We start from the raw sequence: 56,172 nt of genomic DNA, 5'->3' as shown, positions 1-56,172 counted from the left end.
ACCGCGACGCGGTCGCACATGTAGCGAATGACAGACATGTCATGCGAGATGAAGATGTAGGATAGCCCCATCTCGTCCTGCAATTGCATCATCAGGTCGAGCATCTGGCTGCGCAGCGACACGTCGAGCGCGGAGGTCGCCTCGTCGGCGATGATGATGCGCGGCTTGACCGCAATGGCGCGGGCAATGCCGATACGCTGGCGCTGGCCGCCGGAAAACGCATGTGGATAGCGTTCGCGCCAGGCTGGATCGAGCCCCACCTGCGCCATCAGCGCGGCGACCTGTTCGTCCACCGCCCGGCCACTGGCCAGGCCCGCCAGCTTGAGCGGCTCGGCAATGATCTGGCCCACGGTCTTGCGCGGATCGAGCGAATTGACCGGGTCCTGGAAAATCATGCGGATATCGCGACGGACCTGCTTCAGCGCCGCCGGATTGGCGGTGCGCACATCCACCACGCTGCCATCGGCGCGGCGATAATTGATCAGCCCGGCCTGCGCGTCATAGATGCGCAGCAGGCAGCGCCCGAGCGTGGTCTTGCCGGACCCGGATTCGCCGACAATGCCCAGCGTCTCGCCCTTTTTGAGGGTGAGGCCGACGCTATCGACCGCCTTGAGCCCCGAGCTGAAGGTCAGCGACAAATCGGACACGTCGAGCAATGGCACCGTTTCGGCCTCCTGCCCAACCCGGACCAGGCGGATTTCCGACTTGCTCTCGAGCCGGGTGACCGAGCCGATCAGCATGCGGGTGTAGTCGTTCTGCGGTGCATGGAAAATCTGCCGCACCGGGGCATGCTCCATGACCTTGCCGCGATACATCACCAGCACGTCGTCGGCGATCTCGGCAACCACGCCCATGTCGTGGGTGATGAACATCACCGCCATGCCATGGGTGCGCTGCAGCGAGCGGATCAGGTCGAGGATTTCGGCCTGTGTGGTCACGTCCAGCGCCGTGGTCGGCTCGTCGGCGATCAGCACGGCGGGATTGCAAGCCAGCGCCATGGCGATCATGACGCGCTGGCGCATGCCGCCGGAGAACTCGAAAGTGTAGCGATCGATGGCCTGTTCCGGGTTGGGAATTTCCACCTGGCGCAGCAGCTCGATGACCCGGGCGCGGCGCTCGGGCTTGCTCATGCGGGTGTGCAGGCGCAGCATGTCGCCGATCTGCTCGCCGATGCGGTGCACCGGGGAGAGCGAACTCATCGGCTCCTGGAAGATCATGGCGATCTCCTTGCCGCGCACGCGCCTTATGGCCTTGCCGCGCGGATCGAGCGCCGCCAGATCGGTTTTGGTGCCATCGGCCTCGGTCAGAACGATCGAGCCGCCGACAATGCGGCCGGGGCGGTCGACGATCTGCAGGATCGAGCGCGCGGTGACCGATTTGCCGGAACCGGATTCCCCGACGATGCACAGGGTCTGGCCGCGCCGCAGCTCGAACGAGACGTCATCGACTGCCTTGAACTCGCCATGGCGGGTATTGAACGAGGTGCGCAGGCCGCTTACGGCCAGCACCACGGGATGGTCGGTCGCCTGGGTCAATTCTGCACCTCATAGGGGTCGGCCGCATCGCGCAGGCCATCGCCAAGGAAATTGAGGCACAGCACGGCAATGACGATGGCGGCGGCCGGGGTGAACAACAGCCACGGCGCCTGGCTGACGGCACGGATGTTCTGGGCTTCCTGCAGCAGCACGCCCCAGGAAATGATCGGCGGCTGCAGCCCGATGCCGAGGAAGGACAGCGCCGTCTCGGCCAGGATCATCGAGGGGATGGCCAGCGTGAGCGTGGCGATGATGTGGCTGATGAAGGAGGGCACCAGATGGTGGAAGATCAGCCCCATCTCGCTCATCCCGTCCAGCCGCGCCGCGACCACGAAATCCTCATTGCGCAGCGCCAGGAACTTGCCGCGCACTTCGCGTGCCAGCGAGGTCCAGCCGATCAGCGAGACGATGATGGTGATGACGAAATAGGTTTGCAGCGGCGGCCAGCTGACCGGAATGGCGGCGGCCAGTCCCATCCACAGCGGGATGGTGGGGATGGAGCGCAAGAACTCGATGCAGCGCTGGATCACGGTATCGACGGTGCCGCCAAAGAAGCCGGAAATGCCGCCAATGGTCACCCCGAGCACCAGGCTCATGATCACCCCGAGCAGGCCGATGGAGAGCGAGACGCGGGCGCCATGCACGACGCGCGAGAAAATATCGCGGCCCAGCCGGTCGGCGCCGAACAGATACATGGCGTCGCGCGGCCCCGCCTCGAGCGGGCCGAACAGCTTGGTCGACATCGGAATGAAGCCGAGCATGGCGTAAGGCTGGGTCGGCACCAGCAGCCCGATGCGCACCGGCGCCTCGGGATTGGGGGCAAATTCGCGCCGCATCGATTCCTGGTTCAGCGTCATGGTCAGCCCGGTAACGTGGGGGGCAAACTCGCCATCGATGAACAGGCCGATGCTTTGCGGCGGCGCATAGGTGAAGGTCGCATTGGTGGCGTTGGGATCGAACGGCGCCACGAAATCGGCCAGCGCTGCGATCAGATAGAGCAGGCCGACGACATAGAGGCTGATCAGCGCCAGCTTGTGCTTCTTGAACTTGAGCCAGAACAGCTTCCACTGGCCGGCAACGGCAATCTCATCGGCGGCGCTGGCGGCGGCCAGAGGGGTTACATCGGTCATTGCAGGCGAATCCTCGGATCGGCGATGGCGAGCAGGATGTCGGAAATCAGCGTGCCGATGACGGTCAGCACCGAGATCAGGAGGATCAGCGTGCCGGCGAGATACATGTCCTGCGCCAATAGCGCCCGCAGCAGCAGCGGCCCGGTGGTGGGCAGGCTCATCACCACCGAAACGATGATTTCCCCGGAAATCACGGCGGGCAGGATCCAGCCCAGCGTCGAGATCAGCGGATTGAGCGCCATGCGCACCGGATAGCGCAGCAGCAGTTCCAGTTCGGACATGCCCTTGGCGCGGGCGGTGGTGACATAGGGGCGGGACAATTCATCGAGCAGATTGGCACGCATGATACGCACCAGCGCGGCGAGCGAGCCCAGCCCGATGACCACGACAGGCATCCAGACATGGCTGGCGAAATCCAGCACCTTGGCGACACTCATCGGCGCGTCGATATACTGGGCGGAAAACAGCCCGCCGACGCTCTGGCCGAAATAGGTCGACCACACATACATCATCACCAGCGCCATGACGAAATCGGGCACTGCGAGGAAGAAGAAGGCGATGAAGGTGGCGGTATAGTCGGTGATCGAATACTGGCGCACAGCCGAGATGATGCCGATCGGGATCGCCAGCGCCCAGACAAAGCACAGCGTCAGCATGGCGAGCAGGAACGAGAAGCCGAGACGGTTCCAGATCAGATTCGTGACCGGCTGGCCCAGTTCGAACGAGATGCCGAAATCGCCGCGGGTCAGGATGCCCGACATCCATTTGTAGTATTGCACATACATGGGCTGATCGAGGCCGTAGCGCTCGCGCATGGCGGCGACGGTGCCCTCTTCGACCGCGCCACCCTGGCTGGCCCAGTCGGCCATCAGCGTGCTCAGGTAGTCCCCGGGCGGCAGCTGGATAATGATGAAGGCAACGATCGAAACGGCGAACAATGTCGGGATGACATAGAGCAGCCGCTTGAGAATAAAGCGTGTCATGAAGGGGCCTTTACCCGTGCCGGGTCGGGGCGGAGGAGGAGGTGCCGGGCGTGGGAGTGAACGCCCGGCACCGTGACAGGCTGTTACTCAGCCTTGTCGAAATACCACTGGGTCAGCGTCGGCGCCGGGTGCCAGAGATTGCCGGTGATCGGGATGCCGTCCACCACATTCTTGAGGTCGTTGGACACCATCATGTATTTCGGCATCGGCCGCGACAGGCCGATATTGAGGTAGTTGTCGGCCGACAGCGACAGGAAGTGCTGCATGGCGGCGAGCCGGTCGGCATCGGTCACGGCGGCATTGACGGCATCATAGGCAGCCATCAGTTCCTTGACCGCAGCGGGCGGCTCCTGACCGGTGGTATGGTCGGAATACCACTCGCTCCACTTCATGGCGAAGAAGATGTCGGCCTTGAGGAACGGCATGTAGCAGCGCACGTCGGTATAGGCCTCGGACAACCCGCCGACGCAGTTCCAGATATAGGCTTCCTGCTCGTTGGCGTACCACATGGTATTGAGGCGCGCGCGGTCGGTGGTACGCAGCTGGATATCGAGACCGACATCCTTGGCATAGCCCTGCACCAGCTGCATCACGTCCGGATAGGACAGGCCGAACACGTCCGACACCATGAAGTTGATGGTGAAGCGCTTGCCGTCGGGGCCGAGGCGGTACCCGTCGGCGTCCTTTTCGGGCATGATCTTGTCGAGCATTTCGTTCGACAGGGCGGTATCGAATTCGGTGTATTGCGTGGTCAGCCGCTCGTCGAACAGTTCGTGACCCGGCTGGATCGCGACCTGCGCCGGAGCGCCCTGCCCGACATAGACCAGATCGATGATCTCCTGCCTGTTGATGGCGTGCGACAGGGCGATGCGGAAGTCCTTGTTGTTGAAGACTTCGTTTTTCACCGGGTCATCGATGTTCAGATTGAGCAGGATGACGGCGTCGTTGGCCGGCAGGTCCATGACGTCGACAAAGCGGTAATTGCCGCTGTCCTGGCCATCGAACAGCACCGATTTGAAGGTGGCGTTGTTGATGTGGCGGAAGGCGAAATCGAATTCGCCGGCGGTCATGCGCAGCGCCATCAGCTGGGGATCGTCCAGCTTGGCCCAGGTGATGCCGTCGATATAGGGCAGCTGGTTGCCGGCCGTATCGACCTTCCAATAGTAGGGATTGCGGGTGGCCACGACGCGGTCGCCATCGGCATAGGGCACGGTCAGCACCCAGGGGTTCATGGTGGGCAGATCAAGGTTCTGCCAGAACGCCGGCTGGAAGGTCAGCGACACCTTGGAGTTGAACAGCGCGACCCAGTCGCCTGCGGCGGCATCGGCCTTGATCAGGTCCGGCAGGCCCGCCGCATTGTACTTCTCATGGAACTGGCTGAGATAATGCTTGGGATAGATCACCGGGTGGTGCCCCTGGCCATAGGCGAGCTGCTGGATGAACAGGCCATAGGGCGAAGAGAACTTGAATTCGACGGTGCGCTCATCGAGCTTGGTCACGACGACCGGGTCGCCATTGACCACGAAGGTCGGGTTCTTGGACGGGTTCAGCGCCTCGTTCATGAACACGTCGGTGTACCAGAACATGATGTCATCGACGGTGAACGGCTCGCCGTCACTCCACTTCAGCCCGTCGCGCAGGGTGAAGGTATAGGTGGTGGCGTCGTCCGAAGCGGTGAAGGATTCAGCCAGCGACGGCTCGACCTTGGACCAGGTCGGGTCCCACCGCACCAGCAGCTCGTTGGCGATGGTGCGGGTCAGATTGTAATGATCGCCATTGGCGAGAATGGTAGTGCGCAGCGTGCCGCCATATTTGCCGACGCTGTCGACCATGGTCTCGACATAGGGCGCGGCCGGCAGCCGCTGGTCCACCGGCGGCAAGGTGCCGCCAGCCACCAGCGGGTCCAGCATGGGCGACTGCTGGTAATCCAGCGCCGCGGCAATCCCGGCCAGCCCGGTTACCGCCAGTCCGGCCAGCCCGGTCGACAGCACCAGACGGCGCAGCGTTCGATGAAAATTCATAAGCTTCCCTCCACATGGCCGGTTCGGCCCCATTGTCGCCAGTTGCGGTACATCCGCAGCTTGGTAGTGGACGAAGGCTCACAAATTGTACATTATTTGTCAATCCCGGTGTATAAAAGGTGGATTTTTGACCTTGGCCTTAGGCAAAAACCTGCATAAAACAACGACATGACCACTCAGTATCCAATACCAGCGCCGGCGCCGACCCCGCTCGAGGACGTCTCGATCTACGAGCTGATCCGCGAAGACATCATCAGCGGCCGACTGATCGCCAATGAACGGCTCAAGGTGACCGAACTGGCGGCGCGCCATGGCACCTCGACCAATCCGGTGCGCGAGGCGCTGCAGCAATTGCGCGGCGAGGGCTTTGTGGTGATGGCGCCGAATCGCGGCGCCCGGGTGCGGCCGATCGACGAAGAATTCGTGCGCGATGTGTTCGAGATCGAAATCCTGATCGAACCCTATCTGACCCGCTGGTTTGTCGGCATTGTGACCAGCAAGGAGGTCAAGGCGCTCGAGGAGCTGCAGCAGCAGATGGAAACGCTCAACTATGAGGATGAGCAGCTGCATTCCGAGCTGGATACGCGGTTCCACCGACTGATGTATGACCGCCACTACAACCGCCATTCGGTCGAGCTGTGGTGGAAGCACCGCGAAATCTTGTGGGCGATTTCCCGCCGCTTTCCCGTTTCGCTCAGCCGGCGCGCTACGGTGATGACGGAGCATCAGGAGCTAATTACCGCGATCAGGCAGCAGAATGCCGATCTTGCGGCTCAAGTGATTGCCCGCCACGTCGAAGGCTCGGGCCGTCACATCGTCGAGCACATGCGCGCGGCAAGGGCGCGCAAGTAGGGCATCATTGATGATCTGGACGGCTATCGAAACTATGCCCGAGCGGGATTGGGACGTCGGCCGCACAGGGCGTCGGGGCTCTCAAGGCAATTGGCGACCGTCGCCGACAACAGGCGTTAGGGAATATGGCAATGAGGACAACGACGATATGAGAATCGTACCGCCCCCATCGAACATGGCAACTTTGCCTGCACTCGTATTGAGCATGCTTGTGCTGGCTATGCCTCCTGTGGTGTAGATATGTCGGTACTCGCGGACAGTCAAGATACTGGGTGTCGCGCCCACCGTTGATGACGGTTGGACGCCAAACCACGCATCAGCATGGCCTGCTGCATGCGTTCGGGTCAGGCCTCTTTGCGTGTCCAGTCAGCGGTTGCAACAAAACCCGGCCTATCAACGCTCGGATTGATGTTTTCGCGGTTGGCGCCAGGCGCTGAGGCCAACTCTTTCATGGTGGGAACGACCCGGTTTCGGCCTTGCGTCTTGGCGGCATAGAGCGCCTGATCCGCGTTGCGCATCATCGAACCAAGATCAGCGTCGTCAACCAGTGCGGCGACTCCTATACTTACCGTCGCATGGATAGCGATGTCAGGCGCCACCTGAACCGCCGTTGCCGCAATTTTCTCACGTAGTCTCTCGGCTATGCCACAGGCGTGCGCAATGGAGGTATCGGGAAAGAACATGGCGAACTCCTCGCCACCGATGCGCCCGGCGCAGCCCGGCCGAGAGCTCACCGACGCGCAGGCGAGAGCTATCATTCTCAACACCTCATCTCCGGCGGCGTGGCCGTGCCGATCATTGAGTGCCTTGAAGTTGTCGGCGTCGAGGATCAACAGCGCGAGATCGTCCTGTTGACGACGAGCGGTGGCCACCGCCTGCTTTGCCACCTCGATGAAGTGGCGCCGATTGTGCAACTCGACCAGCGTGTCCCAGGATGCGAGCCGCGTCAGGCGCTCGATCAGGATACGCCTATCCTCAAAAAGCGCGAACAGGAAGAGCGACAGGGCACAGGCCGCTGCGACGAAGAACCCGGCATTGGACAGCCGATCCGCAATCGAAAGGTGCGCCATGAAGCCGCCACCGGACGCTGCTGCCCAGGTCACGGCGGCGCCGATGAGGACGTTGGCGAGCGTTATACCGCGTAATCCGCGGCGCAGGCCGATCCAGAGCAGCAGCAAATAGGTTGTTGCCAGCAGCAGCAGCGGATGCGTTGGAATGCTGCTCAGCGTTAGAAGAACGATCGACAGGATGCCCGCAGCTCCGGCTACGGTTTCGAGCCTTCCCCTCGCCTGCTCCAGGGGGGCGCTTCGGGCCGTCCATGCCAGGATCAGCGGCGCCACCAGCAACTGTCCGATGGAGTTGCCGATCCACCAATGCATCCAAGCGGAGGGAACCAGGTCGAGAGACGGCAAGGGTTTTTGCAAGCCTTGTATCCACAAAGCGGCCCAGTCAGGCGGGATGAGGCTCTGTGGGATCGTACCCAGGAGATACAGTATCGTCACGCCGCCAGTGGCGCTGATCGGTTGCAGGATGAGGAAGATCATCGCGATGAATAGGGACACGTCTCTTGGTTGATCGAAGCGCGACGACGAAAACCAGCGGCGGAATAGAAAGCCGCCCAGAATACCCTGTCCCGCATTGACTAGCCCAATGACTGCTCCGCCGAACAGTGAAGGCCCGGACCACAAGGAGAGTATCGTCTGACCCAAAACGATGCCGCCGGCAACGCGCGAACCGAAAAGGATGCAGAAAGCCAGCGCGATGCCTTCCGGGATAAAAACCACGCTGGTGACATTGCCGTATTCGACAGAGACGGCGAAGGTCAGGCGCCCGAAAACCACGTACAGCGCGGCAAGCGCCGCGCTCAGGAATAAGGTCTGAAGCAAGCTTCTGGGTTCCGGTGCTCTCTGCTTGCCACCCCGAACGTTGGTCTCCAGATTGCTCATATTTTCAAAAAAACCGGATCGGATAAGCTAGGGGATAAAACTGTGCCTTCATCGCCAATAGTTAATCTATGGGTCTTTTATGAAGTGTAATCGCGGCGCCGACTTTTCGTCTCAGGGTTAACGTCGGCCTGATAATTTAGATCGACGTTGATCGATCAGGTGGCCTGGCGGAGAAGACAGCCTAATGATTTCCATCGAGAAGTGGGCCTGTTAATCGGCGTGGGGTTTCAGCGCCTATCGGTGCCATAAGTCATTGAAATATAAGTCCCAGCGGGGTCACATAGTGAGCGCCGATCTACACGCTGACCCATGGCGTGCCTCGGGAGGCGTGTCAGATCACTCGCTGCGGCGTCTCTGCTCGTCGTCCATGGACAGAGCCAACGCCTCTGAATGAAGAACCCTGGTGCGCTCAAGGCATGCAGGAGCGCTGTGCTTCGATCCGCTTCCGCCCAGAATCATCGGCGACGACAACGAACCATTTCCTCCGCTCGGCGTTGTCGATCCATGGCGTCACACGAGAAACCGCTCGTCCTGATCACGGGTGCTGGAGGGCGAATCGGCGGAAAGCTGTTCGCCCATCTGTCCGCAGACTACACGGTCGTCGGGTTGGACCTGGAGCCGGAAGGCAGCCAAGCCCGCATCTATCGCTGTGACCTGACCTCAGACAAAAGCGTCAAAGCGGCTCTAGCCCAGTTGCGCGGCGAGTACGGCGCCGCGATTGCTGCGGTGGTCCATCTGGCCGCCTACTTCGATTTCAGCGGCGAGGACAATCCGCTCTACAAGACCGTTAACGTCGATGGAACCCGGCGCCTGATCCGCAACCTCAAGCCCTTTACGGTCGAGCGCCTGATCTACACCAGCACAATGCTGGTTCACGCGCCCAGCAAGCCCGGCGAGTTGACCACCGAGGCCACCCCGCTTGAGCCGACTTGGGCCTATCCGAAATCCAAGCTGGCCGCCGAACACGTCATTGCCCGCGAGGCGGGGGATATGCCCTATACGCTGCTGCGGCTGGCTGGGGTCTATGACGAGAAGACATTGGTTCCTACACTGGCCCAGCAGATCGCCCGCATCTATGAGCGTGATTTCGAAAGCGGACTTTATGCCGGCGATCCCGATGCCGGACAGAGTTTCCTACACGTCGAGGACATGGCGGACGCCGTCAAGGCGGCCATCGATCGCCGCACCGATTTGCCCGATGCGGGCGCCATCCTGGTCGGCGAGCCCGGGGCCCTGAGTTACGACACCTTGCAGCATCGCTTCGGCGAGTTGATCCATGGCGAGGCCGACTGGACCACGATCACCATGCCACGCCCAGTCGCCAAGGTCGGTGCTAGGCTCCAGGGCGCACTTGAGCCCGCGGTGCCCGACAGCCTCGACCAGGGCGAAAGGCCGTTCATCCGCCCGTTCATGATCGACTTGGCCGACGATCACTACGCGCTCGATATCGCGCAGGCCCACACCTTACTCGGCTGGGATCCGAAACACCGCCTGGAGCGGGCCCTTGAGGAAATCGTCGCCAATCTCAAGGCCGATCCGATGGCCTTCTACGCGGCCAACAGACTCGCGCCGCCGCCCTGGATGAGCGAGGCCGCCGACAGTCGCGCCGAACCCGAAACTATCCGCGCCGGTCACGAGGCCATGTTCAAGCGCGCGCACTTCTCTTGGCTGTGGGCCCATTTCGCCAATATCTTCCTCGGCGTCTGGCTGCTCACCAGCCCGACGCTTTTGAACTACAACGAGCCGGCCATGATGTGGAGCGACTGGGTTGCCGGGGCGCTGCTGATCGTTTTCGGGGCATTGTCGCTCAACTGGACTTTGCCGTTGGCCCGCTTCGGGGCGGGCATTGTCGGCCTCTGGGTCCTGTTCGCGCCGCTGCTGTTCTGGACGCCCTCGGCGGCAGCCTATCTCAACGGCACCGCCATCGGTGCGCTCGTCATCGGTTTCGCCGTGGTGTCGCGTCCCTTCCCGCTAATCTCGCCCTTGGCGACGCAGACCGGGCCGGACGTGCCGCCGGGCTGGAATGTCTCTCCCTCGACGTTCCTGCAGCGGGCCCCGATCATCGCCCTGGCTCTGGTCGGCTTCTTCGTCTCGCGTTACCTGACCGCCTATCAGCTGGGTCATGTCGACGGCGTCTGGGACCCGTTCTTTCCCGGGGTCGCCAACCCGCAGCTCAACGGCACCGAGGACATCATCACCTCCGAACTCTCCAAGGCCTGGCCGGTCCCGGATGCGGGAATCGGTGCCGCCACCTACATGCTGGAGATCCTCACCGGGTTGATCGGAAGCTCCCGCCGCTGGCGCACCATCCCCTGGCTGGTATTCATCTTCGGACTGATGATCGTGCCACTGGGGGTCGTCTCGGTAACCTTCATCATTATCCAGCCGATCCTCCTGAGCACCTGGTGCGCACTGTGCTTGATCGCCGCCGCGGCGATGGTGATCCAGATCCCCTATTCGCTCGACGAACTGGTGGCGACCGGCCAGTTCCTCATGCGCAAGAAGCAGCAGGGGGTGTTCATCCGCGCTTTTCTGTTCGGCGATACCGACGAGGGTGACCGTCAACACAAGGACGATTTCGACCGCCCGCCACGCAAACTGCTCGCCGAACTCGGCGGCGGCGTCGGCCTGCCGTGGACGCTCGGTGTCGCCATGCTGATCGGTATCCTGCTGATGACCACGCGGCTGACCCTGGGCAGTACGGGCGCAATGGCCAATGCCGATCACCTGATTGGCGCGCTGGTGGTCGTGGTGGCGGTCACCGCCATGGCCGAAGTCGCTCGCGCCGTTCGACTGCTCAACCTCGCCATGGGCGCGGCCATCGTCATCATGCCGTTCCTGCTTGGCGCTTCGCTGCTGCAAACCATCGCGGCGCTGGTGATGGGCGTCCTGCTGATGGCGTGCAGCCTACCCAAAGGGCGGATCGGGGGGAGCTATGGCGGCTGGAATAAATACATCGTCTAGGCAAGAGCCAGGCAATGGCGGCAATCGAAGCTTGCGGGGCGCCATCGCGTTTCTGCACCGTGCGAGGAGGATATGCAAATGAGCATCACAGCATTCGGCGTGGTTGGACTGGGTCGCATGGGTGGAGGCCTGGCGCAGTTGGCATTGTCCAAGGGATTTGGCGTCACTGGTCTGACGCGGGGCGCCGCCTCAAGGGAGTTGACCGCCGCCGGCTTGGTCGAGATTGCGGAGGTAACCGGCTTTCGCCAACTGCCTCGGCCGCGCGTGATTGTCCTTTATATCCCCGCTGGGCCACCCGTGGATGACCTGCTTGAGCGGCTGTCCGAAACCCTGGAGCCAGGCGACATCGTGCTCGATGGCGGCAATTCGTACTGGGGGGACTCCATCCGGCGCCATGATCGCCTGAAGGCCAGAGGAATCGAGCTTCTCGACGTCGGAACGTCGGGTGGGGTGTCGGGAGCCCAGCAAGGCGCCTGTTTCATGGTTGGCGGAGATCGCGCTGCCGCGGCTCGGGTCGAGCCGATCTTGCGCCAGTTGGCAGTCGAGGGGGGCTACGTCTATGCCGGGCCGTCCGGCAGCGGGCATTTCGTCAAGCTGGTTCACAACGGCATCGAGTTCGGGATGCTGCAGGCGATCGGCGAGGGTTTCAGTATGCTCGGCCACTTTCACGAGGCGCTCGATATCGATGGTGTCCTCCAATGCTGGCAGCATGGGTCGGTCATTCGCTCGTGGCTCATCGACCTGCTGGCCGAAGCGCAGGCGACGGATCCGACGTTGAGCCAGTCCACCAGCTATATCGAGGACACCGGGGAAGTGAACTGGCTGGTCGCCGATGCACTGCGCATGGAGGTACCGATCCCGGTAATCGCCCAATCAGTGATGCAACTCTTCGCCTCGCGCGATCAGAGCGGCACCTGGGCCAAGGCCATCGTCGCCATGAGACATGGCTTTGGGGGCCACCCCTTCGGCCCCGACACGCATGTGGCGAAGGAACGCCGCGTTGGTCGCGTCGGGGCCATTTTCCGCCCTGCGGCAGGGAAGAAATGACCATAAGCGATGCATCGGCCACTTCACCGGCACCATCGAGGATTCGTCGGGCAACTTCACTTCGTAAGGCAGCCAAGACATGCTGAAACTTGACCTGGCTGGCAAGCGCGCGCTCGTTACGGGCGCGAACTCGGGCATTGGGGAGGCCGTGGCTCTGGCCCTGGCCCGCGCCGGCGTCGACGTGGCGATCAACTTCATCGATCGTCCTGAAGACGCTGCGCGCGTCGCCGACGAAATCCGCAAGGTCGATCGCGACGCGTTGACCATCGAGGCCGATGTTGCCGATCCCACCCAGGTCGATGCCATGTTCAGCGCAATCGACGCCGCGTGGGGACCGATTGACATCCTGGTCAACAACGCCGGCGTCGATGGCGTGCGGGCCCTCGGTTGGGACAGCGACTTGACCGCCTGGCGTCAGGTGATCGAGGTCAATCTGTTCGGCGCCTTCTATTGCAGCCGGCAGGCGCTGCGCCGCATGATCGGCCGGCGCTCCGGCGTCGTGCTCAACATGTCTTCCGTGCATGAAATGATCCCCTGGAGCGGCTACAGCGCCTACGCGGCGTCGAAGGCCGCGCTGTCGATGCTCACCAAAACGCTGGCGCTCGAGGCGGCTCCGCACGGCGTCCGCGTCCTGGCACTGGCGCCGGGAGCCATCAAGACGCCGATCAACGGCGCCGTCTGGCAGGACGCCGCCAGCCTCGCCGATCTCAACGACAAGATCCCCATGGGTCGCATGGGACCACGAATGAGATCGCCAAACTGGCCGTCGTGCTGGTGTCGGACGCGGCCAGCTATGCAACCGGATCGACAATCTTTGTTGATGGCGGCATGACCAACTTCGCGAATTTTGCCCATGGCGGATGATCCCACACCGCGCGGCGACGCGCCGGGCGAACCCGGTATCTCGCCGACCTGGACCTCCAGCGCCAAAGACATGGTGAGCACTGCCCTTGGATCGAGCCGGTTATGGGCCAGCTTCGGCCACGGCATCGTCAACGAAGTCTATTGGCCATCGACCGGCCTGCCGCAAATCCGTGATCTGGGGTTTATCATCGCCGGACCCAGCGGCTGGATCGAGGTCAAGCGCGCGCACCGCTATATCCTCAGTATGCCAAAAGCCTATGTCCCATTGCCAAAGGTCGTGCATGAGGGCGACGACTACCGGCTGGAACTGGAATACCTGCCACATCCGTCGCGGGATGTCTTGCTGGTCCGCTATCGCCTGCATGGCGAAAAGGTCAAGCTCTACACTTTGTTGGCGCCGCATTTGGCGGGAGAACGGCGCGATAACACGGCTTGGGCAGCAAAGGATCTGAGCGCGCAGAAGGGCGACGTGGCGCTGTGCCTGCAGAGCGATTGCGGGTTTTCGCGCACCAGCGCCGGCTATGCCGGCACCTCGGATGGCTGGCAGGATTTTTCCCGCAACGGGGCGATGACCTGGAGCTATGCGCGTGCAAGCAACGGCAATGTCGCCTTAACCGGCGAACTGGCCGAAACCAGCGGGACGCTGGCGCTCAGTTTCGCGCATACGATTGAGGGTGCCCGCACCCTGGCCCGCGCAAGCCTTGCCGAAGACTATGGCACGGTGCGCCAGCATTTCATCGATGGTTGGGAGAAATGGGGCGAGACGCTGCAAATTCCCTACGCCTCACCCGAATTGCGCTACCAGGCCGAACTGTCCGCCGCGGTGCTCAAGATACACCAGGATCGCACCTATGCCGGCTCGATCATCGCCAGCCTCAGCGTGCCTTGGGGGAGCAGCCATGACAGCCTGGGTGGGTATCACCTGGTGTGGCCCCGCGACGCAGTCGAGGCGGCGCTGGCGCTGATGTCGGTCGGCCAGAGCGACGACGCCTTGAGTATGCTGGCTTATCTGATTGGTACGCAGGGCGTGAATGGCGGCTGGGCACAGAACTACTATCCCGATGGCCGGAGCTACTGGACAGGCGTGCAACTCGACCAGGCGGCGCTGCCCGTGGTCCTGGTCGGCAAACTCCGGGCATCGGGTGCACTGGTTCCCTCGATCCCCGTCGAGGCTATGGTCCGGAGCGCCATCGGCTTTGTCGTGCGCAATGGACCCGTATCCGAGCAGGACCGCTGGGAAGAAAACGCCGGGATCACCGCATTTACGCTTTCGGTCGCCATTGTCGCACTGGTTGCCGCCGCGGAGTTCCTGGATCCCGACGAACGCGACTATGCACTGTCCCTGGCCGACTGCTGGAATGAGCGCATCGAGGAGTGGATCTACACCAGCGACGGCCCGTTGTGTGGCGAGCACGAGGTCGGGGGTTACTATGTGCGCATCGCGCCCCCGCCCAGCCAAGGCGGGATCGGCGGGCGGGTCCAGCTCAAAAATCGAAAGGATGGCGATATCGCCGCCGACGCATTGGTAGCGATGGGCTACCTCTATCTGGTGCGAACGGGACTACGACGCCCCGACGACCCGCGCATCCTCAGTACGCTCAAGGTGACCGAGCAAGTGTTGCGCGCGGACACGCCCAGCGGGGTGAGCTATTACCGCTACAATGGCGACGGCTACGGCGAGCACGTCGATGGGGCGCCCTATGACGGCACCGGTATTGGCCGGCCGTGGCCGCTGCTGACCGGAGAGCGCGGACACTACGCCGTGACGGCGGGCGAGGATCCACTGCCGTTTCTCAATGCGATGACGAAAATGACCGGACCAGGGGGGCTTATCCCTGAGCAAATCTGGGACACCGAGGCTATCTCTGAGCGCGGCCTTTTCCCGGGAAAACCGACCGGCGGGGCGATGCCGCTGGTGTGGGCGCATGGAGAATTTCTCAAGCTATTGGCAGCTCACGCCACCGGGCGGCCGGTCGAACTGCTGGACGTTGTCCAAGTGCGCTACGATGGCCTGGCGCCCAGAGCAACCACCTGGCACTGGCGCACGGACAGCCCGTTCGAGAGGCTGCCCGCCGGCCGCGACCTGCTGATCGAGAGTGCTGAGCCGTTCTCGCTGCATTTCGGCTTCGACGGCTGGCAGCGGCTGGGTGACACCCAGGCCGCCCAGAACAGCTTTGGAATGCATGGTGTTCGCCTCACCGCGGGCGAGCTGAGCGGCGCTGAAGTGTTGAATTTCACCCTGCTCTTCGCCGGTCGCGAGGCCCAGCGGGGTAGCGACCAAAGGATCATTCTACGTTGAATGCTTTGGTTTCTGAATGTGGGCTTGCCGTCGGAGACGCCTTATTGAAGGAAGCCATGCTGTGTCACCATCACAACGACGAGGACGCACGCCGTCGCCGTTGAAACAATCAGAAGAGCATTTGTCGAGTTCCTGACCATTCCGACCGCGACCGTCGTGGTCTTTCTAGGTCTTGCGACAGCGACGTATTTCCTTGATCAACAGCGCCTCTCCCAAGACTGGCCTGTTGTCTTTCCGGGCGATGATGACGCGGCGCGGAGCCTGCTCACGACCCTCGCCGGGGGCATCATCACGATCACCTCGATCACCTTTTCCCTGCTGCTATTGGCTGTACAGCAGGGGCGCTGCAGCACTGACCAGTCAGCTGTTGTTGCGGTCGCTGGCTGGCCTGGGTGACCATGTCCTGACCGGGAAACTTCAGGATGCGCTGATAAAGCTCGCGGAGAGCTTGAGCGTTGCTGGACGTCTCCAAGCCGCCGCCGCCTTCATCACCGCCCGGCAGGAGCTTGAATCCAGGACCGGGCGTCTCAATGCCAGTGCACCGCAGTCGCGGCCGTGACCGGACCGGCGGACGATAAAAAACCTACGACCGCCCAGCGGGCCGTAGCATCACGGACTCGGCCAAGGGCCACCGGTATTAGGATCTCTTCATGAGGTCCGACTTGTCGACCTTCAGCGTCACCTTGCCGCCGGCAACGGATTGAATCTGGTCGGGCATGATATAGCGGTCCGCACTGAAAAGCCCTTCGCCGTCAATTCTGACAAACCCGCTTCTGACCAAGCGGGCGCGCAGCACCTCGGGAAGGTCATCGGGTCCGAACACGTCCAGGAGGTTTTCGATAAAGGAGCCTCGCTTGTTTTCGTCGATCGGGTTCGGGCCCGCCGTTTCGGGGCCGGGCGAGTCGGGATCCTCATCGCCAAACCTGACGAAATCGACCACGCCAATCTCGTGCCGGCTCTGATCATAGACTGCCATGTCCTTGCGGATGTCCTCTAGGATCTTGTCCATATCTTGGTGCCTCTCTGCTTGTTCCAGCTTCCGGCTGGGCCCGCCGGCTTGATACTTGCCAAAGGCGGTACCGTGAAACTCACGTCCGGCGCGTTGGTTCCGTTTGCTGGCGCAACCACAGGGCTCGGAGGTGCCTGGTGGTCACGGTTTGCGCTGTCGCTGGCGCCTTCGGCAGCCGGCTCTGCATGGGCGTAGAGATCAGCGTGGTGCAATACGATGCGGCCTTGGCCTTCCTTGAGGATCACCGAAACAACCTCATCGCCATCCAGGCGCCGCGGGAACCGTCCGGCGTTGACCTGAACCGGGTGCAGGGTGGCTCAGCGCGGGCGGAGAACGTCGAGTTCTATCGTCGGTCTACCACGCGGCGGCTGGCGGGACGCTGTCGACGCCGTGCAGGTGCGTCAGAACGAGGTGGGCGGGGCAGGGGCGCTGTATGCGGCCTTGCAGACCTGCATTCTCCAGGACCTCTAATGCCACCACATGACGGGCTGGCTGCGCGAAGTGTTGAACGCGCTCGTTCGGCATTACGGGCTGGTGGATAAAGCCCGCGCCGCTTGACCCATCGGCCAAATCAGGCCGTAGTTTTTACGCTAAGGCGTAAACCGCCGAAAACGAGGCCCGCCAAGTGCGGGCTTTTTTGTTGCCTGCAATCCCAACATCAAAGGACTGCCCATGCATATCCGCTCCTTCATTGGCGCGGCGCTGCTCTGTCTCGGCATGATGGCGTTCGCGCCTGCTGCCATGGCTGACCCCGCGCCCGACATCTGTATGCTCGATATCTCACCGGCCATCGACCACGCCTATGGCGATGCTGCCGCCGTTCCGATCTGCCCGCCCGCCATCCTGGCCGTCCAGACGTTTGCCGCGCTCAGTCCCGGCGGTGACGAAGACGAGGCTGCCAGCCCTTGCGCGGCCATCCAGCCGAAACCGCTCGACTTTGCCGGTGCCCGCCTGCACTTCGACCCTGGTCGCTGTCTGGCCTGACCTATTTAATTGAAATGACCGATCCGCTTAACCGCGGGTCGGCCTGTTTCTCCAGTTGTGACAAAAAGCTCCACAACTTGACAAGCAGGCTTCATCAGGTCGCTATCGGGAACTCTCGATGGCAATGCGCGGGGTCATCACCCCGAAGGCCTCGGTTGCAAACGGCGCACCCCATTCGCACCTCGGGGCATACATCCTAAAAGCTATGTACGGTCGCACGCAGTCCCGCTAGCCTTCGTGCCGGCGCAGGCCGCTAATGGCCCTGTGCGGCCGCCCTGCTGCAACTCATAGTGTCCTGCGCCACCATCTCTCAGCAGGTAAGTGCATTGCAGCGCCGAAACCAGAATTATGGTTTCGAGCCCCCGGCCTGCTGTGACCATGTTCAGTTTGAGGTGAGCGTTAGCCGCGCCGCATTGCGAGACGGCAGAACCGGCCTCAATTTCATCGAGCGCGGCGATATACATCCCGCAACCCTTACCCAATGGTCGCCCGCTCGATACCATCAGCCCTCCCATCGCGGAGGGCTTTTTCGTGCCTACCCTTCAACATCGAAAGAACTGCCCATGCTCCGCAAGCTCATTGCGGTCGGTGCGGTTCGAGTTCTTGCTGCCATTGCGGGGGCTTGGGCGAGGGGCGCCCGTATGCCGGTCGGTGTCCTTACGGAGGGCGAGGATAAATGTCGGCGGCTTGAAGCAGGCTTGCCTTGACCACGCCAAGTAAACGAATCCTAAAACAACGGGCCGGGATTTGTCTGCCCCGGCCCATGATATTGCTAAGTGCCTCTTGCCCTACTCGACGGCAGCGCGGGCAGCGCCGAGCCATCCATCGACAGTTTCGCGGTTATCTTCGATCCATGCCGTGGCGTGAGCGACGAAATCATCATCACCAGCATACATGGCAGCGTTCTGTGCGGAGATGTCAGCCAGCGGCACCGAGGCGACTTCAAGCAGCGCACGCACGGCCGGGTTCTCTTCGAGAAACGCCGAATTGGCTACCGGCACGATATCGCCGCCAGGGAACCCCACGGTGCATGGGTCAGCAACACAACCCACGACACCCTCTATGGTCGCTGTTTGGGCAAGGCTCATGTCAGGTATATTGACTTCAGGGACCTCGATCCACATCACGTCTTCTCCCGGGACCAACTCATTCAAAGTCCAGTTCGGAGTCCATGTATAAAAGAGGATGTTTTCACCCGCTTCGTACGCCGCGATAGCGTCGGCCATGGATGCGGGATAGCCTGCCTTGATCGGGTTGATATGCTCGCGCAGTTCATAGGCATCGAGATGGTGCTCAATCATGAGCTCGCATCCCCATCCGGCAGGACACGCTACTAGGTCGGCCAGGCCGTCGCCATTGCGATCAAATGCCGCCTTAACTTCATCGCGCTTGAAATCATCGAGCGTCCTGATGTTGAACTCCTTGATTGCCGAGATGTTGACCAGGTACCCCTCGGTAGTACCAGCAGCAACAACCGCCCCAACAATCTCGGCACCCTGCTCAAAAGCCCGACGGTAGGAGTCGTGCAAAGGGAAGGAGCCATCAACCCAGAGATCCATATCACCCTGGGCCACTGCTTGATAGAAAAGAGGTGCGTCAAGCGTTACGATCTGCGGGACTTCGTAGCCTAACTCGACAAGCAGCTGGCGGTAGATTTCAGCGTAGAACCAGCCCGTGTCCCATGTCGCCTGAGCCATGTTGACGCTCACTCCCTGACCGGGCATGTCGTTGGCGACTGCGTTTGAGATCGGGGCGACACTCAAGAGCGCGATAGAGCTAACGGTGACTACGAGGGATTTGATATACAGCACTGTAAAGGAGACTCCAGGGTTCGAGACAGTAGCTGAGCTTCGATGCCCGTTTTAAAAGCCCGGGTGGAAGCGACTTCATCAGCAGCCAGAGGCGCTCCTTCTAGACAAGGACGGCCTTTGGAGCAAATCCGCAGGCATTGTTGCGCGATGTCGTAGGCATCTTTCGCGTCACCTGCTCGGGTGGCGCGGTCTGTTTCTCAAGGGTGTGCATACTGCGCACATCCTCGACAAGCAGAGTTTGAGGCGGCGGCGTGGAAGGACACGCGCAGCAGGAAACGAGTTGGGTGTACCGTCGCGGGGAGCCCAAGCTGTGGGATGGCAGGGTAGGCCGCGAATTCGCCCCAACCTTCCCGACAGCCGGTTAAAGCCCGGCCCTCAGAATCTCTCAGCAGGTGGGTGCATCGGAGCGCAAGGACGGGCGTTCCTTCGCAACCTATTCTTGAGTATAAGGAATTTCTTGCGGTTGACGCCTGTTCGGGTGTTAGCGACCATGGCTGAATTCCACTCAGGGGTATTCCCAAATGAAAATCGTTTTGATTGCTGCATCAGTTTTTGTCGCCGTTGTGGGCTTTGCCTATGCCAAGCCTGCAACGCCCAATATCCCGCATATTATTTATGAGGAGGCGACTGCCTACGCCGATGAGTTGTTCGGGGCCTTCGACAAGAATGGCGATAATTCGATCACGCGCGAAGAGGTGATTGCCTTCTACGCTGAGAACTAGTCCGCAAGGCTCCCCCGGCCTGCTGTGACCATATTCAGACCAAGGCCCCACGCCTCTCCATTGGAAGCGCACCCCGTGGGTCACTTATTGAGGTGATTGGCCTCGTCCGAACGGGCGCAACCCCATAGCCGTTGCTTGGGCAGCGCGGCTCACCTCCCCCCATTCCCCAGCCCTTGGCATAAGCCAGGGGAGTAACGCCGCTCCAAGATGAAGCGGCGTTAGGCAGTTTGAGCCCCGAATTATTTAGTTTGGGGTGTCAGGAATGTGTCGATGATATAATCCCAGCTCGCATCGTAGCGTTGGAACTCATTTTCGCACCGCAGCGCGCGCCGCCGGCAAAATGTTGAGCTGCAATTCGGCGCCATCATGTGACCCCGCCGGTGATTGAGATTTCAAAGACTTACCGTGCCGATCGGCACCCAAACCACGCGCCTATTCACAGCCAAGAGCGCTGCCTACTCAACCCCGGCACGATGCACATGGATGGATCGATAGAGAGCAACCTGCGCCGCATCGGCCTGGTGGTCAGGGTGTGAGTCTAGCCGTTTTGCGTGGCTTGCCCGCGGGCAATTCGGGTGATCGTCAAAAGGTTCGCGGCGAGGATGAATGCCTCCGCAGCAAGCGCCCCAACTGATCCGATCAGAAGATTGGTGGCGATCCAGCAAAGCCCCGCGGCGGCCAGTGCAAGGCGCATAGGTATGCCCCGCAGCATGAACATTGCATAGGTTCCGATCAATCCCGCAGCCAGGGGGAAGGCGTCCATAGGAGTGGCCCACGTCACGGCAGCGACGGTGCCGGTTACCGCAAAAGTTGCCAGCATGCCCGTCCAGCTTCCAGGCATCCGCCTTGCGAGCAGGATACGAAGAATGATCACCGCCGAGACGCCAGAAGCGACCCAGGACCCAAAGAGTGCGAACTGAATAGCGAAGGCGATATTGCCCAGTATCAGGATGGCCAGTAGCCGATCATCGCTTCTGCTGGCAAACGCCGCGACGCAAAAGACCAGCGCAAGCAGTCCAACGGCCTGGCCGGCCAACTCATGGGTAGTCGCTTCGAGCATTTGGCAACCTGGTTAGCAGGCCGTCGCTTGCCTGAATCCATCCAAAATCCGGACAGGAGAGCTTCGCCCATGCGCTCGCTGGGGGCAATAGTGCCGCCAGTGCTGGCCGGCTCATCCGTTCTGTTGCTCGCCGCGATCATTTACAACCGACTGACCCGGAAGGCTTATCCGCATCGGCCCAGCGCCCTGGTGCCCATCGTGTCGCGCGGGGCAGGGGGCGGTCTTGGCGTCACCACAGACGACCTCAGTGCCGCCATTCGTGAACGCGACGAGGTGCTGCCCGTTGACCCCGCCGATCTTGAAGAGGTGCTGCAGCGGCGGAAGTGCTTGCCTTTGCCCGCCGGTCGGGCGGCCTCGATGCGGCGGCAGTGATGTCTCAGTACATTGCCAGCATTGCCCCGGGCACCTCGCTGCGGATCGTGCTCAAGCTGCTGCGCAGCACGGGCGTCAAGGCCCTGCCGGTAATCGACAGCGCCCGCAAGGTGGTCGGCATCGTCACCCAGACCGACCTTCTCGACAAGGCCGATTGGGGCCCCGCCGCCACCCGCCCTGGCACGGGCTGGCGCTTGCCCGCCATCGCAAATTCGGATCGCCCCCTCCGGGGCAAGGCGCGCGAGGTGATGACGAAGGACGTGCGCTGCGTGCTCACCATCACCCCGATAGCCTGGGTGGTGCAGGTCATGGCGGAAACCGGGCACCATCATGTGCCAGTGGTTACCCCGATGGCCATTTGGCCGGCGTGGTCACGCAATCGGACGTGATCGCGGCGCTGTTCCGCGTAAACCGGGCCGAGTTGGCCCTAAGCGCCTGATGGTGATTGGGCCGGAGATGGATGAATTTGGTATCCGATGACCGTGGGCCTATGGTCCCTCTGGCGGGTGCTGGTGACCCCAATGGCGCCGCTGATGACCTATCTTGGCGCGGCGCAGGCGGCCGGGCCGGAGATCGCGCCTGAGCGCGTGTTCGACACAGTGCTGGGCGCTGCAGTCGGCATCAAGCCAACCGGCAGATCCTGAAGTGGCCGGCCCGCAATCTACCTAGATGGATCGCAAACTGGTGCGTTCCTCCAGCTTTGCGGCCACCTCCTTTCGCTCGCTATAGCGATCAGTCAGGTGCTCGGAAACCCCGCGCGTCAGCAGCGTGAACTTCATCAACTCTTCCATCACGTCGACGACCCGCTCGTAATAGGACGAGGGTTTCATGCGGCCCTCGGCTGTGAACTCCTGCCAGGCTTTGGCAACCGAGGATTGGTTGGGGATCGTGACCATACGCATCCAGCGGCCGAGAATGCGCATCTGGTTGACGGCGTTAAAGGACTGCGAGCCGCCCGATACCTGCATGACGGCGAGCGTTCGTCCCTGTGTTGGTCTGATGGCGCCGCCGGGCAGGGGGATCCAGTCGATCTGCGCCTTCATCACCGCGCTCATCGCGCCGTGTCGTTCCGGACTGGTCCAGACCTGGCCTTCCGACCACAGCATGGCCTCGCGCAACTCCTGCACCTTGGGATGCTCGGCCGCAGCATCATCGGGGAGTGGCAAGCCATGCGCATGAAAGATGCGGGTGTCCGCGCCCATGGCATCGAGCAGGCGTTGTGCTTCAAAGGTCAGCAGCCGGCTATAGGAGCGCTCGCGCAACGAGCCGTAGAGCAGCAAAATGCGCGGCTTGTGATCAAGCTTTGCGGCAGTCAAACGCTCAAGGTCAGGCCGATCGAACAGGCCCGGGACAAGATTCGGCAAGTCGGATGCATCAGTCACGAGTCGGGCCTTCAGCACGGATGATTTCGCCATCTTCCTTGATAAATTCTCCGATATTTGGATTGGGCAGAATCTCGAGAACGACTTCGGAAGGGCGCGCCAACCGCACCCCTATGGGGCTGACCACAAGGGGGCGATTGATCAGGATCGGGTGCGCCTCCATGGCATCAAGCAACTGCTCGTCCGACAGGGTTTCATCACCCAGACCGAGTTCAGCGTAAGGCGTGTCCTTCTGCCGAAGCGCCTGCCGCACGGTCAGGCCCGCCGCCGCGATCAGTTCAACCAGGCGCGCCCGCGTCGGCGGCGTCTTGAGATACTCGATAATCTCGGGTTCTTCCCCACTTTGGCGGATCATGGCGAGGGTGTTGCGCGAGGTGCCGCAATCGGGGTTGTGATAGATGGTAATGGTCATTGTTGATCTCCGGAATTGATCGGGGCAGGGCCCTCGGCGGATGCCTGCAGCAGCCAGGACATGAGGGCCAGGGCCAGCACGGCGCCGACCAGTTCCGCCAGGATAAAGCCGGACACATCGCGCATGCGAATGCCGGAAAAACTATCGGTCAGCGACCGGGCGATGGCGACGGCGGGGTTGGCAAAGGCCGTTGAAGCGGTGAACCAATAGGCGGCGGTGATGTAGAGACCGACCAGCCAGGGCACCGCTTTGCGGTCAAACCGCAGCCCCGCCAGGATGACCGCGACGAGGCCAAACGTCGCCACGCCCTCGGAAAACCACTGCGCCTCGCCGGTCCTGATTTTGCTGGAGGTTTGCACCAGCGGCAACGCGAACATCAGGTGGGCGGCGATGGTGCCAACCATGCCGCCGAGTATCTGAACGGCGGCATAGAGCCCCGCATCGCGGATGCTGAGCTCCCGGCGCAGGACGAAGACGAGCGATACGGCCGGATTGAAATGCGCCCCCGATATCGGCCCCATTATCGCAATCAGCACCACCAGAATGGCGCCCGTCGCCACGGTATTGGCGAGCAGGGCTAGGGCGGTATCGTCCGTTAGCGATTGCGCCATGATGCCGGAGCCGACGATGGTCGCGACCAGCATGGCGGTGCCCAGCGCCTCGGCGGTCAGGCGGCGGGGGAGGTCGATAGTCGCCACTTACTGACGAGCCTCTTGCGGGGCGCAGCAGGGCGTAAGTGCGGCAATCAACGGGGCGCAGAGTTCGGCACTGCCGCCGCAACAATCCTTGACCAGAAACAGCATGAGGTCGCGGAGCTGGTCGAGCTTGGCGCGATAGATGATCGAGCGGCTCTGCCGTTCGCCCTCGACCAGTCCCGCCCGGGACAGCGTTGCCAGATGCGCCGACATGGTGTTTTGCGGAATATCAAGCAGCCGGGCGAGTTCGCCAGCGGGCAGTCCCTCCGGTTCATGCCGCACCAGCAGTCGGAACGTCTCGAGCCGGGTCGATTGGGCGAGTGCGGCCAAAGCCGGGATTGCAGTTATTGAGTCCATATATCCAGATTGTTGGATATATTTAGGTCTGTCAATGGGCGGGTACAAGCAAGCTCAAACCCATGCCGCTCAGCGCCATGAGCGCGACCACGATCCAGGGCGGGGCCTTCCAGACGGTCAGCAATACAAAGCCCGTCAAGGCCAACGCAAAATCATAGGGACCGACAATGGCACTGGTCCAAACCGGATCGTAGAGCGCGGCCCCAAGCAGTCCGACCACGGCGGCATTGGCGCCCCGCATGGCCGCCTGCATGGCGGGCCGGGAGCGCAGCGCATCCCAGAATGGCAGCGCCGCAAGCAGCAGCAGGAAGCCCGGCAGGAAGATGGCCAGCAGCGCAATGACGGCCCCGGCCAAGCCATGCGGCGCCGGCCCCATGATCGCGCCGAGATAGGCGGCAAAGGTGAATAACGGCCCCGGCATGGCTTGCGCCGCGCCATAGCCCGCCAGGAACGCATCGTCACTGATCCACCCCGGGTGCACTACCTCGACTTCAAGCAAGGGCAACACCACATGCCCGCCACCAAAGACCAGCGATCCGGCTCGGTAGAAAGCGTCGAATAATGCCAGCCCCGGCAGAGGCGACGCCCCAGCGAGCATAGGCAGGCCGATCAGCAGCAGGAACAGCGCCAGCGCGATGGCCCCAGCCCGCTTGGTGACAGGGAATTTCAGTTGCGCAGCCACGGCCACAGGAGCGGTCCGGCATAGCCACAGCCCGGCAAGCGCCCCGACGACGATAGCGGCGATCTGTCCAAGTGCGCCGGCCAGGAGCACCACGATTAAAACAGCTGCCAGCGCAATGCTGGCCCGTTCCCGATCCGGCGCCAGCGTCCGCGCCATGCCCCATACCGCCTGGGCGACCACCGCGACGGCGACGATTTTGAGCCCGTGCAGCAGGCCAAGGCCCACCGGTCCGGCAAACGCAGCGGCGCTATAGGCAAAAAGCACCAGGATCAGCGCCGAAGGCAGGGTGAATGCAGCCCAAGCCGCCAGGGCCCCGAGTGGTCCAGCGCGGAGCAGGCCAAGCGCGAACCCAACCTGGCTGGAGGCGGGGCCGGGCAGGAATTGGCAGAGCGCGACGAGCTCGGCATAGTCTGCCTCATCGAGCCATTGCCGGCGCACCACCAACTCATCCCGGAAATAGCCGAGATGCGCGATGGGTCCGCCAAAGGAGGTGAGACCCAGCTTTAGAAATGCAAAGAACACTTCCCCCGCGCGTGAAGATGCCGGGCCAATTTTAGCATGTGGGGCGTCAGTCAATTTCGTTACTCATGATCACAATCATGAACAAATTATAGCATCTTGGTATCGGTCCAATGACGATGAGAGGCTGACCGAAGCCGTGTCATTATCCGCTGCATGGAGGATGGGAAATGGATATTCGAACGACGCTGACGGAGCCCCATATCGGCCAACGCGCGGCACCCTGCTGATTTCAGCGTCAGACATGGATCGCCTACCCGTGGGCGTCCCTTTTGTTGAAGTGAAACCTATGTTTACGCGACCTCACACGTTCTGGTTGGCAGATTTAGGGATGAAGCAACCGATCGTGGCGCACAGCGCTGCGGCGAGAAAGCCCAGGATGAAGACGATGGCAAAAGACCCCGTCTGATTGCCCGCCGTTGCGCCGGCCAGGATGGCGCCGACGATTGCTGCCGCGCTAGTGGTGCCAAGCGAGCGCATCAGGGCATTGAGCCCGTTGGCAGCGCCGGTCTCGTTGCGAGGAACGGCCGACATGATGAGGGCGGGCATGGCGGCATAGCCTAGGCCGATGCCGACACCGATGATGGTGTTGATGAGCGCGATGAGCCAGAAATTGAGCTGAAACACCACGCAGAGCAGGTAGGCGAAGGCGATGACGCTGGCGCCGGCGATCAGCAGGAAGCGGGGGCCGACGCGAAGCGACAGCCGCCCGGCGATAGGTGACATGGCCAGCATGGCCAGCCCGGAGGGCATCAGCACAATACTGGCCAGCAATAGATCGACCCCCAGGCCGCCTGATGCAATCGGCAGGCCGAGTAGCTGGGGGAAGGCGATGCTGGAGGAAAACAGAGCAAAGCCCATGGCAATCGACGCCAGATTGGTCAGCAGTACTGCCGGGCGGGCACTGACGCGCAGATCGACCAGGGGGTTGTTCACGCGCAGCTCATGCCAGGCCCAGGCTGCAAAGGCCAGGACGCCGACACCAACGCTGGTCAAGGTTGAGACCGAGGTCCAGCCCCATCGATTGCCCTGCGACACGGCAAGCAGCACGCCGACGAGGCCAATCACCAGGCCGATTGCGCCGAGCAGATCAAAGCGTCCCCCCGCCTTCACCGTGGTATTGGGAACAATGGTCGCCATCAGCACGAGGGAGATAGTGGAAATCGCCCCTGCCACGACGAACAGCATGTGCCAGTCGAAATTCTGCGTGACATAGGCACTGAGGGGCAGGCCGATGGCGCCACCGACGCCGAGCGTGGCGCTGACCAGGGCGATTGAGGTGCCCAGTTTGCGTGGATCAACGACGTCACGCAGCATCGAAATGCCCAAGGGAATGACGCCCATACCGACGCCCTGCAGCGTGCGGCCGACAATCAGCATGGGCAGACCCGTGGAGAACAGGCAGATCATGCAGCCGAGCACGATCAGCGCCATCAGGATGAGCGCTATTTTGCGCTTGCCGAACATGTCGCCGAGCTTTCCGGCGATGGGCGTGCAGACCGAGCCTGCGAGCAGCGTCGAGGTGATGACCCAGGCGGTGTCACCGGCTGGTGCATCCAGAAGCCTCGGCAACTCGCCCTGAATGGGGATCAGGATGGTCTGCATGAACGAGCCGCCCATGCCGGCGAAAGCCAGTGCGCCGACAATCAGATTTTGGCGGGCATTGCTGTATGGTGACGCAAAGGTTTCGTGGGCGGCGATGTTCAAAAGGACCTCGATAGTGAGACTTGATATTTTAATTGAGACTGAGTATCAATCGATCCGTCGTGTTGCAAGGGCGATGACGTGACCTTTGACCTTAAAGAGCGGGCGCGCGCGGTGATGCGCCAAGAGCTGGCCAGTGCCGCCTTCGATCTGGTGCTCGAGAACGGCTATGAGCAGACGGCCGAGGAACTCGCCGATGCGCTGGGCATTTCGCGCGCCACCTTCTTTCGTCACCTTGGATCGAAGGAAGATATTGTCGTGGCGGCCATGCTGGGGTCTGAGGATCTGTTCGCGGCAGCCTTCAGCCAAGCTCGGCACGCGCGTTCTGTTTCCACCTGGCAGCGCCTGAAGGCGGCCTTCCAGCCCATTATCTCTGACGCCGAGGCCACGCCCGAACGCGTTCGGGCGCGTCTTGCCCTGGTGCGCACAACCCCCGTGCTCGGCGCTCGATTGCAGCGTGCGCGCCGTCCTCAGGTCGACAGGCTGGTGGGCGCGCTCGTCGAGCAGGGCCATGATGCCTTGGCCGCAAATGCCCTGGCGGCGGCGGCGGTCGCGGTGTTTGATCGGTGTTGGTTGCTCTGGGCGGGTGACGAAAGCCTGGTGCTTCGCCAATTGGTCGATCGCGCATTCGCGCAGTTGGATGCTGCCTCATTGCCAGATCGTGCCGGATGATCGACGAACTATGAGTGGTCTCTGGCGAACGACCGTGACACTTGGCAGACCGGCGCGGAGCGATCGTTCGGGCGAGCTTTCGTCGAGTACCATCTTGACTTCGGCTTGCGGTAGAACGTGACGGCACCAGAAGCCCGCCTTCGCATCAGCGAAGCAGGAAGGGCATATAAACACCTAGTTCAGGCGATATTTCGAAGACGTCTCGTCTAGCTTTTGTCACAGCCAGGAATATGGGCTCACACCTCCGTGTCCGGTGCACGTGCTTAAGGCATTGGTTGAAGCGGTCTGGGGGCATTCGACGTCCTCGGCCGTTCGCCTATTGCCCCAAGCACCGCATCTGCCTGCGGCAAATAGCTCTCCTACATCGGCCGCCTCTCGAACTTGGTGTCTTCCGGGTGACCGTCGAACCGGCACAGGGCGCGGGCGGCTAGTTCGCGGGCTGGCTTGAGATTGCTGGCAGGGGGCATGTCATCGACACCTGGCTTCCATTCAACTGCCTGCAGCATCACACCCACCTCTTCCAAGTAGCTCATCCACATGGGCCGGCCGTCAAACAAGGTGTCTTCGGGGACGCTCTCGAACGCGCATAGAGCACGGGAGGCTAGCTCGCGGACGTCTTTGGGCTTGCGGGTAGAGGTCATAAGAACGCGGCTCCGGTCGGCACCGGCACTGATCTGTGAGCGTCGGCCAAATCCACCAGCCAGCGAGCGACGCCATCCGGAATTTCCGCGCGGCCGTGATACCATGCCAGCACCACGGTTATATCCACATGCAGCGCTTCTGCTAGCGTAAGCGTGGACCAGCGGACTATCTGTAAGCACTCACTCAAGCGGGCAGGGGTCATTGGCGGCAATATCGACTCTGAGGGAAGGGTAATTCGTGTTTTTGGATGCGTCTGGGGGCGTTAGAGCATTACCGCTACACGTCCATTGCTGCAAATCGCCATCGGTATCCCGCTGCCTGGATTGGCATCAGCGCATTGATGTCGGTATCGTGGGCGTCTTTCGGCGAGGTTCGAATGGCGGCGGCGGTCGTCGTAGAAGGTCAATGGCGCCGATGGAGGCCCGAGCGCCTTCTCGACGGCTTCGATACAAGGCTGGTATCAATGCTGATCGATAGACGCCATGATGGAATCTGCCGGTTGAACCAGTGCACAACCGTGGCAGATAAATGCCCAAGCTGTGCTCTTCGTAGTGTATTCTACGGTCACGCCCTTTGGTAAATCGGTGCAACCGCTCCTTACTGCTCACGCCTTCTGAAGAATTCCGTCTTGTTGGCCCGCAGCAAAAATGAGTGTTGCAAGGCGCCTCAGGCTCGAAAGCGCTTCGACGCGCGATTTCGGGCAGATGGTGTGGAGCGGGCTGAATACGGCCCTCATTGCGTCTGTCTGAGGCGGGCTTATTGGCACCATGGCGGTGACGCCATTTCGATCACTTGGGCGGCAGTGCCGCAGTCTAGTCAGGACGTTCTTTTAGCGGTATGAAAAAATGATCCTGTTGGAACGCATCCGAAGCGACGCCGGCGATATCCAGATCCTGAAAACCAAGCTTCACCGCTCCCTGGTCTACCAACAGGGCGGTTGCTGCCAGAGTGAGGCCGACGCCGACGGCATCAGCCTCTGCTCCTATGTCCACGGCATATTCGGTCTCCTGGCTCAATCGCCCCCGCACAACGTGCTGATGATCGGCTGCGGCGGCGGAAGCCTGGCGACGATGCTTGCCAGCAAGGGCGTCCAGGTCAGCATTGTCGACGTCAACCCGCTCGCCTTCGACATCGCACGGCGCTATTTCAATTTGCCGGATGAAGTGGCGTGCCACGTGGCAGACGGCCGGGATTTTCTGCGCGATAACCCGGCCCGCTACGACGCCATCGTCATGGATGCGTATGTCGGCGCGTTCGTGCCGCAGCACCTCCGGTCGATGAGCTTCTTCCGACTGGCGCATACCCGTCTTGATGAAGCTAAGGGCCGGCTGATCGCCAACGTGTTTACGGAGCATGATTTCGATGAGGCGCCAGATGTTGCCGCCACGGCGATGGGTGAAGTCTGGGACAACGTGCGGGTCCTCGACATCCGGGGTAGGCAGCACCGCAATGCCCTGGTCATGGCGGGACAGGTGATGGCGCTTCAGGAGCCGGAACTTCTCCTGCGACCCATGGCCGGAATTACGGAAATCCTGCACGACATCAACCGGTGGCGCTTCCGCAAGTGGCGGCTGCGCGGCCGCGACGACCGCAGCGTGAGTGCGCTCCCCAACATCTGATAGGAACCCATGTCCAGACCCGAAAGCTCCGCCTTTGTCAAAGGCCTGCTCTGCCGCTGCCCGCGCTGCGGCCAGGGTAAGCTTTTTTCCGGCTTCCTGAGCCTCGCAAAGGTTTGCAGCAGCTGCGACCTCGATTACAGCTTTGCCGACAGCGGCGACGGACCAGCGGTGTTCGTGATCTTCCTTGTTGCGCCGCTTATCATGGTCTTTTGGTATCTCGCCGAGGCCTGGTTCCACCCCGCACCGTGGATGCACCTGGTTTTGTGGATTCCTACCACGTTGGTTCTGTCGCTGCTGCTGTTGCGACCTTTCAAAGGCGTACTGGTTGCTCTGCAGTACCAGAACCGCGCCGGGGAAAGTCGCCATCACTGAAAAAGTCAAAAATGGGCCACGGACGCAAAGCAATATATCAACCGCAACCAAGAATTTTCGCGAAAATGGAGGTGGATACCCGGGTCCCCGACACACTTGTTACTCCCGGGGCCACTGCCGAGCAGCTAGGCTCGGTCACGATTGAAGACCGTGAAGTCGAGGTCGTCATGAAACCAGTGCTAGCCGAATTTTCGTAGCAGCATGGGCCTCTTCCAGAGATTGAAGGAGTGCATTGCCTGAATTGGTGAAAATGCCACCAAATCGCGCAAGCGAAGTATTGACGGTCGTGCTCAACGGATAGGATGTTCTTCGCATCGACCTTATTGTCTGGTGTCTAAAAAACTTCATCTGAAGCATTTTGCCGCAGCGAAAATCATCGATACCCGAACGTCAAGTTGCGTAGGCAAACTTCCCGTTCCCGTTCCCGTTCCCGTTCCCGATGCGGGAACGGGAAGTCGTTTTCTTGATTAAAGAAGGTCGTTGTCGGCCAGGAATTGCTTGGCGACCTCTTCAATGGAGGTGTTGTCGATGTCGACCTGCGCGTTCATCGCCCGCATCAGCTCATCGGTCAGCACAGCCGACATGGCGTTGAGCGGTGCGGCGAGTTCGGGGTTGGCTTCCAACACCACCGTGCGCACGACGGGGACTGCTGCATAATTGGGGAAAAAGCCCTTGTCGTCTTCCAGAATGCGGAAGTTGAAAGCCGGAATCCGTCCGTCCGTGCCCGTCACAAGGCCGATATCGGTATGGCCATCGCGCAGGGTGGGGAAGACGAGACCGGGATCCATGGCGCGGCGCTGGGCGCGAGTGGTCTTGAAGTCATAGGTTTCTTCCAGGCCGGGCAGGCCATCCGGACGTCCCGGAAATTCGGTGCTCATTGCCATCGTCAGGTTGACGCCGTCGTTATAGGCTTGGGCCATATCGGACACCGTCACCATGGCGTCGGTCTTTTCGTCGGCCCCACGTACAGCCACGGCATAAGTATTGTTGGTGCGGGAAGGATCGAGCCAGGTCAGCCCGACTTCGGCGTCGAGTTCGCTGACCAAGGCATAGGTCTCTTCAGCCGTCAGCCGGTCATCGATCTTGTTGAAGGTCACCAGCGACGTGCCGGTATACTCCCAATAGACGTCGATCTGGCCGTTTACCTGCGCATCGCGAACTACTTGAGTGCCAAGTCCATCGCGCTTTTCGACCTCGAAGCCCTCATTGGTGAGGAGCTGGGCGGTGATTTCAGCCAGAAGCAATTGCTCGGTGAAGCCCTTGCCACCCACAACGATCGCCGCGGCCTGCACTGAGGCGGTTGAAAAAGCGGCCAGCGCCGCGATGGCCAGAACTCGCATCGGTTTCTGCAATAGAATTCTCCTGTAAGATTCAAAAAATCGAAGCGCATATCCGTTTCGGATCAGCGCATCGGATTGACACCGCGCGGGATGGTCCAGAACTGGAGCTGTGTCATGGTCATGTCGACCAGAAGCGCCAGAAGCGCGGTGGGAATGGCACCGGAAAGCATGGTGCCGAACTCGTTGAGGGCAATGCCGGTGAAGATCAGTTCACCCAGTCCGCCGCCGCCGATCAGAAAGGCCAGCGGGACTGTGCCCACGTTGATAGCGAGAGCCGTTCGCACCCCAGCATAGATGACGAACAGGGCGTTGGGAAATTCCACCTGCCACAGGATCTGGCGCCGGCTCAGCCCCATGCCTTGGGCGGCCTCGATCAGATGGGGCGGGACGGCGCGCAACGCCGCTGTGGTATTGGCCACAATTGGCAGCAGCGAGGCAACGAACAGCGCAAACAGTGCCGGCGGGTTACCGATGCCAAAAACGCTCAGCGACAGCGCCAGCACCGCGAGTGTCGGCACGGTTGCTCCGATATTGAGCAGCTGCAGCGCCATGTCGCCATAGCGCTGGAACGCTGGTCGCGTCAGCGCAATGCCGGCGGGAATGCCGAGCACGATGGCTGCCCCTCCGGAGATGGCGACAAGCTGGATATGTTCGTTGCCCAGATAGACGATGTCGTCCCAGTGATCGGCCAGAACAGGCAGCAGTCCGCTGCCCCACGCCCAGGCACCCAGCACGAAGCAGAGTAGATAGAGGCCGTTGCGCCGCCATTGCGGGCTTTGGGAAACTGGTGCTGCTTCAGCCATCGCGGTAGGCCTCGCTCAGCAGCCCGGTGATCGAGCGCAGCGTCACATAACCCTTGAAGGTGCCGTCCTTGTCGATACAGGCCAGCCAGGACACGTTGTGCCGGAACATGGTCGAAACAGCTGTCCGCAAGTCCTCATCGGGCTTGACGGTGGTCGGCAGATTTTCGTGATGATCGCCAACCTTGCCTTTGCCGGCCTGGGCCACGTTCAACTGGATGAAGCCGCGCGCCCGGCCATTGCCTCCCACCATGACGATGGACTGATGCCCATGTTCTTCCATGATGGCCGCCGCAGCGCTGAGACTATCATCGGCGGTGACGCGCGGCGGATCGTGCTGCATCGCGTCGTTGACGGTGATCAGCTGCAAGCGCTTGAGCGTACGGTCGCCGCCCACGAAATCGGAGACGAACCGCTCGGCGGGATGAGCCAGAATATTGTCGGGCGTATCATACTGTATCAGTTTGCCGCCGCGAAAAATGGCAATGCGGTCCGCCATTCTGACAGCTTCGTCAATGTCGTGACTGACAAACATAATGGTCTTTTTCAGCTGCGACTGCATTTTGAGGAACTCGCCCTGGATGATCTCCCGGTTGATCGGGTCAATCGCGCCGAACGGCTCGTCCATCAACAGGACCGGAGGGTCGGCCGCAATGGCGCGCAAGACCCCGATACGCTGTTGCTGGCCTCCGGAGAGTTCCTTGGGGTAGCGTTTGAGAAAAATGCTTGGATCGAGCGCCACCATCTCGAGCAGCTCAGCGGCCCGACGACGCGATTTTTTCCGGTCCCAGCCCAGCATGTCGGGCACAAGGCAGATATTGTCCTCGATGGTCTTGTTCGGAAACAGCCCAATCTGCTGGATCACATAGCCAATGGTGCGGCGCAGTTGCACTGGATCATAATCAGCGGTGTTCTTGCCGCCGATAAAAATGTTGCCCCCGCTCGGCTCGATCAGCCGGTTGACCATTTTCATCGTCGTCGTCTTGCCGCACCCCGAGGGACCGAGCAGGACACAAATTTCCCCTTCGGGCACCTCCAGCGTTACGTGGTCGACGGCTGGCGTGGTGCTGCTGGGGAAGATTTTTGAAACATTCTCGAGCCGGATCATTGGTGTCCTGTCATTATTTTCTGAGGCCTGGCGAGGTGAGCAGGCGCTGGATGGCCAGCAGGCCAAAATCGGCAATGATTGCCAGAATGCTCACGGCCAGCGCGCCAGTAATGAGTTGGCGCGGATCGGTTTGGCTGATGCCGCGCGAAATGAAGGTGCCCAACCCGCCAGCACCGATATAGGCGGCAATCGCGGTGACGCCGATATTCATGACCACCGCCATACGCACGCCCACCATGATTACCGGCACCGCGATTGGCAGTTCAACTTCGCGCAGGCGTTGCAGCCGGGTCAGCCCCATGCCGCGCGCGGCTTCCCTCAGGGCAGGGTCCAGATTGGAGATGGCCGCATGCGTGTTGCGGATGATGGGAAGCTGCGAATAGAGCAGGACCGCAATGACGGCCGGTACATAGCCGATGCCGTGGCCGATCGTCGACAGCACCGGAATCATGATTCCGAACAGGGCAATCGAGGGAATGGTGATGATGATTGAGGCGACCGACAAAGTCACCTCTGCTGCTCGTCGATTCTGGCTGATGGCCACCCCGATCGGCACGCCGGTGGCTAGCGCCAAGCCAACTGCGACACCAACGATAGCAATATGTTCGCTGGTCCGGCTGACGATCAGGGACCAGTTTTCGATAGCGTATAGTAGGATTTCCATGTCCGAGGAGGCATACCCGATTTTCTATACGAAATACAACCCAGCAGAATTCGCCCTTAAAATGTAGGGCAATGTCGTATAGTATAGGTCGTGAAGTGCATTTGTAGTGTGAAGGTAAAAATCCATCAACAATTATAGGTGCGGATTTATATCTAAATTAGTCTGCGTTAGCCGCCTGTATGTGGGCGTAATGCTTTTCTATCACGCGAAAATACCAAGTCGACGTGGGCGCCAATGCGGCGATCGAGCAATGGGGGATCTAGGAAATGGGAATGTCTTGGAGGCTGTTGGACGCTCGTAGCGCAGCGCGGATTTGTGGTAATCGGCCCGGTTGCCGCCCCGACCCTCAATCCAGTGGAAGTTCGAGGGACGGGGGCATCCGCTGGCAACGCCTGCTCTGACCGCCGGCAGTCAGGTCGTGGTGGGCGCCGATAAGAGGTCAAAGTTCGGTGCCAATTGACATCCTGGATGGGCAGCGCGCTTTTATCCTGGAGCGGATAGCTCAGGCCCCGCACCTGCGCTGCATGGCCTCAAGCACGAGTTGGCCGCGCGCGGCGTGACGTTGTCGCACAATGCGGTATGGCAGTTTTTGAGGCGTGAAGGGCTGAGCTTTAAAGAAATCCTGTTCGCGCTTGAACAGACCCATGTCGCCAGCGCGCGACGGCGAGAGCGCTGGAAGGCCATCCTGCCCTATCTCGATCCCAGCCGTCTGGTGTTCATCGACGAGACCTGGATCAAGACCAATATGGCCCCGACGCTGATCGAGTGAGTGCTGACTTCGATGTGCATTCCATAGCCTAAAGTGATAGGGCGGGCCGCAGGAGTACCACAGGGCACTTCCTCCGCTTGCCCGCAGGGGTGAAGCGGACACTTAGCTAGGAAAACTATTTGCAGGTTCAAGTCCGCGATAACAATATCGATCAAGCACTTAGGGTGCTCAAGAAGAAGCTCCAGCGCGAGGGTGTCTTCCGCGAAATGAGGCGCCGCGCATACTACGAAAAACCATCTGAAAGGCGACAGCGAGAGGCCACACAGGCAGTGAACCGTGCGCGTAAGGAAGCGCGCAAACTAGCCATTCGAGAGGGCCTTATCGAAGGGCCGAAGAGAAAGGGGCCTGAGCGCCCGAGGGCGCCATCTCTCGTTCGTGGCGGCTAATAATCACCACCAATATCAAACGCCCGCCCGGCTTTCCGAGGCGGGCTTTTTTATGCCGGAAGTGCCGGTTTCAACAAGGAGAAGGCCGATGACCCTCAAAACTATCGTGGATAGACGCTCGCAGCGGAGCGCCGTTCACCTATGTGACCACCAAAGGGTTTTTGGAGCAGTTTGGGCTCGATACCCTGCGAGATCTGCCAAATCTCGAAGGGCTGGAGGATGCGGGTCTGCTCAACAGCGATCAGCCGCACGATGATTTTCCGAGCTTGTCGGTCGACAGTGGCGAGAACAGTGAATTCTAGGGTCCAGCTTTGTGCTGGTGAGTGCAATTGTTCGGCTCCATCATGTCACCCCGCCGGTGATCGAGATTTCAATGACTTACCGTGCCGATCGACACCCAAACCACGTGCCTCTTCACGCGCCTGCCTGCGTTATCTGTTCATCGGGCGAAAGGAGCATGATCAGAACCACGCCGGGTTGGACCAGGCCTTGCGGCCTTGAGCATCGACGACGACGATACGTGCGTATCCGCCCGCGCGGACTCGGTCGATCGGCAGTGAAACGCGGGTGAGATTGGGCTCGACCCGTTGTGCGGAACGCGATCCCTTGCCCAGCACCATGACGGCAGCAGCGGCAGAGCAATGTATTTCAACCGTGGTGTCGGTGTAGGTGATATCGTGAATCTGCGGCCCCTGGCTGGCATAGTAGTGACCGGCCTTGAGGGCCTCGAGCAGCGCCTCGGGGGCACGCGCCGACGCCTTGACCATCACGAAGCCGCCAAACCAATCGGGAGATTCGAAGTGGGCGTCGTCGGTGGCGACGATGCCGATATGGCGACCGCGATTGAGCAACTGGTCGATGAACAGCGAGCTGTCGCCGCGCGAGGTGCGCACCATGGTGGTGTGGTTGTATATTTCGGCGGCCATGGCGCCGGGAATGGAGGCGGCGTCATCCATATCCAGCCCATACCAGGTCGGGTGGGCAAAGGCGACGAAGGCGCCCGCATCGAGGCACCGCTGCGCCAGTTGGGGTCCGGTTTCGTCATCGGCAAGGCCGGAGAAATCCAGCGGCAAGCCAACGGCGAGAATGTGCCAAAGTTCGCCCGCATTGATATTGGGCGCATGCATTTCGGCACCGAACAGGGTGGTGAAGCCGTCAGTCCGCCATTGTGACGTGTCGACGATGGGGAAATTGAAGTTGCTGGTGAAGTGGTCGGTCAGCGCCAGGAAATCATAGCCGGCATCCCGATACATGGCGCAGACCTCGGCCGGCGAGCGCTTGCCGTCGGACCGGGTCGAATGGGTGTGCAGATTCCCCTTGTAGAATTGACCGGGCGTGGAGAAGGCGGGATCGATAGGCATGCAAAAGTCCTGTTCCAATTAGAATTACGCGAGTTCGAGTATCGGCTCATTGGCCTGCGAGTGCGCATGTGCCGGCCGCGATAGGCATAGAGCAGGCGCTTTAGGGGGCGGTCACCCGGCTAGCGCAATGTAGGATCCATCCGATCGCGCAACCAGTCGCCAATCGTTGAAACAGACAGCGTCGTCAGGATGATGATCAGCGATGGGGACAGCAGTATCCACGGCGCCGACTGGATGTATTCTCGGCCGTAGCCAACCATGTTTCCAAGACTGGTTTCTGGCGGTTGCACGCCGATACCGAGGAATGACAGGCTCGATTCGAGCAGGATCACACCGGGAATGTTCAGCGTCATGGCCACCACGATGGTCGCGGCAATATTGGGCAGGATATGCACCAGATAGACGCGTCCGGGCGTGCAGCCAATGTCGCGCGCCGCTGCCGCATAGCCTTGGGCATTGGCCGATATCGCTAGGCCGCGCGAGATGCGGGCCACCCCCTCCCAGCCGCTGAACCCCAATAGCAGGACGAAAACGAGCAGGGAGTCCCCCACAAAGGCCAGCACCGCAATGGCGATGATGAGGAAAGGCAGGGCCAGCTGGGTATCGACCATGATCTGGATGAGCTGGTCGACCCAGCCGCGGAAATAGGCGGCCAGAAAGCCCAGGGTGACCCCGATCACCGTGGACAGAACGGTGGCGCAGATGGCTATTGTCATCGAGATGCGGATTGAATACATGACGCGCGACAACACATCGCGCCCCAGCTGGTCCGTGCCCATCGGGTGTGTCCAGTCCCCGCTGGTGAAGGCGGGCGGCAGCAGCCGTGCCTTGACATTGACGGCCTTGAAATCGAATGGGGCCAGATAATTGGCAAAGACGGCGATGAGCAGCATTGCCGCCATCCACCCCAGCGCCAGCAGAACAACGGGAGGGCAATCCCTGAAGAACTGGCGGATACCGCTACCCCTGGCATGCGCGGCACCGATAGCGGTCGGCGAGATCTGGCTGATTTCAGTCATCTTGAACTTCCCTTACTGGCCGGTGTGGCGCGGATCGCGCATGCGCGGGTCGATAAGTCCGTAAAGCAGGTCAACGAACAGATTTGAGATCACCATGGTCAAGCCGATCATCAGCAGAATGGTCTGAACCACCGCCAGATCACGCGATGACACCGAGTCGATGAGCAGACGCCCGACGCCTGGCCAGGAGAAAACGCTCTCGACAACGACCGCGCCGCCGATCAGCCCGCCCAGCATGAGGCCGAAGATGGTAATGATCGATATCGCGGCATTAGGCAGGACATGGCGCAGGATGACCAGGTTGGACTTCAGCCCCTTGGCGCTGGCCGCCCGAACAAAGGGCTGGCCAAGAACCTCAAGCATCGCCGAGCGGGTGTAGCGGGCAATGACCGCCGAGCCTGCAATGGTCATGGTGGCGACGGGGAGGATCATGTGGCGCAATTCGGTATAACCGCCCGATGGCAGCCATCGCAGTTGCACCGCAAAGATCATTGCCAGCACCAGTCCGATCACAAAGGTCGGCACGGTAATGCCTAGTACCGATATCATCATCAGGGCGCGGTCGATGATGGAGTTGCGGTGCAGCGCCGCGAAAATGCCGATCGTCACGCCGATCAGCACTTTGAGAAACAGCACCGGGACTGCCAGTTGCAGCGTCAGGGGCAGGCGCGCCAGCACCGTCACCAGTGCCGGACGGCTCTCGCGCATTGAATTGCCCAGATCGCCGGTCAGGACCGAGCCGATATAGTTGGTGAATTGTTGCCACAGCGGCTTGTCCAGCCCCCATTCGATACGAAACGCGGCGATCACCTCGGGCGGCGTCGTCGCGACGTCATAGAAGCGCGCGACCGGATCGCCGGCGATGCGCAGAATGACGAAGGCAAAGGTGACGATGATGAACAGGGTCGCCAGGGCCCGGAGCAGCCGGGACAAGATAAACATGAACATGTTAGGCCACCGCAGCGTGCTGGATCGGGTTGACGAGATGGCAGGCCGCTTTGTGCCCGTTGAAATCGACGAGGTCCGGCACCCGGGTCCGGCAGATCGCGGTCGCCTCCCGGCACCTGGTATGGAACGGGCAGCCCTGCGGCACATCGAGCGGGCTGGGCAATTCCCCCGTCAGCACGATCCGGCTCGCACGGTCGCGATGGCGGTTGGGAACGGCTGACACCAGCGCTTTGGTATAGGGGTGCCGGGGACGGTGAAACACCTCGTCGGGCAGGCCCATTTCCACGATCTTACCCAGATACATGACGGCCACACGGTCGGACACCTGGCGGACGACCTTGAGGTCGTGGCTGATGAACACCGAGGTAAAGCCGGTGCGTTCACGAATGTCCTGAAACAGGTTGAGCACCTGCGCCTGCACCGACACGTCGAGCGCGGAAACAGGCTCGTCGCAGACGATCAGTTCGGGCTGAATCGCCAGCGTGCGGGCGATGACGGCGCGCTGGCGCTGGCCGCCGGAAAGCTGGTGCGGATAGAGATCGCCGTGGTGGGGTGTCAGCCCCACATCGCTCATGATGGTGGCGACGCGACTTTCACGTTCCGCCCGGCTCATCTCGGGATGGTGGACGATGAACGGCTCCCCGATCTGGTAGCCAATGGTCAGGCGCCGGTCCAGCGCGCTCATCGGATCCTGGTAGATCATTTGCATCAGCCGGCGCTGCTGGCGCCATTGCACATCCTTGCGCGCGGAAATCCGTTCGTCGCCAAACCAGACTTCGCCCGAACTGGCCGGCAGCAGGCCGAGCAGGAGCTTGGCGGTCGTCGATTTGCCGCAACCCGACTCGCCCACGATGCCGAGCGTTTCCCCCGGAGCCACGGAGAAGGACACCCCGTCGACGGCTTTGAGGACACGCTTGGCACCGAACAGCGCCCCCGGCTCGCGGGTGAGATAATGCCGCTTGAGATTGCGCGCCTGCAGGGTGCGGCTCATAGCACCGCCTCCAACTGGCGCGCGGCCCGATCCGCCTGGCGGGGCGGCACCGGATTGAAGAAGCAGGCCGAGCTATGGCGCGCCTGCGCGACGACGCGCTCGAGCGGGGGAACCGTCTGCTGGCAGCGGGCCTGGGCTTGTGGACATCTTGGCCCGAAAGCACAGCCCACCGGCATGGATTTGGGGGAGGGCACGGTGCCGGGGACCGGCCTGAGCCGCTCGATGGGGCCGTTGAGATCAGGCAGGGCCGCGATCAGGCCACGGGTATAGGGGTGAGCGGGGCGGTCGAACAGGATCGTGGTGGGACTGTCTTCAACGATGCGCCCGGCATACATGACCAGCACGCGCTCGGTCATTTCCGACACCATCTCCAGATCGTGCGAAATCAGCACCAGTCCCATATTCTCTTCCCGGCGCAAATCGTCGAGCAGGCCAAGAATTTGTGCCTGGATGGTGGCGTCGAGCGCAGTGGTCGGCTCGTCAGCCACCAGCATTTCGGGCTTGCCGGCCAGGGCCATGGCAATCATCACGCGCTGGTTCATGCCGCCCGAAAGTTCATGAGGATAGGCATTCAGACGCGACTGGGCATTGGGGATGCCCACCCGGTCCAGCAGGCGGGCTGCCTCGGCCCGGGCCGCTGCGCCGCGCATGTTCTGATGCAATGCCAGCGCTTCGAGCAATTGAGCGCCGATGCGTAGCAGCGGATTGAGGGAGCTGGAGGGGTCCTGAAAGATCATGGCGATCCTGCTGCCGCGCAGCCCGGACAGGGTGTCGTCATCCGCCCCGATCAGTTCCTGTCCGGCCAGCCGAACGGAACCGCCCGAACGGGCCCGATTGCCGAGCAGGCCGAGCGCGGCAAGCCAGGTAATCGATTTGCCGCACCCCGATTCACCGACAACGCCAAGGGCTTCGCCGCGCTCGACGGTGAACGAAACGCCGTGCAGGGCGCGGATGAAACCGGCGCGGTCCTCGAAATCAACGGTCAGGTCTTTGATGGCAATCAGCGGTGTCCGGTCGGCCATGGTCACGCTCCAGTGGGTTCAAGCAATGGTTTTCGGGTCACCAGCGAGCCCTGATGGTGGACATAGCCGGCGCAGGGTTGGCCAACGGCCTGCAGCAGATGGCGCGAGGCCCCCTGCAGGATCACGCAGCTGAGGCGCCCCTGAATGTAGATGCCAGTGTCGATATTGATGCGGTTGGCATGGCTTTCCACCTGCGCGCAGCAGGAATGGCCATGAACCACGACCTTGCCGAAGGACAGGGCGTGGGTGAGAAATTTGTCGCGGATCCAGATCAGATCGTGATCGCGCTGGTCGTTGAGCGGTCGGTCGGGATCAACGCCCGCATGGACAAAGAGATAGCCCTCGTGGCTATGGCTGAGGGGAAGACTGGCGAGAAAATTCTGGTGGCGGGCCGGCATTCTGTCCGCCAGGATGGCGCGCAGCTGTGCATTGGTCGCGCTGTCGGCGAAGTCCACCTCGCTGTCTTCCCGCAGCACGCCGTAGGATTGCAGGGTCTCCCGCCCGCCCTTGACGCCCCAGTTCGCCAGATTGTCCTCGCCGGCAATGAAATCGATCAGCCATTGTTCATGATTGCCGCGAAGGCAGATGACTTCTGCGCCGTGGAACCGGTTCTCCCGCAGTCGGCTGACGCGGTCGATAACGGCGCGGGCATCGGCACCACGGTCGATATAGTCGCCGGTGAAGATGAGTTTGACCTGATCGGTGGGATGGCGGCGCAGGTCATCTTGGATCTGGGTGAGCAGATCATCCAGAATCTGAATCTGGCCGTGGATGTCGCCAACCGCGTAGAGACGCTGGGCCGTATGGCCCTCGTTTGGGCCAAGCATGGCCATATTGCCCTCGATCGCAAGGCGATGTCGCATGGAAAATTTGCCAGTCATAAAATTGCAGTCAAAACGGGAGGGAGCGCATGGCGGCCATGCGCTCCCAAGTTTAGCTAGTCGGCGACGCTGATGGCGCCCGGACCGAAATCCATCGCGAAGATGGCCGAGGGGGCCCACTCAATATCGGAGCGCTTGCCGTAAAGGATCGCGTTCTGGTGCAGCAGGACGTAAGCGGGATCTTCAATCTCGAGGATTTCCAGCGCGCGGGCGAAGGCCGCGCGGGCTTCTGCGGGCGTGGCGGCTTCGATCAGGGTCTGGCAGAGCGCGTTGAACTCGTCGTTGGTATACGTGCCGGTCTCAGGATTGGTCGACAGGTTGTAGCTGCCATTCGGACAATTGTTCTGCAGGATGGCCAGCGGATAGCCAAAATGCACCGTATTGGACAGGTCGTACATCATCCGTGTGTCATTGACTTCGCCAGGAACATCCGTCACCGAAAAGTCGATGTTGAAACCGGCTGCCCGCATGTTCTCAATGTTATACTGCGCGACCGTGAGCTGGTTCGGGTAATAGTCGGGCTGGACGCGGAAGGTGATCGCTTCGCCGTTGTAACCGGCTTCGGCCAGCAGCTGCTGGGCCAGTTCGATGTTGAACTCGACCGGCTTGTGCTCGCCGATATAGAGATCGCCGAACATCGGGTGCTGCAGACCATGGGCTTTGGCCGTGAGACCGCTCCACAGACCTTCGACAATGGTTTCATGGTCGATGGTGTGGGCTAGTGCCTGACGTACCTTGACGTTCTGCAAGGGACCGTTGCGGGTATCGAGGTTGATGAAGCGAATATTGGCCAGTGGCCCGCCTGCGACATCGAAACCATCGGAATTATTGATCAGGTCAACCTGGTCGGGGCCGACATCGGTGATAATGTCATATTCGCCCGAGAGCAGGCCGTTGATGCGGCTGGCGCCTTCGGGAATGACCAGGTAGTTGAGGCCGGCAAGCGGGGGCTGGCCTTCCCAGTACTGCTCATGGGGAACCATGCGGATGGCAGCGCCTTCATCGAGCGAGGCGACCTTGTAGGGACCGGTGGAAACCGGCGCGATTGCCCAGCCCTTCCAGCCATCGGCTTCGCGGAACGCGCGCTTGGAGATGATCGAGGCATGATTGAGGCGCGCCAGGCGTGCCTCGGTATCGAGCGTTGCCTGCTGCATGACGAAGCGGACGGTGTTCTCATCGACGATCTCGATGTGATCGAGCAGGGGCCATGCCTGCTCCTTGGTGGCGGCAACGGTGGCGGGCGGAACGATGGTCTTGGTGCCATCGGCGAGAACCGCGTTGGCTTCGCTGGCTTCGCGGGCGGCAGTCTGCTCGGGCAGCAGGCCGAAGCGTTCGTCCGAGAACGAGAAGACCACATCGTCAGCGGTCATTGGATCGCCATTGTGGAAGGTCACGCCATCACGCAGCTTCAGCTCCAGCTGGGTGGGAGAAATCCAGCTCCAGCTTTCGGCCAGGCCTGGGCCGGCCGCCAGGTTGGGATCGGACAAGTCGAGTGCGATCAACTGCTCGAAGATCGAACTCTGATATTTGCGCTGGGCGGTGCTGGCGCCCTCGACGTTGTCGAGCGAACCGGCGGTGCCCATCGACTGCAGGGCGACGTTAAGGACCGACCGGTCTTCGGCGTGGGCAACGCCCATGATAGCGGTGGATGCCATCAGGCAAAGCATGGCTGTGGTCTTAGTGAGGATGCTCATATCCATCTCCAGGTTGACGCGCCGTCAGGGCGTGTTTTTTCGGCCGCGCGGCGGGCGCCGCACGGCAATAGGTGTTGTTGCCAGGGTGTCAGGATTAGGCGGACGCGGACGGACCCTCGCCGGCATGATCCAGATATTGGCGGTCTGCTACCGTGCTAACCGTCAGTTTCGATGTCTTGCCGTTGAGGCTGGCCTCGAAAGTCTGGCTTTCAACGGCGGCGACCGGTTCGCCTTCGAACAGGTCGAGCAAGGCGCGCCCGCTCATCGTGGCCGGCACCGTTACCCCCAGCAGATGCAGGATCGTGGGCGCAAGGTCATAAATTCCGGTGCGGGTATTCACCACACTGCCCTTCTTGGCCAGGGCGCCATCTGCAATCAGCACCGCCGATAGTTCGCTCCAGTGCATGCCGCCATGCGTGCCGCCGCCCATAAGCGTGGTGTAGGGGCCGGCATCGAGATAGGCGGTGCCGCTGACGCCATGTTCATTGGCGCCATTGTGGCCGGCCATTTCCAGATAGAGATCGGGCGCACGCTGATGATCGGCGCCGGTCAATGCCATGGACAACGTTCCGTCCACCGAAGGCTGCATGCTGTCCGTGGACAGGGGGCGGGTGAAGCCGGCGCCATACCAGGGCTGGGCGGCGAGGATTTGGGCTGCCGATGTCAACAGGCCGGGATCGGCCTGGCGCAGCCAGAGCCCCGGCGTGCGTCCGCCCCGCATCAGGATATCGGCGTCGCCGGCAAAATTGGAGTCGATCCTGATGCCGGCCTCTCGCAAAGTTTTGGCGACGTCGGCGCTTTCTCCGCTGGTCACATGGCCATGGTCGGAGGTCACCATGATGAGAATGTCCTCGGCGTTGGGCTGGCTGTCGCGCCAGTCCAGCAATGCGCCGATCGCGACATCGCATGATTTCATCGTTTCCAGCTGGCCCTGGCTGCCCAGACCGAATTTGTGCGACGCGCTGTCGACCTCGGTCAGCCAGATGATCGACGCCTCGGGGAGAGCCGCAGGCCACACGCTCTGGGTGAAGATTTCTATGGCCTTGGCTTCGGCTCCACGATCAAAGCCCCCCGAGGGAACCTTGTGTGCGCCCTCGATGTCGGCTGCGATATCGTGGGGATAGGCGATTTGGGGGTGGCGGACATTGAAGCCGACATTGCCCCATTGCTCTCCCTTCCAGCTCAGGGCGGTGAACGAGCCCTGTCCCGAGGAGGTCACCACCGCAAGGGTCATGCCCGCCTTGGAAAGCGTTTCCCCAAGGCTGGTCGCGGACACATAGCCGCCCGGAAGGGCATCGTCATTGGCATGCCAGTCGTGGATGGTGTCGGTGCGGGCCAGCGTCGGATCATCGCCGCGGGCATAGAAGACGTTGCCCAATATACCGGTCTGGGCGGGACGGGCGCCATTCGCCAGGGCAGTCAGGGCGCCACGGGTCTCGGAAGGGAACACCGTGCGGTGATTGGCGCTCGAAACGCCACGCGCCTTCATGGCGGCCAGGTTCGGCATGGTCTGCTCGTTGATCTGATCGGGGCGCAGGCCATCGATCCCAACGATTATTACGTGATCAGTATGCATCGGAATGCCTTTCTAAGGCGACGACATCGGCAGACCCGGTCTGCTCGTCGGCGTCCAGGGGATGGGGGTAAATGACGGTACTGCCGGCCTGGCGCAGACGTTCGGCCAGCGGCCCGAACGGGGGCAAATCGGTAACGATGGTTTCGACGTCGCTGAAGGGCACGCTGCGATAGCGCCCGACTTCGCCCATCTTGGTGTGGTCTCCGACGAAAATCGTGCGGCGGCTGTGAGCCATGAGCGATTGCTTGAGCAGCATGTTGAAGCGATTGGCCTCGACCAGGCCATAGCCGGCATCGAGGCCATAAATGCCGACAATGGCGAGATCGAACGTGCAGGCCGCAATGGCATCGAGCACTTCATCGCCGGTTGTCACGCCGCTGCTGGCGTCATACTGGCCGCCGGTCAGGACGACGCGATGGCGGCTGCCCGAATTGAGGGCGTCGGCGATGGAGGGCATGGGCGTCATCACGTTGACCGCAGGCCCGTTGAGCATGGCCTCGGCGATGGCCAGGCCCGTGCTGCCGCCGGTGATGAATATCCATTGGTCTTTCTGGATCATGTCGGCGACCAGCCGGCCGATGATGCGCTTTCCGGCCCGGATCATATGGCGCCGCTCGCTGACCGGTGCGCTGCGATCGGTGGGGATGGCGCCGCCGTAAACGCGCTGAATGTCGCCATTGCGTTCCAGCTGCGCTAGGTCCCGGCGAATGGTTTCGGTCGATACGCCACAGAGCGACGCAATCGCGGCAATCGACATGCCATGCCCGTCGTTCACGAGCTGGATGATGGTTGTTTGGCGGCTCGCAGCAGGAACTTTCACCGTCACGACCTCGGCGGGGGACATCAGTGCGTGCAGTCCTACAGGCGGTATGTGACGCTACCTTGAAACTTTGTTGTACCTTGGGTGAAGGTTGTTGTGGTTTGTGGTCCTTTTGACGCATGTCTGCCGCCAGCACCCATGGTTCATGGGGCGATACGCACAGGTGCCACGCTCAGGTGCTCAACTGCGCGGCAACGCTCCCTACAAGGGCTGACTGACGAGAAGGCTGGGCGTTGCGCACCCGGGTGAGCGGCACTGGACGGCAGAGGTGGCCCGGGTGCTGGTGAAGTTCTACCTGAACAACTGGCAATGGGGTATCGGCACTGTCATCGGGGTGGTGAGCCTCTGGGTGGCAGTCTTGGCGTTGCGGCAATGATTGACACCAACAATGCGGCCATCGCCTCATCTCACTGCTTTCGGTGCTTGGCTACCGTCGAATGTCGACCTCGCAGGTCTCTCTTTGCGCTGAACCATGTTCGACTCCTTCCTTACGAGTCTGCAAGAGGCTGGCTTTACAGCGTCGACAGAAACGCCCGGAGGCTTGCTTCATACTGCGACGGATCGAGCTTCCAAGACTGGATGTGATCCGCTGCCGTGCGGAGGTAGGTCGTCGGGGCGCTGCGCATTGCGACGAGGCGGTCACTGCTGACGATCGGCACGATCTGGTCAATGAATCCGTGAGACAAAAACAACGGTTTATCCAAGCGTGCGAGCGCCTCCGTGGTTTCCGCCTCCCCAAGGGGCACTGTTGAGAACCAGTCGCTAAAGAGCAGAGCACCCCGCGCTAGGATCGGGGCGAGTGGTAAATGCATCTTCTCGATCTGCTCGGTCAGAATGCTGTCGAAACTAATGGCGGGGGCATCAAGGACAATCGCAGAAATCGCGTCTCGCTGTCCCGAGTGAAGCATGAACTGACCGACGATGCCGCCGCCCATTGACTCGGCAATCAAAATGACCGACGGCGCTCCATTTTGCAAAGCATAGCGAACGCCGCGCTCAAGGTCTGGCCATTCGGTAAGGCCAAATGCATAGAGCCCGCTAGGGTCGACGGGCGCACCGCTGTCATCGCGATAACTGATCATCAAGACCGGGTGTCCGGCATCGTGAAATGTCGGGAGGAAACGGTAGCCATTTTCTCTGCGGCCGCCGATGCCGTGTACAAATAGCGCCCACGGTGTCGCCGCGCCAGGTGACACAGTTGGGATGAACCAGGCGGGCAGTTGGCCCAACTCGCCATCGATAGCGATGCTCTCGAACTGATAGCCAAAGGCGCGATTAGGATCTCCCTGATAGCCGATATCGGCTGGCACTTCGGGTGCTGGCCAGCCAGCGTTCTGCGCGGTCGCCGCGCCAACACGTAATGTGCTTTCGAGGAGCCGCGACGCCTGCCAGCTCCCGATCAGGATGTAGGCCAAGAGGAGAATAACCAAGACGCCAAGCGCCCACCGTACCGACTTCGGAAAGAGATTCATGTTCAGCCCCCACGCCGATGGACGATAGGCGGGCAGCGATAACAATTCGTCACCCCTGACGATGCCAGGAGGATGCTATTGAGGAGCGGTGCCGTGTCACATACACCAATATCCCACGAGCCTGCGAAACGCGCCGCGGCAGCGAGTAGTAGCGTGCTCGTTTGGTCTCCTTCATCCATCCCGGCAGGCGGCGATGTGGAATTTCCTTGTTCGCTGACGGTGGGTTGATCACGCGGGCCTAATGGCCATACTGCCTTGGTCTGTCGTCCCCGGATAAGGAAGCATATGTTCGCCCGATTGATTGGCCTCACGGCCATTATGTCTATCACGCTGGCCGGTGCCGTCGTCGCTGATCAGGTTTCAAACACCGCCGAGTTACCAACTTTGGACGGTCGAGGTGGAATTCTGGCAACGGAAAGCGGGCGCTATATCTTCGGTCCCGACACGTGCGCCATGTGGGTTGAAGATGGTCTGCATGACATTGAAATCCAGGGGCCTGGCACCGATCCCGACGGGCGGTTGTTTTTCTTCGAGCTCAGCTCGACCGGTCGCCATCTGAGTGTCGGTTTCGATATCGCTTCGGTGTTCGACAGTCCGGACGAACAACTAATTGCAGATGGCTTTGACGTCGAGGTTTCCGGCACAGCCATTACCGTCCGCGACCTCGTGTTGCGGGATCAGGACGGTAATCTCGTCGGAGCCGGCATGCTGGCCATCGATTGCCAGTCAGCCTCATGACCGGACTATTTAGTAGGCCGCCTCGTATAAGGTGGAGGGAGCGTTGAGATGAGGATGACTGTCTTCGCTGTGGCGGGCTTGTTGCTAGGCCCGGCCGCGGCCCAGGAAATGCCGGTCTACGAGGCTACAGGTACTGTAGCGTTTATGTTGGGCGCGGATTCGCACCAATACTATACGACATGGAACACCGTGCCGAACGAGCCAGGGCGTGAGATCCATACCGCGTCGTGGCAGGTGCTCAAGCCGATGTTGTTGGGCGGCGTCAATATAGCGCCCGACGACGTGTTCGTGGTTGTCAGTGCTCGCCCAACCGTGAATCCACAAGCCGGGCAGGCAGAGATTCGTTTAGAGTTTTCGCTCGACCCTGAAACACTGCAGCACAGGTCATCTGTTCCATTTACGGTGAGGTATGAGCCGAAAAGCGGGGCGGCACCACTGACCTGGGAGGGCATCAACGTCCTCTCAATGCAGACCGAGCGCGTTGATGACAACACGATCCAGTTGCACGCGGAAATCGAAGGGATTGGCAACGGCAATGGAGTGGAAGGGTTCACCGCAGTGCTAGATCTTCAGACCATCAAAAAAAGATAGGCCGGTCCGGAGGCCTGACCCGTCGAACGGCGGCAAGGGTTCATTTTCAGAAGATCGCCCGAAGCGACTCGCCAAGCGAAAGCCCGGCGTGGCCTTTGTCGTCGCCCGCACAAGCCGGGGCTCAAGATCCTGGCAAGACGCACTTCACGTGCGCGGAATCGAGTTGGATGAGCTGATTGGAACGGACATCAAACCGCACCGCCCACAGGGTATCTTCGGTTTGCAGCCATCCGTCCATATCTTTGGCCCTGACCAGACCAATCACCGATGGATCGGGTACATCATCTACATAGCATTCCTCGAAGGCCCAAAGTTGCCCTTCGGCCTGTTCGGGGACGTCAAGTGAGGCGATGATCTCCCAACTCGGGATGCCCTCGGCATGATCGAGAAGCTTCTGCCCAAGGACCGCCGACACCGACCCGTCCTGCTCGTTGAGTGCGGCGATTGAGTAGGCGCAGAAATCCTCTTCCATCGGGATACATGTGCCCATGTCGCTGAGCATGCCGTTGGGGTAGGGCGGCACGATTGCTCCCACCAGTTCAGCGGCGTTAACTGGGATGGTAAAGGCAAGAGTTGCCACAACCGCGGCGCTGACCATTTTGTGCATGTTAACCCCCCGATAGGTCCGAGAGGCTTGCACGGGTTAGCTGCACTGGCAACCGGAGGCATTTCTCGGGCCTGTGGCCTTCAACGGTCAGCGGCTTGGAGTGCGACCTCCGCTGCAGCTCTGGTAAACTGGATTGTGACTTTGGTTCCCTGTCCTGGCTCAGACTCAACTTTGAGCTGAGCATGGGCGTTTTCGCGCAACGACCGAACGATCAACGCGCTTAGCTTGCCCGGCTCGGGCCACTCAACGCCAGCGGGCAAGCCAATACCATCATCTGCGACCATGACCCTGCAACCGGTATCATCAACGATACAATGAAGCTGAATTGTCCCTGCTTCACTATCGCGGAAGGCATATTTGAGTGAATTGGTCAGCAATTCGTTGACCACTAACCCTGCGGGCATGGCGATGTTTATAGAGACCAGCCAAGAGTCCACTGTCGTTTCTAGCCGCACGCCATCGACCGCTTGGGCTTGCATCGCGGCGGATGCTATTTGGTTCAAGTAGCTGCCGAGATCGACTTCTCCGCTTTGTGCTTCAGCAGTCATCGCCCCATAGAGCAGGGCCAAGGCTTCAACGCGACCTGCCAGCCGGTCAAATGCAGCCTGCCGGTCGGGCGCTTGCCGGGATTCCAAGCGGATCAAAGCGGTGATCATCTGCAGGTTATTTTTAACGCGGTGCTGAATTTCCTGCAGCAGCGTGTCCTTTTCACGCAACTGCTGCTCGAACTGCTCTCGTTCATCGGAGTCGTTGGCGTCAATGAGGGCCACCAGTCGGAACATCGCGGCGTCATCATCATCAAGTATCAGGTTTGACCACGCACTCACGGTCGCAGAAAGCCCCTCGGCATGGGGAATGGCAAAGCGGCCGACAAAGTCGGTGGAATCGATGACTGCCTGACCAAGATTGGTGCCATCCGGATCGCATGCTCTGCCAGCAAGGATGTTCCAGCCTTGCCCCGCAGGCCAGTCCGCCGCCGCCCCGATGAGGTTTAGAAACGCAGGGTTCGCATAGACGATGCGTTCTTCTGGTCGAAGTTCTGACACCGCGATGGCGATAGGGAGATGGTCGAGGAATTGCCTAAAGCTATCGCTTTCCAGCCCGTCCGCCAGTTCTGGGGTGTCGATGAGCTGATCAAGTTGGGAGGACGATCCATCGTTATCTTCGGCGCTGGTCATGCCGGACTCCGTGTATCTTCAAACAGCTCATGGATATCAAATGGCACGTTGGGGTACTAGGCCGGCTCCGATCTTACAGCGTCACAGTTTTTCCCCGGGAAGCTTGCTGGCCTGCTTCACCCATTGGATAAACTGAGCCTCATCGAAATCGCCTTCGTAGATGTCGAGATAGCGCACTTCGGGATGCTTGGACTGGCCGGGCGGCTCGGGGCGCAAAGACGTGCCGCGAAAGAACGTCACTTTCACGTATTTTGCAAAACAATGCAGGCTGAGGAACCAGATATCGTCCTCGGTCCCGTAGAAGGGGGAGTTCCATTTTACGGCCTTGCGGACCCCCGGCACGACAAGCTCAATGCATTCATCAAGGCGTCGGCCGAGATCACTTTTCCACCCTGGCATGGCTGCGATGTAGGCCTGGACGGGTTCGTCACCATAGCCCTTGGCGATCTGCGGGTTGCCGCCAGACAGAAGTTTGGGCTCTGTCGTGTTCGTCATCTCGGCCTCCGCATCACTGCTGTTGCCGCAAGGATCAGAGATTTGGTTTGATCAACGCAAGCCCCAAATCAGGATCGAGTTTCTTGCGCAGGTATTCTGGCGATTCAGTCAGGATCACTTCCAAGGTCGGGCGGACCACCGCGGTTTGAAGGTGTCCGGCGACGGCACTGCCATCTCGGCGGCCGAGCACGGCGTGGATATGCAATGCCGGCTCGCCTTCGGCCCCAATCGCAATGTCGCCCGTCAGTGACGCAACCTCGACCTGTTCATTCACGTCGATGGGCAGGTAGGTCTTCGCCTCCCAATCGAAGAAGGCAAGGGTGGCGCGCTGGAACGCGCCAATGGCTTTGAAGCTTGCCGCCTGCAGCCCTGCCCCCTTCGCAAACGCAGTCAGGCAGGCGGTTACTTCATCGCCCGTCGAAAGAATGATGGCGTAGGTTTGCTGTCCCTCTGCATCATGGATGAGCTTGCTCTGCATAGGGTCTCTCCGCGGGCTATAGGTCTGGGTCAGGAGCACGAGAGCAAATGGATCGCCACGCTGGCGCGGCGGCGCCGCACGACACGATTGTCACTGCATAGGCAGATCTGCGGCATCCTCAGCGAACGCCTGAGTGACCAGCGAGAACGCGCCCAGGTCTGGAATTTCAACGTCCTTTGGAGTGATCAGGATCACGGCCGCGACTAGAACGAGCGCAGATTTTAGCAACAGTGCTGCCCTGCGTTTTTCTCTGATCGTCATCATGTCGGCCTCCGTCTCTGCTCGGGTCTCCCTGTGCCAACGACCGGAGCGCGAAACTGTTCCGGTCGAGGCTATGACCAACGCAGAATTATCCAGAAGCCTCAATGTTAGATTTCTGACCTGGTGTCGACTTTCACGCGAAAGATCGCAGCCCAGGGCCGACACTGTGATCGTCTTTGCCGAGGTCAACATGGTGAGCCCGCTCCACACTGGGATAGGCAAGGTAGGTCGCCAATGCCTCGATGCCATCTGGGACGCCATAAATGGACGATAGGCATGATCACCGCAGACAAGCGCTTAAGGCGTTGGGCCTCAAGGCACGGCAGGCGATCCGCGTCCTGAATTTGCAATTATGCGCCAGCATTCGAACATTGGGCCCCCACAACTGGCGCTGGGCGGAATGATCCACCGGACGGTTTAGCGTTGGAAGCCCATGGTCGAGGCCGTGGGACGGGGACTGAGCAAGAGTGAACTTGGAATTACCCGCAGGTGGCCCGAACAAGATTCCCGGCAGCGTTGGTTTCGAGGTTCAGGCGCTCCTCAAGATAGTTCTGAATCACGGCCTGACCAGGCGCGATGACGCGCACCTCGCCTCTGGATTGGACCGCTACGCCACCTATCTGGACGTCCGCTGCGGTCGATCCCGTGACCGGTTGGCCAGCCTTGTCCTGGAGCCGAGACGCCCCACAATCGGACGGCGACGGAAGCTGTGCCGCAGGCTGGGCCATGTTCGTGCACCCGGTGAGAACGAGAGCGGCAGCGAGGGTAGCAACGCCCGGAATAAAGTGCAGTGTCATTGATGGCTCCTTCTAGCTAGCCGCACCATCACAGCGCGATTTGGCTATTTTGAGATGCAACGACTTTGCGACAGCCAGGTTGTCACGTCTTCCGACAATGGCAGTTCCAGATAACCTCTGGCACCAAGCCAATCTCGAACAATATGACGGAATGCGTCCTGCCTCGAGCGGCAATCGATCAACTCGTCCCTTATGAAGCGCTCCAGGCCTTCCGCTAGATCGGGTTCCATCCGGATGGTGATGCGCTCGTTCATTTTTCCCTCATCGGCTCATTGGAGATCAAACATGCAGGCGATCGAAACGTCAATCTGAATGGGGCTGCGGGCGCAGGAGCACCGCGCACGATCAGCAACGTCCTATCCGCTCACCGTCGGCAAGCCGGCGCCTGCACGACAGGACCCGGCGGGCTCGAGCAATCCGCCGCCCGCCGGCACCGCACTGACCCCAAAACCGTGGCGGAGCAAAACCAGGCCACCGAGATCATCGACCCCGACACCGGCGAATCCGCGCATAACTGCTAACCCAGAAGCGCCATATGCCAAGGGCCCGATCAGGGCCCTTGGCATATCCGCTCACCAGCAGCACTGGCCGGTTTTTACGCCGCCACACTGGCCGACTTTTGCTCCGCCGTTGACACTGGAAGTTAAACCGATGAACTTTTGCCCGATCGGGACGCCCACAAACGACCCCGTTTCGGTCGTTAGAGCCCCAAGTGGCAATTCCTAAAAGCTGCCGTTTGCCGTCGTAGGACCATATCGGTTTTGCGCCTCTACGGACGCTTTTCTCCTTTTAGTGCCTCATATTCCCATGATGGCAAATACCGCAACGCTGCCCACTGCAGTTGTCAATCCTGGGCTTAATAGTGCGCCCACGGCGCGGAGCTTGGTTGGTCTTCGTCGATATCGAGTTCGTAGCATTTCCCAGACCGTACCGCGTTTGCGTGGAGAACCTGGCACGCCGGCATATCGAACGCCCGACTGGCCGACGCTGTAGATCACCGGCCCTGACCTGAGTTCTCAACAAATGCTGTCAAATGGGCCCCAGCTCCCGGCCCACGGTTTACGCTGGTACGCTCACCCCGTTCATGATCACCTCGCGCGCATGGCGGGCACCTTGGTTTATCAGAGCGAGATCCACGCCAACGATCAGCATGTCCACGCCCATCTTCACCAGACGTTCTGCGTGGTCCCCGGTTGCCGGGACACAGGTGGACATGACCTTAATATTCCGCGCGTGGCATTTTTCTATCAACAGTTCCAATGCTGGCAGCACGGTGTCGCCGGTAAAGGACGGGTCGGTGTCAACACCGGCCGAAATCGCGAAATCAAGCGGGCCGAAATTGACAATGTCGATGCCCTGGACCGCCAAAATGTCATCGATATTTTCGAAGAAATCCGTGTTTTCTGCGGTCGGGATCACCAATGTGTTCTCATTGGAGGTACGCAGATAGGTCGGCCAATCCAGGTCCGGCCCGTTCAAGGTGGCCGAGCGAACGGCCCCGTCGCCACCCCGGATGCCAAAGGGCGGGAACTTGGATGTAGCGACAATTTGGCGCATCTCAGCGGCGGTGCGGATTTGCGGAGTGATAACCCCATCGGCGCCCATCTCATAGGCCTTGCGAATGTCATGCTCCAGAATACAGGGCACGCGGATCAGCGGCGAGACGCCCTTGATCTTTGCAGCCAGGATCATGCGCTCCAGATCGGGGCCGCCGAGGCGGAAATTGGCGTGCTCAGTATCGATGAAGGCGAAGTCCAGCCCCCAATTGCCCAGCACTTCGACGGCGAACGGCAGCCCGGTGTAAAGCGTCATGCCAAAGGTCGGCTCGTTATTGTCGAGGCGCTGCACCGGGAGCAGGAAGCCCGGGCGCGATGATATCCATCGCCCATCCGGCGCAATGCCGCCACCGGGCACGATCATGTGGATATGGGGATGGTGGGTCATGGCCGAGCCCCAGGTGTGGAGCACGGCGGTCATGCCGATGCGGGCGCCCAGGTGTTTTGGATCGGCAGCGATCGTCAGCATGGTCTGCGATGCCGCCTTGAACAGGAGGTCGTAGACCAGCGCCTTGTTGTGGAAGGCGATGTCGGCGACCTCAAGGGCGGCACGCACCGCTCAGGGGTCAGGTGGCGCCTCGATGGGGACGAAGATGCCCAGACGGTCGAGCGGACTGGTGACGGACCGCACCGTGCGGGTTGCCACCTTGGTATAGAGCGCTGCCGTCTCGGGCTTGCTGTGCCCGAGCAGCACCTGGATGACGCGGATATCGACGCCGTCCTCAGATGCGTGGCGAAGCTGTGCCGCAGCGTATGCGGGCCGACGTGCCTGGCGATCGCCGCCGCCTGGGCCGCCTCGACCACGACGCGATAGAGCTGCCTGGTGCTGATCGGCTTGAGGGCATACTGGCCCGGAAACAGCCAGCCGTCGCGATGCAGCACACCTTGGCGATGCCCGTCCTGCCACCACTGGCGCAACAGGGTGAGTAGGTCGGGCGAGAGCATGGCATTGCGGTATTGCCCGCCCTTGCCGCGCTCGACACGGATCAGCATGCGCTCGCTGTCAATATCGCGCACCTTGAGCATGGCGACTTCGCCGACGCGCAATCCGGCGCCATAGGCAACCGACAACGCCGCCTGGTGCTTGAGGCTGGTGGTGGCCTTGAGCAGGCGTGCGACCTCGTCGCAGCTCAACACCACCGGCAGGTTGCGGGGGCGGCTATCCCGCACACGAAATTACTGACAGTCCCATCAAGGGTATTGGCGAAGAAGAACCGCAACGCCGAGACCACGCTGTTCATGGTGGGCACCGGAACGCCGGCTTCGCTCTGGGCCAGCTGGAACTGGCGTACATCCTCGGTGGTCGCGGTATCCGGCGGCCGTCCCAGGAAACTGGCGAAGCGCCCGACATCGCGGATGTAGTTGCGCTGGGTCGCCACCGAGAAGTGCCGCATGGTCATGTCGTCGATCGGCTTCTGGCGGAGCGGACTGACAGCGGTGTTGGGAATGATCGTAGTCATCGTTAGGCTCCTGGAGGAACGCGGCGATCCTCAATCAAGCCGTGACGCAAGGAGCCTGACCGCTACCTCACCGCGCACACCCTGCCGCGCAGCGGGTTCGTTCAACCACCCCATTCTAGACATCGCCGAATGCGGTGTGGTGAAAGCTCATGGCAGCATGCCGACATGAGTGGGTTCGCATAATATCGGTTTAGCAACACGGCGCGGACTCGCTTAGACGCTTGAGGGGTGTCCGAAACCGCTACAGCGCCGCCAGATCACGATTGCTGACCTTGCCCCTATAGGCGTCCCTGATGGTGACCTTGTGCTCGAGGGCGTCGATTACCGACTGGGTAAAATCGGTGTCGTACATCTGCGACAGATTATTGAGTCCGCCCGGCGTGAACACATTGATCTCGAGCAGCTTGTCGCCGACGATATCGAGCCCCACCAGAAACATGCCATCGGCGATCAGCTTGGGCCGCACGGTTTCGGCGATACCCAGCATGGTCTGGTTCACCTCGAT

The 56,172-nt window shown here is 61.1% G+C and carries 54 protein-coding genes and 5 pseudogenes (1 of these 59 only partly in view); 19 read left to right on the top strand and 40 right to left on the bottom strand.

Annotation, left to right across the window (positions count from 1 at the left end; translation table 11 throughout):
• From ACX3OW_RS21275 to ACX3OW_RS21260, 4 genes are all read right to left on the bottom strand, one after another.
• On the bottom strand, positions 1 to 1,535 hold the 5' portion of the coding sequence (locus tag ACX3OW_RS21275; protein ID WP_459097791.1) for an ABC transporter ATP-binding protein. Its footprint begins 163 nt before the window's first position; 1,535 of the gene's 1,698 nt are visible here — the first part of the coding sequence; its start codon is at positions 1,533 to 1,535; the stop codon falls past the left edge of the window.
• The gene (locus ACX3OW_RS21270) at positions 1,532 to 2,665 is read right to left on the bottom strand and encodes an ABC transporter permease (RefSeq protein ID WP_459097790.1); all 1,134 of its coding nucleotides are present in this window, start codon (positions 2,663 to 2,665) and stop codon (positions 1,532 to 1,534) included. Before ACX3OW_RS21270 ends, ACX3OW_RS21275 begins: the two co-directional genes overlap by 4 nt.
• Complete coding sequence (locus ACX3OW_RS21265; RefSeq protein ID WP_459097789.1) at positions 2,662 to 3,648, bottom strand: ABC transporter permease; 987 nt, start codon at positions 3,646 to 3,648, stop codon at positions 2,662 to 2,664. Before ACX3OW_RS21265 ends, ACX3OW_RS21270 begins: the two co-directional genes overlap by 4 nt.
• A gap of 83 nt (positions 3,649 to 3,731) precedes the next feature.
• Entirely contained in the window at positions 3,732 to 5,669 is a 1,938-nt protein-coding gene (locus ACX3OW_RS21260; protein WP_459097788.1) for an ABC transporter substrate-binding protein, read from the bottom strand.
• 168 nt (positions 5,670 to 5,837) lie between these two features.
• On the opposite strand from ACX3OW_RS21260, the gene ACX3OW_RS21255 reads away from it, so the two are divergent.
• Positions 5,838 to 6,521, top strand: a complete 684-nt coding sequence (locus ACX3OW_RS21255; protein ID WP_459097787.1) for a GntR family transcriptional regulator — start codon at positions 5,838 to 5,840, stop codon at positions 6,519 to 6,521.
• Positions 6,522 to 6,865: 344 nt separating this feature from the next.
• On the opposite strand, the gene ACX3OW_RS21250 is transcribed toward ACX3OW_RS21255, so the two are convergent.
• Complete coding sequence (locus ACX3OW_RS21250; RefSeq protein ID WP_459097786.1) at positions 6,866 to 8,407, bottom strand: sensor domain-containing diguanylate cyclase; 1,542 nt, start codon at positions 8,405 to 8,407, stop codon at positions 6,866 to 6,868.
• A 564-nt stretch (positions 8,408 to 8,971) separates the two neighbouring features.
• Between ACX3OW_RS21250 and ACX3OW_RS21245 the strand changes: the two genes are divergently transcribed.
• The 5 genes and pseudogenes from ACX3OW_RS21245 to ACX3OW_RS21225 all read left to right on the top strand — a co-directional run bounded on the left by ACX3OW_RS21245 (position 8,972) and on the right by ACX3OW_RS21225 (position 16,037).
• Positions 8,972 to 11,431 (top strand): NAD-dependent epimerase/dehydratase family protein, encoded by a 2,460-nt coding sequence (locus tag ACX3OW_RS21245; protein ID WP_459097785.1) that lies wholly within the window; start codon positions 8,972 to 8,974, stop codon positions 11,429 to 11,431.
• A gap of 78 nt (positions 11,432 to 11,509) precedes the next feature.
• Entirely contained in the window at positions 11,510 to 12,478 is a 969-nt protein-coding gene (gene gnd, locus ACX3OW_RS21240) for a phosphogluconate dehydrogenase (NAD(+)-dependent, decarboxylating) (RefSeq protein WP_459097784.1), read from the top strand.
• A 79-nt stretch (positions 12,479 to 12,557) separates the two neighbouring features.
• Positions 12,558 to 13,342 (top strand): annotated as a pseudogene (locus tag ACX3OW_RS21235) (glucose 1-dehydrogenase).
• Positions 13,332 to 15,641, top strand: a complete 2,310-nt coding sequence (locus ACX3OW_RS21230; RefSeq protein WP_459097783.1) for a glycoside hydrolase family 15 protein — start codon at positions 13,332 to 13,334, stop codon at positions 15,639 to 15,641. The pseudogene ACX3OW_RS21235 and the gene ACX3OW_RS21230 overlap by 11 nt, the downstream one beginning before the upstream one ends.
• A gap of 69 nt (positions 15,642 to 15,710) precedes the next feature.
• Positions 15,711 to 16,037 (top strand): DUF2254 family protein, encoded by a 327-nt coding sequence (locus ACX3OW_RS21225; RefSeq protein ID WP_459097801.1) that lies wholly within the window; start codon positions 15,711 to 15,713, stop codon positions 16,035 to 16,037.
• A 241-nt stretch (positions 16,038 to 16,278) separates the two neighbouring features.
• Here ACX3OW_RS21225 and ACX3OW_RS21220 read toward each other — a convergent pair whose 3' ends face one another.
• Positions 16,279 to 16,650, bottom strand: a complete 372-nt coding sequence (locus ACX3OW_RS21220; RefSeq protein ID WP_459097782.1) for a hypothetical protein — start codon at positions 16,648 to 16,650, stop codon at positions 16,279 to 16,281.
• A gap of 672 nt (positions 16,651 to 17,322) precedes the next feature.
• Here ACX3OW_RS21220 and ACX3OW_RS21215 point away from each other — a divergent pair.
• The gene (locus tag ACX3OW_RS21215) at positions 17,323 to 17,634 is read left to right on the top strand and encodes a hypothetical protein (RefSeq protein WP_459097781.1); all 312 of its coding nucleotides are present in this window, start codon (positions 17,323 to 17,325) and stop codon (positions 17,632 to 17,634) included.
• Positions 17,635 to 18,422: 788 nt separating this feature from the next.
• Here ACX3OW_RS21215 and proX read toward each other — a convergent pair.
• Positions 18,423 to 19,445 (bottom strand): glycine betaine/L-proline ABC transporter substrate-binding protein ProX, encoded by a 1,023-nt coding sequence (proX, locus tag ACX3OW_RS21210; RefSeq protein WP_459097780.1) that lies wholly within the window; start codon positions 19,443 to 19,445, stop codon positions 18,423 to 18,425.
• A 521-nt stretch (positions 19,446 to 19,966) separates the two neighbouring features.
• On the opposite strand from proX, the gene ACX3OW_RS21205 reads away from it, so the two are divergent.
• Positions 19,967 to 20,167 (top strand): EF-hand domain-containing protein, encoded by a 201-nt coding sequence (locus ACX3OW_RS21205; RefSeq protein WP_459097779.1) that lies wholly within the window; start codon positions 19,967 to 19,969, stop codon positions 20,165 to 20,167.
• Between the two features lie 538 nt (positions 20,168 to 20,705).
• Here ACX3OW_RS21205 and ACX3OW_RS21200 read toward each other — a convergent pair.
• Complete coding sequence (locus ACX3OW_RS21200) at positions 20,706 to 21,227, bottom strand: YgjV family protein (protein WP_459097778.1); 522 nt, start codon at positions 21,225 to 21,227, stop codon at positions 20,706 to 20,708.
• A gap of 69 nt (positions 21,228 to 21,296) precedes the next feature.
• On the opposite strand from ACX3OW_RS21200, the gene ACX3OW_RS21195 reads away from it, so the two are divergent.
• The 3 genes from ACX3OW_RS21195 (at position 21,297) to ACX3OW_RS21185 (ending at position 22,243) form a co-directional block, all read left to right on the top strand.
• Positions 21,297 to 21,599: an HPP family protein gene (locus ACX3OW_RS21195; RefSeq protein WP_459097777.1), complete on the top strand. Its 303-nt coding sequence runs from the start codon at positions 21,297 to 21,299 to the stop codon at positions 21,597 to 21,599.
• Entirely contained in the window at positions 21,599 to 21,988 is a 390-nt protein-coding gene (locus tag ACX3OW_RS21190) for a CBS domain-containing protein (RefSeq protein WP_459097776.1), read from the top strand. The genes ACX3OW_RS21195 and ACX3OW_RS21190 overlap by 1 nt, the downstream gene beginning before the upstream one ends.
• Before the next feature lie 87 nt (positions 21,989 to 22,075).
• Complete coding sequence (locus ACX3OW_RS21185; RefSeq protein WP_459097775.1) at positions 22,076 to 22,243, top strand: hypothetical protein; 168 nt, start codon at positions 22,076 to 22,078, stop codon at positions 22,241 to 22,243.
• A 21-nt stretch (positions 22,244 to 22,264) separates the two neighbouring features.
• Here the strand turns inward: ACX3OW_RS21185 and arsH are convergent, their stop codons facing one another.
• The 6 genes from arsH to ACX3OW_RS21155 form a co-directional block, all read right to left on the bottom strand.
• A complete protein-coding gene (gene arsH, locus ACX3OW_RS21180) occupies positions 22,265 to 22,981 on the bottom strand; it encodes an arsenical resistance protein ArsH (RefSeq protein WP_459097774.1) in 717 nt (238 codons plus the stop codon).
• A complete protein-coding gene (gene arsC / locus ACX3OW_RS21175; RefSeq protein WP_459097773.1) occupies positions 22,974 to 23,393 on the bottom strand; it encodes an arsenate reductase (glutaredoxin) in 420 nt (139 codons plus the stop codon). Before arsC ends, arsH begins: the two co-directional genes overlap by 8 nt.
• Positions 23,390 to 24,091, bottom strand: a complete 702-nt coding sequence (locus ACX3OW_RS21170; RefSeq protein ID WP_459097772.1) for an aquaporin — start codon at positions 24,089 to 24,091, stop codon at positions 23,390 to 23,392. Before ACX3OW_RS21170 ends, arsC begins: the two co-directional genes overlap by 4 nt.
• Complete coding sequence (locus tag ACX3OW_RS21165) at positions 24,092 to 24,445, bottom strand: ArsR/SmtB family transcription factor (RefSeq protein WP_459097771.1); 354 nt, start codon at positions 24,443 to 24,445, stop codon at positions 24,092 to 24,094. It lies immediately after the preceding gene.
• 31 nt (positions 24,446 to 24,476) lie between these two features.
• Positions 24,477 to 25,649: a chromate efflux transporter gene (gene chrA, locus ACX3OW_RS21160; protein ID WP_459097770.1), complete on the bottom strand. Its 1,173-nt coding sequence runs from the start codon at positions 25,647 to 25,649 to the stop codon at positions 24,477 to 24,479.
• Positions 25,650 to 25,949: 300 nt separating this feature from the next.
• Positions 25,950 to 27,353, bottom strand: coding sequence for an MFS transporter (locus ACX3OW_RS21155; RefSeq protein ID WP_459097769.1), 1,404 nt, complete (start codon positions 27,351 to 27,353; stop codon positions 25,950 to 25,952).
• A 78-nt stretch (positions 27,354 to 27,431) separates the two neighbouring features.
• Here ACX3OW_RS21155 and ACX3OW_RS21150 point away from each other — a divergent pair, with 78 nt between their 5' ends.
• A complete protein-coding gene (locus ACX3OW_RS21150) occupies positions 27,432 to 28,022 on the top strand; it encodes a TetR/AcrR family transcriptional regulator (RefSeq protein WP_459097768.1) in 591 nt (196 codons plus the stop codon).
• Positions 28,023 to 28,381: 359 nt separating this feature from the next.
• On the opposite strand, the gene ACX3OW_RS21145 is transcribed toward ACX3OW_RS21150, so the two are convergent.
• The gene (locus ACX3OW_RS21145) at positions 28,382 to 28,663 is read right to left on the bottom strand and encodes a hypothetical protein (protein WP_459097767.1); all 282 of its coding nucleotides are present in this window, start codon (positions 28,661 to 28,663) and stop codon (positions 28,382 to 28,384) included.
• An 846-nt stretch (positions 28,664 to 29,509) separates the two neighbouring features.
• Between ACX3OW_RS21145 and ACX3OW_RS21140 the strand changes: the two genes are divergently transcribed.
• A complete protein-coding gene (locus ACX3OW_RS21140; RefSeq protein ID WP_459097766.1) occupies positions 29,510 to 30,283 on the top strand; it encodes a spermidine synthase in 774 nt (257 codons plus the stop codon).
• A 9-nt stretch (positions 30,284 to 30,292) separates the two neighbouring features.
• Positions 30,293 to 30,655, top strand: a complete 363-nt coding sequence (locus ACX3OW_RS21135) for a DUF983 domain-containing protein (RefSeq protein WP_459097765.1) — start codon at positions 30,293 to 30,295, stop codon at positions 30,653 to 30,655.
• A 467-nt stretch (positions 30,656 to 31,122) separates the two neighbouring features.
• Here the strand turns inward: ACX3OW_RS21135 and ACX3OW_RS21130 are convergent, their stop codons facing one another.
• Genes ACX3OW_RS21130 through ACX3OW_RS21115 form a run of 4 tightly spaced genes read right to left on the bottom strand, consistent with a single transcriptional unit; the run spans position 31,123 to position 34,567 of the window.
• A complete protein-coding gene (locus ACX3OW_RS21130; RefSeq protein WP_459097764.1) occupies positions 31,123 to 32,007 on the bottom strand; it encodes a glycine betaine ABC transporter substrate-binding protein in 885 nt (294 codons plus the stop codon).
• A 50-nt stretch (positions 32,008 to 32,057) separates the two neighbouring features.
• Complete coding sequence (locus ACX3OW_RS21125) at positions 32,058 to 32,798, bottom strand: ABC transporter permease (RefSeq protein ID WP_459097763.1); 741 nt, start codon at positions 32,796 to 32,798, stop codon at positions 32,058 to 32,060.
• Positions 32,791 to 33,903: an ABC transporter ATP-binding protein gene (locus tag ACX3OW_RS21120; protein WP_459097762.1), complete on the bottom strand. Its 1,113-nt coding sequence runs from the start codon at positions 33,901 to 33,903 to the stop codon at positions 32,791 to 32,793. The genes ACX3OW_RS21125 and ACX3OW_RS21120 overlap by 8 nt, the downstream gene beginning before the upstream one ends.
• A gap of 13 nt (positions 33,904 to 33,916) precedes the next feature.
• Positions 33,917 to 34,567, bottom strand: coding sequence for an ABC transporter permease (locus tag ACX3OW_RS21115; protein ID WP_459097761.1), 651 nt, complete (start codon positions 34,565 to 34,567; stop codon positions 33,917 to 33,919).
• Between the two features lie 461 nt (positions 34,568 to 35,028).
• On the opposite strand from ACX3OW_RS21115, the pseudogene ACX3OW_RS21110 reads away from it, so the two are divergent.
• The 3 genes and pseudogenes from ACX3OW_RS21110 to ACX3OW_RS21100 form a co-directional block, all read left to right on the top strand.
• Positions 35,029 to 35,321 (top strand): annotated as a pseudogene (locus ACX3OW_RS21110) (IS630 family transposase); the annotation flags it as partial.
• A 134-nt stretch (positions 35,322 to 35,455) separates the two neighbouring features.
• On the top strand, positions 35,456 to 35,722 hold the full coding sequence (gene rpsU / locus ACX3OW_RS21105) for a 30S ribosomal protein S21 (RefSeq protein ID WP_459097760.1): 267 nt from the start codon (positions 35,456 to 35,458) through the stop codon (positions 35,720 to 35,722).
• 125 nt (positions 35,723 to 35,847) lie between these two features.
• Positions 35,848 to 36,024, top strand: a pseudogene (locus tag ACX3OW_RS21100) (SMC-Scp complex subunit ScpB); the annotation flags it as partial.
• Positions 36,025 to 36,183: 159 nt separating this feature from the next.
• Here ACX3OW_RS21100 and ACX3OW_RS21095 read toward each other — a convergent pair.
• From ACX3OW_RS21095 to ACX3OW_RS21050, 10 genes are all read right to left on the bottom strand, one after another.
• The gene (locus tag ACX3OW_RS21095) at positions 36,184 to 37,083 is read right to left on the bottom strand and encodes a PHP domain-containing protein (RefSeq protein WP_459097759.1); all 900 of its coding nucleotides are present in this window, start codon (positions 37,081 to 37,083) and stop codon (positions 36,184 to 36,186) included.
• 119 nt (positions 37,084 to 37,202) lie between these two features.
• Entirely contained in the window at positions 37,203 to 38,102 is a 900-nt protein-coding gene (locus tag ACX3OW_RS21090; protein WP_459097758.1) for an ABC transporter permease, read from the bottom strand.
• A 12-nt stretch (positions 38,103 to 38,114) separates the two neighbouring features.
• Positions 38,115 to 39,050: an ABC transporter permease gene (locus tag ACX3OW_RS21085; protein WP_459097757.1), complete on the bottom strand. Its 936-nt coding sequence runs from the start codon at positions 39,048 to 39,050 to the stop codon at positions 38,115 to 38,117.
• Position 39,051: 1 nt separating this feature from the next.
• On the bottom strand, positions 39,052 to 40,041 hold the full coding sequence (locus tag ACX3OW_RS21080) for an ABC transporter ATP-binding protein (protein ID WP_459097756.1): 990 nt from the start codon (positions 40,039 to 40,041) through the stop codon (positions 39,052 to 39,054).
• Positions 40,038 to 41,063, bottom strand: coding sequence for an ABC transporter ATP-binding protein (locus tag ACX3OW_RS21075; RefSeq protein WP_459097755.1), 1,026 nt, complete (start codon positions 41,061 to 41,063; stop codon positions 40,038 to 40,040). Before ACX3OW_RS21075 ends, ACX3OW_RS21080 begins: the two co-directional genes overlap by 4 nt.
• Before the next feature lie 2 nt (positions 41,064 to 41,065).
• The gene (locus ACX3OW_RS21070; RefSeq protein ID WP_459097754.1) at positions 41,066 to 41,926 is read right to left on the bottom strand and encodes a metallophosphoesterase family protein; all 861 of its coding nucleotides are present in this window, start codon (positions 41,924 to 41,926) and stop codon (positions 41,066 to 41,068) included.
• A 74-nt stretch (positions 41,927 to 42,000) separates the two neighbouring features.
• The gene (locus ACX3OW_RS21065) at positions 42,001 to 43,638 is read right to left on the bottom strand and encodes an ABC transporter substrate-binding protein (protein ID WP_459097753.1); all 1,638 of its coding nucleotides are present in this window, start codon (positions 43,636 to 43,638) and stop codon (positions 42,001 to 42,003) included.
• Positions 43,639 to 43,732: 94 nt separating this feature from the next.
• Positions 43,733 to 45,214: an alkaline phosphatase family protein gene (locus ACX3OW_RS21060; protein ID WP_459097752.1), complete on the bottom strand. Its 1,482-nt coding sequence runs from the start codon at positions 45,212 to 45,214 to the stop codon at positions 43,733 to 43,735.
• A complete protein-coding gene (locus ACX3OW_RS21055; protein ID WP_459097751.1) occupies positions 45,204 to 46,058 on the bottom strand; it encodes a DeoR/GlpR family DNA-binding transcription regulator in 855 nt (284 codons plus the stop codon). The genes ACX3OW_RS21060 and ACX3OW_RS21055 overlap by 11 nt, the downstream gene beginning before the upstream one ends.
• A gap of 488 nt (positions 46,059 to 46,546) precedes the next feature.
• Positions 46,547 to 47,506 (bottom strand): alpha/beta hydrolase, encoded by a 960-nt coding sequence (locus ACX3OW_RS21050; RefSeq protein WP_459097750.1) that lies wholly within the window; start codon positions 47,504 to 47,506, stop codon positions 46,547 to 46,549.
• Between the two features lie 285 nt (positions 47,507 to 47,791).
• Between ACX3OW_RS21050 and ACX3OW_RS21045 the strand changes: the two genes are divergently transcribed.
• A complete protein-coding gene (locus ACX3OW_RS21045) occupies positions 47,792 to 48,244 on the top strand; it encodes a hypothetical protein (protein ID WP_459097749.1) in 453 nt (150 codons plus the stop codon).
• 54 nt (positions 48,245 to 48,298) lie between these two features.
• Positions 48,299 to 48,835 (top strand): hypothetical protein, encoded by a 537-nt coding sequence (locus ACX3OW_RS21040; protein WP_459097748.1) that lies wholly within the window; start codon positions 48,299 to 48,301, stop codon positions 48,833 to 48,835.
• A gap of 121 nt (positions 48,836 to 48,956) precedes the next feature.
• Here the strand turns inward: ACX3OW_RS21040 and ACX3OW_RS21035 are convergent, their stop codons facing one another.
• From ACX3OW_RS21035 to ACX3OW_RS20985, 11 genes and pseudogenes are all read right to left on the bottom strand, one after another.
• Entirely contained in the window at positions 48,957 to 49,442 is a 486-nt protein-coding gene (locus tag ACX3OW_RS21035) for a hypothetical protein (protein ID WP_459097747.1), read from the bottom strand.
• Positions 49,443 to 49,522: 80 nt separating this feature from the next.
• Entirely contained in the window at positions 49,523 to 50,620 is a 1,098-nt protein-coding gene (locus tag ACX3OW_RS21030; RefSeq protein WP_459097746.1) for a sensor histidine kinase, read from the bottom strand.
• Between the two features lie 81 nt (positions 50,621 to 50,701).
• Positions 50,702 to 51,115 carry a DUF1801 domain-containing protein gene (locus tag ACX3OW_RS21025; protein ID WP_459097745.1) on the bottom strand — a complete coding sequence of 138 codons (414 nt, stop codon included), beginning with the start codon at positions 51,113 to 51,115 and terminating at the stop codon, positions 50,702 to 50,704.
• 34 nt (positions 51,116 to 51,149) lie between these two features.
• Positions 51,150 to 51,593 (bottom strand): PPC domain-containing DNA-binding protein, encoded by a 444-nt coding sequence (locus ACX3OW_RS21020; protein ID WP_459097744.1) that lies wholly within the window; start codon positions 51,591 to 51,593, stop codon positions 51,150 to 51,152.
• Positions 51,594 to 51,683: 90 nt separating this feature from the next.
• Positions 51,684 to 51,857 (bottom strand): hypothetical protein, encoded by a 174-nt coding sequence (locus ACX3OW_RS21015; protein ID WP_459097743.1) that lies wholly within the window; start codon positions 51,855 to 51,857, stop codon positions 51,684 to 51,686.
• 476 nt (positions 51,858 to 52,333) lie between these two features.
• Positions 52,334 to 52,582 carry an I78 family peptidase inhibitor gene (locus ACX3OW_RS21010; protein WP_459097800.1) on the bottom strand — a complete coding sequence of 83 codons (249 nt, stop codon included), beginning with the start codon at positions 52,580 to 52,582 and terminating at the stop codon, positions 52,334 to 52,336.
• A gap of 113 nt (positions 52,583 to 52,695) precedes the next feature.
• Positions 52,696 to 52,905, bottom strand: a complete 210-nt coding sequence (locus ACX3OW_RS21005; RefSeq protein WP_459097742.1) for a ribbon-helix-helix domain-containing protein — start codon at positions 52,903 to 52,905, stop codon at positions 52,696 to 52,698.
• Positions 52,906 to 53,710: 805 nt separating this feature from the next.
• Positions 53,711 to 54,463, bottom strand: a complete 753-nt coding sequence (locus tag ACX3OW_RS21000; RefSeq protein ID WP_459097799.1) for an HpcH/HpaI aldolase family protein — start codon at positions 54,461 to 54,463, stop codon at positions 53,711 to 53,713.
• Positions 54,464 to 54,487: 24 nt separating this feature from the next.
• Positions 54,488 to 54,745: pseudogene (locus tag ACX3OW_RS20995) on the bottom strand (transposase); the annotation flags it as partial.
• A 21-nt stretch (positions 54,746 to 54,766) separates the two neighbouring features.
• Positions 54,767 to 55,667 (bottom strand): annotated as a pseudogene (locus ACX3OW_RS20990) (tyrosine-type recombinase/integrase).
• Between the two features lie 241 nt (positions 55,668 to 55,908).
• On the bottom strand, positions 55,909 to 56,172 hold a 264-nt coding region (locus tag ACX3OW_RS20985), incomplete at its 5' end, for an ATP-grasp domain-containing protein (protein WP_459097741.1).

The organism is Devosia sp. A449, assembly GCF_054489375.1.
The sequence above is the reverse complement of the archived record's forward strand: the minus strand, read 5'-3'. Positions and strand labels throughout refer to the sequence as shown.

Excerpts from the sequence above, each read along its gene's own strand:
- ACX3OW_RS21270 (WP_459097790.1), bottom strand. The coding sequence starts at position 2,665 with ATGACCGATGTAACCCCTCTGGCCGCCGCCAGCGCCGCCGATGAGATT.
- ACX3OW_RS21265 (WP_459097789.1), bottom strand. The coding sequence starts at position 3,648 with ATGACACGCTTTATTCTCAAGCGGCTGCTCTATGTCATCCCGACATTG.
- ACX3OW_RS21260 (WP_459097788.1), bottom strand. The coding sequence starts at position 5,669 with ATGAATTTTCATCGAACGCTGCGCCGTCTGGTGCTGTCGACCGGGCTG.
- ACX3OW_RS21255 (WP_459097787.1), top strand. The coding sequence starts at position 5,838 with ATGACCACTCAGTATCCAATACCAGCGCCGGCGCCGACCCCGCTCGAG.
- ACX3OW_RS21245 (WP_459097785.1), top strand. The coding sequence starts at position 8,972 with ATGGCGTCACACGAGAAACCGCTCGTCCTGATCACGGGTGCTGGAGGG.
- gnd (WP_459097784.1), top strand. The coding sequence starts at position 11,510 with ATGAGCATCACAGCATTCGGCGTGGTTGGACTGGGTCGCATGGGTGGA.
- ACX3OW_RS21230 (WP_459097783.1), top strand. The coding sequence starts at position 13,332 with ATGGCGGATGATCCCACACCGCGCGGCGACGCGCCGGGCGAACCCGGT.
- ACX3OW_RS21220 (WP_459097782.1), bottom strand. The coding sequence starts at position 16,650 with ATGGACAAGATCCTAGAGGACATCCGCAAGGACATGGCAGTCTATGAT.
- ACX3OW_RS21215 (WP_459097781.1), top strand. The coding sequence starts at position 17,323 with ATGCATATCCGCTCCTTCATTGGCGCGGCGCTGCTCTGTCTCGGCATG.
- ACX3OW_RS21205 (WP_459097779.1), top strand. The coding sequence starts at position 19,967 with ATGAAAATCGTTTTGATTGCTGCATCAGTTTTTGTCGCCGTTGTGGGC.
- ACX3OW_RS21200 (WP_459097778.1), bottom strand. The coding sequence starts at position 21,227 with ATGCTCGAAGCGACTACCCATGAGTTGGCCGGCCAGGCCGTTGGACTG.
- ACX3OW_RS21195 (WP_459097777.1), top strand. The coding sequence starts at position 21,297 with ATGCGCTCGCTGGGGGCAATAGTGCCGCCAGTGCTGGCCGGCTCATCC.
- ACX3OW_RS21190 (WP_459097776.1), top strand. The coding sequence starts at position 21,599 with ATGTCTCAGTACATTGCCAGCATTGCCCCGGGCACCTCGCTGCGGATC.
- ACX3OW_RS21185 (WP_459097775.1), top strand. The coding sequence starts at position 22,076 with ATGACCGTGGGCCTATGGTCCCTCTGGCGGGTGCTGGTGACCCCAATG.
- arsC (WP_459097773.1), bottom strand. The coding sequence starts at position 23,393 with ATGACCATTACCATCTATCACAACCCCGATTGCGGCACCTCGCGCAAC.
- ACX3OW_RS21165 (WP_459097771.1), bottom strand. The coding sequence starts at position 24,445 with ATGGACTCAATAACTGCAATCCCGGCTTTGGCCGCACTCGCCCAATCG.
- ACX3OW_RS21145 (WP_459097767.1), bottom strand. The coding sequence starts at position 28,663 with ATGACCTCTACCCGCAAGCCCAAAGACGTCCGCGAGCTAGCCTCCCGT.
- ACX3OW_RS21140 (WP_459097766.1), top strand. The coding sequence starts at position 29,510 with ATGATCCTGTTGGAACGCATCCGAAGCGACGCCGGCGATATCCAGATC.
- ACX3OW_RS21135 (WP_459097765.1), top strand. The coding sequence starts at position 30,293 with ATGTCCAGACCCGAAAGCTCCGCCTTTGTCAAAGGCCTGCTCTGCCGC.
- ACX3OW_RS21125 (WP_459097763.1), bottom strand. The coding sequence starts at position 32,798 with ATGGCTGAAGCAGCACCAGTTTCCCAAAGCCCGCAATGGCGGCGCAAC.
- ACX3OW_RS21120 (WP_459097762.1), bottom strand. The coding sequence starts at position 33,903 with ATGATCCGGCTCGAGAATGTTTCAAAAATCTTCCCCAGCAGCACCACG.
- ACX3OW_RS21115 (WP_459097761.1), bottom strand. The coding sequence starts at position 34,567 with ATGGAAATCCTACTATACGCTATCGAAAACTGGTCCCTGATCGTCAGC.
- ACX3OW_RS21095 (WP_459097759.1), bottom strand. The coding sequence starts at position 37,083 with ATGCCTATCGATCCCGCCTTCTCCACGCCCGGTCAATTCTACAAGGGG.
- ACX3OW_RS21090 (WP_459097758.1), bottom strand. The coding sequence starts at position 38,102 with ATGACTGAAATCAGCCAGATCTCGCCGACCGCTATCGGTGCCGCGCAT.
- ACX3OW_RS21085 (WP_459097757.1), bottom strand. The coding sequence starts at position 39,050 with ATGTTCATGTTTATCTTGTCCCGGCTGCTCCGGGCCCTGGCGACCCTG.
- ACX3OW_RS21080 (WP_459097756.1), bottom strand. The coding sequence starts at position 40,041 with ATGAGCCGCACCCTGCAGGCGCGCAATCTCAAGCGGCATTATCTCACC.
- ACX3OW_RS21075 (WP_459097755.1), bottom strand. The coding sequence starts at position 41,063 with ATGGCCGACCGGACACCGCTGATTGCCATCAAAGACCTGACCGTTGAT.
- ACX3OW_RS21070 (WP_459097754.1), bottom strand. The coding sequence starts at position 41,926 with ATGCGACATCGCCTTGCGATCGAGGGCAATATGGCCATGCTTGGCCCA.
- ACX3OW_RS21065 (WP_459097753.1), bottom strand. The coding sequence starts at position 43,638 with ATGAGCATCCTCACTAAGACCACAGCCATGCTTTGCCTGATGGCATCC.
- ACX3OW_RS21060 (WP_459097752.1), bottom strand. The coding sequence starts at position 45,214 with ATGCATACTGATCACGTAATAATCGTTGGGATCGATGGCCTGCGCCCC.
- ACX3OW_RS21055 (WP_459097751.1), bottom strand. The coding sequence starts at position 46,058 with ATGTCCCCCGCCGAGGTCGTGACGGTGAAAGTTCCTGCTGCGAGCCGC.
- ACX3OW_RS21050 (WP_459097750.1), bottom strand. The coding sequence starts at position 47,506 with ATGAATCTCTTTCCGAAGTCGGTACGGTGGGCGCTTGGCGTCTTGGTT.
- ACX3OW_RS21045 (WP_459097749.1), top strand. The coding sequence starts at position 47,792 with ATGTTCGCCCGATTGATTGGCCTCACGGCCATTATGTCTATCACGCTG.
- ACX3OW_RS21040 (WP_459097748.1), top strand. The coding sequence starts at position 48,299 with ATGACTGTCTTCGCTGTGGCGGGCTTGTTGCTAGGCCCGGCCGCGGCC.
- ACX3OW_RS21035 (WP_459097747.1), bottom strand. The coding sequence starts at position 49,442 with ATGCACAAAATGGTCAGCGCCGCGGTTGTGGCAACTCTTGCCTTTACC.
- ACX3OW_RS21030 (WP_459097746.1), bottom strand. The coding sequence starts at position 50,620 with ATGACCAGCGCCGAAGATAACGATGGATCGTCCTCCCAACTTGATCAG.
- ACX3OW_RS21025 (WP_459097745.1), bottom strand. The coding sequence starts at position 51,115 with ATGACGAACACGACAGAGCCCAAACTTCTGTCTGGCGGCAACCCGCAG.
- ACX3OW_RS21020 (WP_459097744.1), bottom strand. The coding sequence starts at position 51,593 with ATGCAGAGCAAGCTCATCCATGATGCAGAGGGACAGCAAACCTACGCC.
- ACX3OW_RS21015 (WP_459097743.1), bottom strand. The coding sequence starts at position 51,857 with ATGATGACGATCAGAGAAAAACGCAGGGCAGCACTGTTGCTAAAATCT.
- ACX3OW_RS21010 (WP_459097800.1), bottom strand. The coding sequence starts at position 52,582 with ATGGCCCAGCCTGCGGCACAGCTTCCGTCGCCGTCCGATTGTGGGGCG.
- ACX3OW_RS21005 (WP_459097742.1), bottom strand. The coding sequence starts at position 52,905 with ATGAACGAGCGCATCACCATCCGGATGGAACCCGATCTAGCGGAAGGC.
- ACX3OW_RS21000 (WP_459097799.1), bottom strand. The coding sequence starts at position 54,463 with ATGACGCTTTACACCGGGCTGCCGTTCGCCGTCGAAGTGCTGGGCAAT.